This is a genomic window from Streptococcus sanguinis, from assembly GCF_050220005.1.
GTDB classification, from domain to species: Bacteria; Bacillota; Bacilli; order Lactobacillales; family Streptococcaceae; genus Streptococcus; species Streptococcus sanguinis_Z.
In genome coordinates this window covers 115,344-172,073 of sequence record NZ_CP071413.1, presented here as the reverse complement: position 1 = coordinate 172,073, position 56,730 = coordinate 115,344, and the positions used below count along the sequence as shown (strand labels likewise).

Here is a 56,730-nt window from a genome sequence, read left to right as displayed (position 1 = left end):
CTTTTATGATTGGGAATGTTGAAATTCCCAACCGCACAGTTCTGGCGCCTATGGCCGGCGTAACCAACTCTGCTTTCCGAACCATTGCCAAAGAGCTGGGAGCAGGCTTGGTCGTCATGGAAATGGTCTCCGACAAGGGCATCCAGTATAACAACGAAAAAACCCTCCACATGCTTCACATTGATGAGGGAGAAAATCCCGTTTCTATCCAGCTTTTCGGTAGCGACGAGGACAGTTTAGCCCGCGCAGCAGAATTTATCCAAGAAAACACCAAGACGGATATCGTCGATATCAATATGGGCTGCCCGGTCAATAAAATCGTTAAAAACGAAGCTGGAGCTAAATGGCTCAAGGATCCAGAGAAAATCTATAAAATCATCAACAAGGTCCAGTCCGTTCTGGATATTCCTCTGACAGTCAAGATGCGAACTGGCTGGTCTGACAGCTCACTGGCTGTAGAAAATGCTCTGGCAGCTGAAGCTGCTGGAGTCTCAGCCCTAGCTATGCACGGGCGGACCCGTGAGCAAATGTATACTGGTCATGCTGACCTTGAGACCTTGCACGATGTGGCCCAAGCTCTGACAAAGATTCCTTTCATCGCTAACGGTGATATCCGCAGTGTCCAAGATGCTAAACAGCGTATCGAGGAAGTCGGTGCCGATGCCGTCATGGTAGGTCGAGCAGCTATGGGAAATCCTTATCTCTTTAACCAAATCAACCACTACTTTGAAACCGGCGAAGTTCTTCCAGACCTCAACTTTGAGGAAAAGATGAAAATCGCCCACGACCACCTCTCCCGCTTGGTAAATCTCAAAGGAGAATATGTGGCTATCCGCGAATTCCGGGGCCTAGCTCCGCACTATCTGCGCGGTACTGCCGGAGCAGCCAAGCTCCGCGGTGCTATTTCTCAAGCTGAAAGCCTGGCTGAAATCGAAGAACTCTTACAAATTCAAAAATAAAACCAAAAGGAAGCCAATTGGACTTCCTTTTTTGTTCTGTTTAGGGTTGAGTTACCACAACGCTTGTTACTGAACCATCCGCTCCTGTTGTAATCTGCAGATTGGCATTGCCTTGGCCGCTTAATTGAGCATTGTATTTGCCATCATCCAGCGTATAAGAGTAGGAAGCGATGGAATAATTATCTGTTTTTCCATCTGCAGACTGGACTGTGAATTGGCCATTACCCGATACGGTCACAGTATTTCCATTGGCATCTTTCCAAGTACCAACAGCGGCTGAGAAATCCCCATCCACCATAGTCAAAACACCTTTATAGCGAGCATTGCTGGCTGCCTGCTTATTCTGAAGCTGACGATTGCTTTCGGGGGCTTGGGCTGGTTGGGCTGGTTGAGCCGGTTGAGACTGAGTATTTTTTCGACCTGAAGCTTGCTGTGGCTGCGTTTGTTGGGCTTGAGGCGCTTCTACAGTAGACTGTTGCTGACTGGCAGGAGCTTGGGCTTGTCCAGGCTGGCTAACTGCTCCTTCTGAAGAAGCTCTATTGCTGGCCTTAGGAGAAGCGCTGGCCTTGCTGGATGACGCAACTTTTGAGCTAGAAGAAGCTTGAACAGTTTTGCTAGAACTAGCACTTGTTGCACTTTCTTCTTTCTTACCACATGCCCCTAAAAACAGACTAGAAGCCAGAACTGCAGCTGCCATCATTTTTGTATAAGTACGTGTTTTCATCTTTTGTCTCCTTGTAATATTAAGAAATCTTTTTGTAACATTATTGTAACACTGTGATTTTACTATGTCAATCATTTATGCAAAATTCTTAAAAAATTTTTTCCCAAGTAAAGTTCTGTTTCTCAATATGCTTCTTTTGTCATGAGAAACTCGCTCCTACTTATCTATTCGTAATTAAAAACGAAAAAACAGGACAAATTTATCCTGCAAGAGAAATATATGATCAGCTTTCTTTTAATCTGATTTTTCTGCCTTCAACCGATACACTTTTCTCGGCTTCCTCTTTGGCACGCGCTTAACACCAGCCTCCTCTAGGTATTCTCCAAATTTCACTAGAAAATTATTGCTGACAATAGGTCGTCTAGGCGTGATGAGATTGACCAACTCAGTCCCTTCATAGACAGTAAACGGTGATTCCAGCAGATGGAGAAAAGTTGGATTCCAGTCCAGTCGCCCCTGAATCCGCTTGATAGATTCCAGCAGGATTTGGTAGTGGTCAAAGGCAAAATCCTCTGCTGTCAGGAGCCGCTCACCGTCTCTAAAACTCCTTGTCTTAAAGTCTACATCAAGAAAGGTGACTTCCTTGGCATCATCCCCAGCTTGTGCTTGATCTACTGCTATAGCCGGCAGATAGACCAGATGGGCAATGGTGATGACCCATCCGCGTGGATCACGTCCTGGAGTAGAAACCGTCATCAGCTGCTCCACCTTTTCCAGCGGTATCTCCAGCCCTACCTCTTCCTTGACTTCCCGGATGCAGGCTTGATAGGCATCCTCATGCTTGTCCACAAAACCTCCGACTAAGGCATATTTATTTTGATAAGGGTGGGCCTTGCGCTTGATAACCAAGAGTTTTATCTGCCCTTCCACGAAACAGTAGGCTACCATATCTGCTGTTACGCTAGGTGTCTCATACTTAGGTAAATCCTGTGTCTTGTACCATGCCAAAAAGGCGGACTCATCCGCCATGGTTTCATAGTACTCTTTTTCCGACATTCCCGCTGGGATATCCTGTTTGGTCATGAGTTTCTTCCTTTCCTAAGCTATCTTTTTCTATCAAAAATCTCAGGCCTTGGTCTAAGCTTTCTTCACCGCCTTGGTCCACTGATACCATCCAACGATACTATTGAGGGTATAGACCCAGTACATGGCCTGGATATGAAGGTTGCTACCCCACCATAGATAGATACTGAAGAGATTGGTCGCAATCCAGAAGATCCACTGCTCGCGGTAGAGACCAGTCATAAGAAGCTGACCGATACCATTGGTCGCATCTGTCACACTATCACGGAAAGGCCGGTGACTGTGAATACTTTTATAGGCAAAGCCCATACCAATCCAAATCAAGGCCGTCAAGGCCAAATATTTAAGCCAGCCATGCCAGTCTAACTTCTTAGCTTCAAAATGAGAGGGTTCTTCCTTATCTTGCTCATTGACCCGGTTGGACAGCCAAGTATAAAGGCCAATAGGCTGCATGATAAAGAAGTAGACCGTAGTCAGCACTTCTCCATAAAAGCTAGCCTGAAAGGACAATAGGAGGTAAATTGCTGAATTAACCGCTCCAAAGAGGTAATTGCTGGCCCGTCCCTCGGCTACTAGAATAACGCAAACGATGCCTGTCCAAGAAGCAAAGAGTCCCAGCCAGTCATGCTGCTCCTGGCCACTGGTGAACTCCAAAATGAAAGGCAGACTAGACAAAGCAATCAAGTAGAGCCATTGAGTCAAGCTACGCCCGCCAAATAAATCCTGCCAGAGCAATTTCGCGATTCCTTTTATCCCCTGCTTTTTAGCTGCTGCACAGACATTGCGGAAATTCCGAGCAAAGGTTTGAAATTTTTGTTTCAGTCCTGCATAGAGAGGTGCAGGAGAGAGTTTTTGATTTTTTACTACCATTCTATTTTACCACTTTCTTTTTTAATCCGCTTGATAAATCATGTCGATCGCTTCTTTGGCCGCCTGATAATTGTCCAAATAACTGCCAGCCAGATAGACCGTAGGAATATGAGCCAAGCACTGCTCTTTCAGCCTTTTTAGATGGCTTGAAAAATCACTGCGGATAGCCTCGTCTGCCATGCTCATATCGCGAAAGCCATCGTTAACATAGGTGCCGACCGGCTCAGCAAAGAGAATCAAATCCCATTTTTCCTTGGACAAAATGCTGGCAAAGAGATTGTCAAAGGTATCTGTCTCTTCGTCTTGAACCGGACTTTCTTTCAGATAGTAATCATAGTAAGCCTTGGTTACCAGCGAATTTGTATCAGCCACGACCAGACCACGGTTAACGCTGCTATCAATTAATCGGGAAGTCTGAGCATATTGTCCTAAGAGCAGATAATAGTAGTCTTTAGGGGTCAGTTCATCGTCTCGCACGTTATTTTGAATCTGGTATTCTCGAGCATATTCCAGACTAACCGGAGCATCATAAAAGCGAGCCAAATCCTTGGCCAAGGTCGTTTTACCATTGCTGGCGCTACCCATAATCAGCACTTTCTTAGTAAAGTGACGGCGGAAAGGTTGGGCGATATATTTCCAATAACGACTAGGATTTTCCCGAATCATCGTAGCTGAAATCCCAAACTGTCGCTCCTGCAAGGAAGTTTTGAAGTCGCGCTTTTCTAACTCTTCCTGATAGTCAGCCTCACCAACAAAGAAAATCAGTTCCTCCCGTTCTGCATCATAGCCCACCAACTCTAATAGAGCTGACAGCCACTTGTCCCAACCCAGAGGATAGCGTGGAAAGGAAGTTTCATCTAGCTTATAAACCTGTGTTAACTCATCATCTGCGAAAGTCTCCCGCGTATAGCGGAATCGCTTCTGCAGAGACAGCCCCACTTCCTGCCCACGATCTCCCTGATAACCTGAAACCACCACGCGCACCTTGTCGTAAGAACGCTTAGCCTTCTGTATCAAGTCGATATGCCCCTGATGCAAGGGAGCAAATGTTCCAAAGACGATTGCAATTTTTTCTTTCATATATCTAACCTTTTTATTATTTTTTATATTTTATTTTTCTATGATTTTATTATAAACTATATTTTTCTTTTGTCAATAGTTTTTTATAAGTTTTTATAAAAATATTTTTCAGACACTTAAAACTTTATCAAGCGCAAAAAAAGAATCTAATGCCTTAAGCATCAGATTTTTTATAAAAGATTTATTGCTGATAGACTTCTTGGTAGAATTCCAGCTTGTCTCCATCCTTGACAGTGATTTGATTGGCTGCCTTAGGAGCCATTTCTCCGTTGACCTTAAACATCCAGTAGAGGCCCTTTGCTTCATCTTGAGCATGGCCGTCAATAGAAGTGATAAAACCATCTTTTTCTTCGACCTTATAGGCCTTCTTCAAAGCATCCATAGCTGTCTTTCCTTCTGCAACAGCCACCGTTTTCTCGCTCTTCTCCTGACCTTCTGGCGCAATACTGATGCTGATTTTCAGTTCCTTTTTGACAGAAGAATCAGCCGAGCTAGAGCTCTTGTCAGTATTTGTCTGGCTGCTGCCGCAACCAACAAGGAGAAGGGCAAAAGCAAGTGTGAGCAAACTAAAGATTTTTTTCATTATAGAGCCTCCTTAAAATAGGGTACAAGAGTGGGTAAAAAAACAAGGTCGACAGTCCGTGCGCTATATTGAAGGTCAAAGCATTGATAATCGCATAAGACCACCAGTGATAGTTGTAAAGCAAGGCTGTCAGTGTATCAATGGCAATGCCATAGCTAAAGGATAGGAGAGCTGCTGCTATTCCCTGTCCCACTAGATTTAACCGAGGATAGAGCAGCCGCCAAAGGCAAAGAATCAGTCCAAAGGACAGCAACTGAAAGAGGACGATTGGACTCATTCCCAAAAGAAAAGCTGATGTAAACATCGTCACAGCCATCACTAGGAGTGAAGTCGGCAAATCCTCAAAGATAACTATCAGGAAAAAGATAGCTGAGATAGGCTGCACATTGGGCAGAAAGGAAAATGCATAGCGGAAGGCCACACATAGAGCCGATAGGATGGCAATTTTAGCCATTTTGCGAGCAGACAAAGGTACCTCCTTTTCTAATTGAGTGAATCAATAGAAGTTGGACTAGGTATGCAGCTCAACAGCATCCCAGTCCTGGGCCGTATTCAGCCCCAGCAGCCAGTCAAGACCAGACCGCCTCTCCAGAACAACACTTTCATCAAGGCCTGCCGGTGCTGGCTGGTCATGAATCCGAGCATCAACACAGGCCCAATGATAACGATAAATCAAATCATCCTCATCCAGTAACTCTTCTAAGCTGCGCGGTTGGCATTTGCCCAGAAATTCCTGAAAGTCAATCGCACTAGCGACTGCGTCAATAGCAGCATCACAATCACAGATTTTATCTGGAAATGGTAAAGTATCTACTAGACCCAAGTACCAAATCAAGGACCAATAGGCCTCGTATTTCCAAACCATATTGATGATAGCTGCCGGGTCAGCACGATCTTCCAACACCGCCCTTTCTTTGGGCGTCAACTCTTCCCGCACTCCGTATTGTCGCAGTTTATCCTGCAGCCACTGGCGGATCTCCTCATTATAATTATTATTTTCGATATCCAAGGCCGCCTGGATAATCAAGAGGCTGGTAATAGCCCGACGCGCAATTTCTTCTAGCGAGCGCGGCCGCACCTGCTCAGCACTTTCGATGACCGGCAAATGCTCAATGTAAGGAATTCCCTCCTTTTTCAACCGCTGGATACTAGCCGCCTTGCGCTCTTCTGGTGTTTTCACTCTGGCTTTCTTGCCAGCAAACAAATCTTTAAAAAACGACATATCAGCCTCCAATCCTTCAATTTCCCAGTTTCATTGAATGATGAAATAACTGTTGGGTATCTATAGGTATGATTGCTATCAGGAATTAACCGCGAGCACTCAACTTTCCATTGAAAGACTGCGCTTTCTAGGCCACCTCGAACTTGAGTTGGCCAGCTTTGACCCTGACCTTAAGAGTTTGACCCGTCGTCAAATCTCCTGTCAAGAGGAGCTCAGACAGCTTGTCCTCTACCTGGGTCTGCAGAGTTCGGCGCAATGGCCGTGCTCCCATTTCCACATCGTAGCCTTCCTGAGCCAGCAGCTTAAGGGCACTAGCCTGAAACTTCAGCTCAATTCCCTTCCCAGCAAGACTGGCAATGAGCGGTTTGACCATAACCTTGACAACTTCCTGCATATCTTCTGCAGATAGGCTGTGGAAGACTACCTTCTCGTCGATACGGTTGATAAACTCCGGTCTATATGCTTTCTTGAGTTCTTCCAGCATCCGTTTTTCCATATTGGCATGGTCCAAGCGAATATCCCGCGCTCCAAAGCCAACCGTCTTATCATCCCGCAAACTAGTTGCCCCCAGATTGCTGGTCATGATAATAATCGTGTTGGAGAAGTCCACCTTGCGGCCCTTGCTGTCAGTCAACTGACCATCATCCAAGACCTGCAGGAGAACATTGAAAATATCCGGATGCGCCTTTTCCACCTCGTCAAAGAGCAGGACAGAATAAGGTCTGTTGCGCACCTTTTCCGTCAGCTCCCCTCCTTCTTCATAGCCTACATAGCCTGGAGGCGCTCCGTTGAGGCGGCTAGCCGCGAATTTCTCCATGTACTCACTCATATCAAAGCGAATGAGGGCTGACTCGTCATCAAATAGACTTTCGGCCAAAGCCTTGGCTAGCTCTGTCTTCCCGACTCCTGTCGGACCTAGGAACATAAAGGAGCCAATCGGCCGCTTGCTGCTGCGGATACCAGACTGGTTCCGTCGGATAGCTCGGCTGATAGCTGAAATCGCCTCGTCCTGCCCAATCACGCGTTTATGCAGTTCTGTTTCCAAATTGAGGTATTTCTTCGCATCTGTCTGAGTCAGCTTCTGCACAGGAATCCCAGACAAACCACTAAGAGTAGCCAAGACATCGTCTTCTTCCACTTTCAGTTTATAGAGCTTGGGTTGCTGCTCTTGCTCAAGCAGTTGTGAAACCTTTTTAAAATCCGCTGCCATCAAGGCTTGATCCACTGGCGTCAAATCCGACTGCTCGTAATTCTGCGGCCCTCTATTTTGCACTGTCGCACTGGCCTCGTCCAAAAGATCAATGGCAGAGTCCGGCAGGTGCTTGCTAGTCAGATAGCGATGGGCGTATTTCACCGCCGTCTCAATCGCTTGATCACTAATCTGCACCTTGTGATGGTCCTCATAGCTCTTTCTCAAGCCTTGTAAAATAGCAATGCTGTCAGCCACATTAGGCTCTTCTATGCTGACCTTGGCAAAACGCCGAGAAAGAGCCGCATCTTTTTCAATATGTTTCTGGTACTCTTCCTGCGTCGTAGCGCCAACTGTCCGCAGAGTTCCGCGAGCCAGAGCCGGTTTCAGGATATTGGCCGCATCCAAGGTTGAGTCAATACCGCTGCCAGAGCCCATGATGGTATGAAGTTCATCGATGAAAAGAATAACATGACCATCTTCTTCAATGTCATTGATGATGTTGTTCATCCGCTCCTCGAAATCTCCGCGAAAGCGAGTTCCAGCAACTACATTCATCAAGTCCAGTTCCAAAACCCGCATCTTGGCAAGTTCAGCCGGAACCTGACCAGCTGCCACACGCTGGGCCAGACCTAAAGCCAGAGCTGTCTTACCAACCCCAGCATCTCCAACCAGCACTGGATTGTTTTTAGTCTTGCGACTGAGAATCTGAACTATTCGTGAAATTTCTTGATCGCGGCCAATGACGGGCTCCAATCGGCCATCTCTAGCCAGCTCGGTCAGATCACGGGTGTAGTCTTCTAGGCCTCCGCTAGTAGAAGCCGGCATCCCCATCATATTAGCCATGGTCTGCTTGGCAGCCATTACCCCCTTATTCAGACTGCGAATAGCCTTGATATCTTCCTTGCCCCAGCCAGCTCGCTGCTCCAAGACCTTTCGCAAATCACTAATTTTCGGTCCCTGCTCCTTGTCCTCGTAGCTAAAGCCTGTAAATTCCAGAATACGAAAGGCCAAGGTCCCCCGGTCAAATAGCATGGCCAGCAGCACATGCTCAGTACCTACATGCTTAGCCCGAACAGCTTCTGCAATCTGCCCCGCCTCCTCAAACAACTCCTCTAAGCGATAAGAAAAAGGCAGCAGCTCAAAGTGACCGTCTTTCTGATAAGCCTGACCAGTAATCTGAAAAGCCGCTTCTTCAAATCCATCAACTTCCACAGGAAACTCATTGAGGACTGAACCAGCAACGCTGTAGGGATTATTAGCCAGAGCAATCAACAGATGCCATGATTCCAGATAATCTGTCGTAAAATGGCCGGCCAAGAGCTGGGCTGCTTCCAAGCTTTCTATTAAGGCTTTTGAGTATTTCATTTATGATTCCATTCCTTTTCTGTCTAGTTGTTGTAAAATCTTTTTTAATATCCGGGCACGAATCACAGCAGCTCCATCACCCAAAATCGAGTCCGATGCTGTTGACAAGATTAGATTGCCCTCACGTTCAGTCATAATCTTCTCGTCAAAAAGAAGCTGAATAACATCTGTAAAAACCTGCTGGCTGACACGCTCTCCTACACTGTCGTACAGACCGCAAAGCATCTGATGCCGGTCGGAAAATTCAATCTTTCCAATCCGAATATAGCCGCCGCCACCACGCTTACTCTCGACGATATAGCCCCGACTTTCCGTAAAACGAGTCTTAATCACATAGTTAATCTGACTGGGAACCACCTGAAAAACATCAGCCAGTTCACTGCGTTTCAGTTCAACCATCCCAGCCTGAGCCAGAATAGACTTGATATATGCTTCAATACTGTCCGATGTGTTTTTTGCACCCATGACTTCCCTTTCCAGTTGAGAATTTCAGAATAAATTTCTTTTTTTCTTGCTTCTCTAACATTGACTATCTTTGACTAATATTATACCGGAAAAGTCTCTATTTTGAAAGAAAAAGGGATGACTAAAAGGTCTGACAATTCAAACTAGTGAAAAAGCTTTGCTATGCTGGTGTAACCGCTTGCTTTTTGCTTTTAAAGCGTTATAATAAAGGTGGAAATCCAAAAGGAAAAGACAGACAGAAGCTCCTGCCTGCCAACTATCATCTAAACAAGGAGGATAATCCAATGAAAATGGATTGGCTCAACTATTCTCGTCATGTACTCAAATGGCTCTTTGCAGCTCTGAGTATTTTCACCATCTTTTCCGCTGATTACGTTGATATTCCTATCGGAGCTCTCATCGCCTGTCTTTATGCTCCCCTACTCTTCGAACAGGAGCTGGTCAGCAACCGAGTCAAATGGTATAGCTTTCTGATCATGATGGTGGTTACTCTGCCCCTTTTGTTTATTACCAAAGTCTACCAGGTTAGCCTGACTTACCCCCAAACAACTGCACTTCTCTTCATATTGGTTGTTTTGATTTTTACCAATGGCTTGATTGCTCATAAGGAAGAAAGAGAAAAAGCAGCTAAGTGATGCTGCTCACCATTCTAAACTTGATGTTTAAAAACCTATAAAAAGGTCTGAGAAAAAATCTCAGACCTTTTTATCGTTCTATTTCTAAGCTAAAAACGATTAGTTTTGACCAAGAGCAGCAGCCATTGTTGCAGCTACTTCGTTTTCAAAGTCGTTAGCAGCTTTTTCGATACCTTCACCAACTTCAAAGCGAGCGAACTCAACTACTGAAGCATTTACTGATTCAAGGTAAGCTTCAACTGTCTTGCTGTCATCCATGATGTACACTTGTGCAAGAAGTGTGTATGCTTGGTCAACTTTAGTGTTGTCAAGCATGAAGCGGTCCATTTTACCTGGGATGATTTTGTCCCAGATCTTTTCTGGTTTGCCTTCAGCAGCCAACTCAGCCTTGATGTCTTCTTCAGCTTGAGCAACGACTGCATCAGTCAATTGAGCTTTAGAACCGTATTTCAAGTGTGGAAGAGCTGGTTTACCAACCATTGCACGGCTTTCGTTGTCTTGATCGATGACATGGTTCAATTGTGCCAATTCATCTTTGACAAATTGCTCATCCAATTCTTTGTATGAAAGAACAGTTGGTTTCATCGCAGCGATGTGCATAGAGATTTGCTTAGCAAGAGCATCGTCTCCACCGTCAACAACTGAGATAACTCCGATACGGCCACCGTTGTGTTGGTAAGCACCAAAGTGTTGAGCATCTGTCTTTTCAATCAAAGCAAAGCGACGGAAGGAGATTTTTTCTCCGATAGTTGCAGTTGCAGATACGTATGCAGCTTCAAGAGTTTCACCTGAAGGCATTGTCAAAGCAAGAGCTTCTTCGTTGTTAGCCGGCTTGCCTTCAGCGATTACTTTAGCTGTTGCGTTTACCAATTCAACGAATTGAGCATTTTTCGCAACGAAGTCAGTTTCAGCATTCACTTCAACAACAGCGGCAACGTTACCGTTTACGTAAACGCCTGTCAGACCTTCAGCGGCAACTCGGTCAGCTTTCTTAGCTGCTTTTGCCATACCTTTTTCGCGAAGCAATTCAATCGCTTTTTCGATGTCACCATCAGTTTCAACAAGTGCTTTCTTAGCGTCCATGACACCAGCACCAGATTTTTCACGCAATTCTTTGACAAGCTTAGCTGTAATTTCTGCCATTTTTCTTCTCCTATTTTTTAATGTAAATAAAGGAGCTGGGCTGAGCCCCGCCCCTTTAGGTTAGTTTACTGATTATTCGTTTGAACCTTCAACAACTTCAACGATTTCTTCGATAGAATCTGCTTGAGTTTCAGTTGCAGCCAATTCTGCTTCTACTGATTCAACGCTATCTTCACCTTGACGGCCTTCGATAACAGCATCAGCCATTTTCGCAGTGATCAATTTAACCGCACGGATTGCATCGTCGTTCGCTGGGATGATAACATCGATATCATCAGGATCAGTGTTAGTATCAACCATAGCAACCACTGGGATACCTAATTTCTTAGCTTCCTTAACAGCGATTTGCTCTTTATGAGGGTCAACTACGTACATTACATCTGGGATACGAGGCATGTCTTCGATACCGCCCAAGAATTTTTCAAGACGAGCGCGTTGTTTGTTGAGAAGAGCGACTTCTTTCTTAGGAAGAACTTCGAAAGTTCCGTCTTCTTCCATGCGTTTGATTTCTTTCAAACGAGCTACACGTTTTTGGATAGTAGACCAGTTTGTAAGAGTTCCACCCAACCAACGGTGGTTGATGAAGTATTGACCTGAACGTTCTGCTTCTTCTTTGACAGCGTCAGCAGCTTGCTTCTTAGTACCAACGAAGAGGATAACTGCATCGTTAGCAGCAGCATCACGCATAAAGTCGTAAGCTTGGTCAGCATACTTTACAGTTTGTTGCAAGTCGATTACGTGGATACCGTTACGCTCAGTGAAGATGTACTTAGCCATCTTAGGGTTCCAGCGACGAGTTTGGTGACCAAAGTGAACACCAGCCTCAAGAAGTTGTTTCATTGAAATTACTGCCATGAGTAAATTCTCCTTTTTGTTTTTTTCCTCTTTTAGATTTCAGCTCGCAGGACCACCCAAGGGCAACAGTCCCACAATTCATCTAAAATGAGTATTTTGCCATTTACACGGCACCTTTTATTATAACAAAAGCACAGCTCTTTGACAAGGCGTTTGCCAGATTTTCTGCCACTAAGAATGAATTCTACCTCTCATTAGAAAATGTATTTCCCGAAGAGTTCTGAATAGCAGCGTCTAACATTTTCTGCTTTAGCTATGAAAGACTCTTGACGAAAGCAAGTATTTACGATAGAATAATAAGAGTTGTGGCGGTATAGCCAAGTGGTAAGGCACGGCTCTGCAAAAGCTTGATCGTCGGTTCAAATCCGTCTACCGCCTTCAAAAATACATTTCTAGAAGCCCACCAAAGGGCTTTTTTCATTTCATTTCCTATTGTTTCTAGCAAATTTTGCTGATATAATGTAGATTGTAAAATTACCATTCATCATCAGCGAAAGGAAAAAAGATTGATTATGAAAAAAGTTAGCTTCTATGCCCTCAGCCTTCTCTCTCTGCTAGCTCTCTCAGCCTGCATGCCTGCCAAGCAGACGCAGCAAAGAAAAAAGACGCCTAGCTCCCTCAAAGCCTCAAAAAGTTCATCCTCTAAGGAAACATCCAGCAAATCATCTAGCAGTAGCTCTAGCACCTATGAAAGTAGTGATGAGGTATTTCAGAAACGTGCTACCTTTGATCCAGATGATGCTTCTGCACTACAATACATACCAGATGCAGCTTCTATTCCTGAATTAGAGAAAATAAGAAATTTTCATATTTCCACTGGCTTTGTCATTCAGGTAAACGGAGAGGATATCAATGGTGACAAACCTAAAACGTCTTACGATGAGGTAACAGCAGCTCTAGGCCAATCTACATTCAGCACTGATGAGAATGACCCTGGCAACTCTGTCAACATCTGGCACACAGACAACGGAGACATTATGTGCTACTTTACCAATAATGTCCTGACGAATTTGAGTTTTAGTCTAAAAGACGCTCAGCCAGCCAAAAGTAGCTATTCTAGCATCACCACATCCGACACTCCAAAGACAGCTTTCGACAAGCTTGGTCGTCCGGAAATGATTATGCGTTCAGAACGCGAGACAACCTATGTCTATAAGAATTCCAATGACGAACAGTTTAGTTTCTCTACTCAGAACAATCAAATCGTTGGGGTAATGTCTACCTATCAAATGAAACAAACCAAAGACATTATTGACTCCGTCATTAAGGATAAGTAATCTTCTAATCAGTTCCAAAAACATAAAAATCCAAGATCTTTTCAGTCTTGGATTTTATTTTTGACTACGATAACAACTTCGTCGATTAAAGCTCTGCAATTTGGCTAAGATTAACTTCAGCCACGGTGTCATTGCCAAACATGGAAATAATCATCTTGACCTTGTTATTATCAATCTCCGTAATCTTACCTGTATAGTCAGTAAAGGCACCATCTATGATACGAACGGTATCCCCAACCTTGACATCCAAGTCAAATTCCTGCACTGTTTGCCCCATGGAGATGAGAATGTTGCGAATTTCTTCCTCCAAGAGTGGTGTTGGTTTAGAACGGTTTCCATGTGAGCCGACAAATCCTGTTACATTCGGAGTATTCCGCACGACAAACCAAGCTTCGTCTGTCATTACCATTTCTACCAAAACATAACCCGGAAAGCGATTTTCTTCGATTTCCTTGGTCTTGCCATTTTTCTCTACTTGCACGGTCTGAGTAGGGATTTCCACGCGCAAGATATTTTCCAGCATATTATAAGTCTGAGCGCGCTGCAAAAGATTTTCTTTTACCTTGTTTTCATAACCTGAATAGGTCTGCAGTACAAACCAGCCTTTGTCAAAACTGTCCATGAGTTCATCCTTTCCTAAATAAAAAAGCCTGCGGGCTTCTGCTTCTTTCTAGCACTATTATACCATAATTTCCTCAAATGCAAAGGAATTTAGTAACTATTTGCCAGACAAATCAAAGCCTTGTAATCTGATTACATTTTTTGAAAAATAAAAGAACGAGTAACTAGTGATATACGCCAAAATCCCACCTACTCACAATAGGTGGGACCTTGAATGATATACCTGTCGCAGGATTCTTTTCTATTTCCTCTACAGGTATTAAGAGAAAATATTCAGAATCTGGAAAAGACCGCTTGCCACTACTTTGTCAAAGATATAGATGATTACTACAAAGAATGCAGTATATTCCATGACAGAGATAAAATCTGTCCATCTTTCTTTTCGGGTAGGCCAAGTTGTATCTTTCAATAGTTTAAAAACATCTTTAAAGAATTTCACAACAATCTCCTATCTAGTTTCTTTATGCAGCGTGTATTTACTGCAATGCTTACAAAATTTATTAACTTCTAAACGCGTTGGTTTTGGAGTGCTACTGAGCTTAACCGAGTAGTTCCTAGAACCACAGACTGTACACGCTAGACTCGCTTTTTTTAATGCCATAACGCCTCCATCTTCCTTATTATAGCAGGATTCTATGCTTTTGACAAGCCGTTCAGCTCTTTTAAATCCTATTGAAACCAGCTGGTAACAGTATCCCAGAGATTCTTAGCTTTCTCAGGAATACCAGTGTCATCAATGGCTTTCTTGGCTTCATCCACCAGATTTTGAGCTCGGTCCTGAACGTCCTGCAGGAAGTCTTTGTTTTCAGTTGTAGTACCCGTTTCCTCCGTACCATAGGTGTCCACAGGGGCAATACCGTTGGCAGCATAGGCATTCTTCTGCCCTTCAAAGGATGTTCCTTCTGTATATGGCAGGATGCTATTGGCAACATTTCGGAAAACTGCCGAGGCTTCATTCGCGCTGGTTCCAGTCAGATAGTGGGTTTCGTCAGTTTTTGGAAAGCCTAGCCACTGGCTGATAACCACATCCGGTGTATAACCAATCACCCATTGGTCACCAGATAGATCTGGGTTAAAGTCCGTTTCAGTCGTACCGGTCTTACCAGCCATTGTATAACCATACGGAGCCGCATAAATACCTGTACCGTTCGAGAAAGTCCCCAGCATCATGCTGTTCATCTTGTCAGTAGTCGAGCCATTAAGAACCCGAGTCGAGGTTTGGCGATGGGTCTTGACAACCTGACCACTGGCATTTTCAATTTTTGTAATGAGATGGGCATCATTCATCACGCCACCGTTGGCAAAGACTGAATAGGCCTGAGCCATCTGCATTGGATTGGTTGTAACTCCGCTTCCTAGAGCCACGCCCAAGGTCTTATCAACCTTGTCCATATTCAGACCAAACTTTTTCCCGTACTCAAAGGCCTTGTTAATGCCTAACTCATCTACAGTTGAAACAGCTGGAATGTTCAGAGATTCTGCCAAGGCTTGATACATTGGAACTTTAGGGGAGCTTTGGATATTGCCGTAGTTGTTAATGGTATAGTCGCCAAAGGTGGTTCTAGTATTATCCAACTCCTTATCTGTCGGCCAACCAGCAGCTACGGCCGGACTGTAAGCAACCAAGGGCTTGATAGTAGAGCCAGGGCTGCGGGAGGACTGGGTTGCATAGTTAAAGCTTCTGAAAGTCGAGCCTTCTGCACTATTGACTCGGCCAACTAATGCCCGCACACCGCCAGTTTTTGGATCCAAGGCAACACTGCCTGATTCAGCCATAGTGCCATCTTCTGCTACAGGAAAGAGAGAGACATTGCTGTAAATAACCTGCATGCTGGCTTGGTAGTTCTGATCCAATTCAGTATAGATTCGATAGCCATTATTAACAATCTCTTCTTCAGTTAAGCCGTAGTCATTGACAGCTTCATTGATGACCGCATCGAAATAGGATGGATAGCGATAGTCTTCTGACTTACCAGCATAAGCATCAACCAGCTGACCACCGATTCCTACAGCTGCAGCCTGATCGGCCGTCCCCTGATCAATAAAGCCTGCAGCAACCATATTTTGCAGCACCGTATTACGGCGATTGGTCGCATTTTCAACTGAATACAGCGGATTATAAATCTCTGGTCCCTTGAGCATACCAGCCAGAACAGCCGACTGGTCCAAACTAAGCTGACTAGCCGAAACTCCGAAATATTTCTTAGAGGCATCCTCCACACCCCAGACACCATTTCCAAAATAGGAGTTATTGAGGTACATGGTCAGGATTTCCTGCTTGCTGTATTTCTTATTGATTTCCAGAGCCAGGAAAAATTCCTTGGCCTTCCGCTCAATGGTCTGGTCCTGAGACAGATAGGCATTCTTGGCCAGCTGCTGGGTAATGGTAGAACCCCCACCCGAGCGACCGGCTGTCAGGATAGCTAGGATAAAACGACTGTAGTTAATCCCGCCATTCTCATAGAAAGTCCGGTCCTCTGTCGCGATGACAGCATTCTGCAGATCTTGACTAATCTCAGTCAGCTCAACATAGGTTCCTTTCTGACCAGACAGACTTCCTGCTTCATTACCATCCTTGTCAAAGATGAGCGTGGTAGCTTTGAGGGCATTCTGCAAATCCTTGACATTGGTCGTCTTAGCCACATAAAAGAGATAGCCGCCGACCACCAGACCAAAGGTCAAGCCGAGAATCAGGAATATCTTGGTCAGATGAAACCTGCGCCAAAAACGGCGGATAGGGTGCTGAGAGAGAGGTTTCTTCTTGGTCTTGCCCGAACGGCTGAGACCAGACTTAGCCTGCTCTTCTGTCAGCTCTACCTCCTCTGCTGCTTCTTTTTGAGGTTTCTGTATAGTAAAATAATCTACTAACTTTTCAAACAAATCTTTTAAATTCTTCATAAACCTTATTTTATCACCTTATTTAGGTGCAGACAAGAAAGTACCCTATTTCCTGTCTGATTTTTAGTTATTTTTAAGAAAAAGGGTATATTAAATAGCCTTTTAAAGCCCTCTGCAGCAAGTTTTATCCGACACTGCCTATTTCCAAAGTTATGGCTTTCTGCTACAATAAATGTATGAAATTTACACTGACCATCCCAGATGGACTGCCCGCTATGACAGTCAAAGAGCTGCTGGAAGAACAATTTCTCATTCCGCGAAAAATCCGTCATTTTCTGCGGACCAAGAAGCATGTGTCCGTCAACGGTCTAAGTATCAATTGGCAGACTGTAGTCAAACCTGGAGATGATATCCGCCTGATATTTGATGAAGAGGATTATCCTCAAAAGACAATCTTGTTTGGAAATGGCGAACTCGTAGAAGAGCTCTATCAGGACCAGCACCTCATTATCGTCAATAAACCCGAGGGGATGAAAACCCATGCTAATGAACCAACAGAGCTCGCCCTGCTTAATCATGTTTCTGCCTATGTCGGTGAGACCTGCTATGTCGTTCACCGGCTGGATAAGGAAACCAGCGGCGCTGTCCTCTTTGCCAAGAACCCCTTTGTCCTGCCCATCCTCAATCGACTGCTGGAAAAGCGAGAAATCAACCGCGCATATTGGGCTCTGGTTCAAGGCAAGTTCCCAGCTAAAAATCTTATCTATAAAGACAAGATTGGCCGCGACCGCCATGATCGCAGAAAACGGCTGGTTGACCCCCGAAAAGGACTCTATGCAGAGACCCATGTGACTAGGCTCAAGCAACTTGGGCAGGCTGCCTTGGTCAAATGCCAACTCAAGACTGGCCGCACCCATCAGATCCGTGTTCATCTAGCTCACCACGGACACCCACTTATCGGCGACCCCCTTTATCATCCGCAGCCTAAAGGGCGGCTTATGCTCCATGCCCATCGCCTGACCTTCACCCACCCTTTTACGCTAGAAAAAATAACCGTCGAAGCTCGCTCTGACAGTTTTGAAAAAGTATTGAGCAGTCTGAACCCAAGATAGACCAAGAAAAGCAACAGTATTCTCTGTTGCTTTTAGTTCGGAGTCAAAGCGAAGATAAGCTATGACAGCTTACATCACTGAGCCGGAAGTGCACTGATAAGTCTGGGCCTGATGGTTTTCTGAAAAGCTATGCTCAGCAAATAAGACAGTAAGAAAATGATAAAAAAGCCAAAACTATAAATAGTATTCCGAGGCATTATCGACCTGAAAATGAAGATAATAAAAGGATGGATGATATAAATCATGGTGGCGTACTTTTTGGCAATATTATTCAAAATCGGAATATCAATATTGGTCCCGTTTCTGACCGCATAGAGGAAAATTGCACTGGAAGACAAAAGGGTACTAGGATAGAGGTCATACCCCGTACCCATGAAACAATACTCAAGCAGAATCAAGCCTGCTATTCCCAAACCAATCGCCCATTTCCTGACAGACGACAAGTCGTAGGCTAAAATCCGATCCCGATGCTTGGCAAACTGCATCCCTAGAATGAAAAAGGGAAGACCCATAAACAGGAAGTTGCGATAGTAAAATTCGCTATCTGTATTGAACTCGATACAAAAGGCCAGAACCAACAAGAATAAGGACACACCAAAGCTAGTTAAGCGGTGGAAATGCTTATAAAAAATCAGATAAAGCGTGTAGATATAAGAAATCGCCAGCAAATACCAGGTCGGTGTAGCGGCCGAGCCAATCAAGTCTCTGGGACTGTTAAAGAGGAAAAAGTCTGCAAAATCAGACAGGTCTACAGATGCCATCTTTTCTGTTAGCTCTCTGGTCAGCACTAGGTTGACAAAATGCACAATCGTGTAAAATAGGAGACTGGCAGCTGTCAAAAGAAGCATCTGCTTGAGACGATACTTTACCTTATCTTTGGAAATATTAAAGGAAAAATAGCCCGACAGCATCATGAAAAAGGGAACTGCAAAACGAGCCACAATTTGATAAAAAACGCCAAATTGCCCCGGCAGCAGAAAGTGTAAGGAAACAATACTAAAGCAAGCTAGGGCCTTGAAAGCGTGCAAAGTTGTGTTTTCAGTCTTCATGCAGACATTATAGCATGTTTATTATTACAGCTCATCAAGACCAGATTACACGCCCGTTAAAAAACATATCAATTGATGACAGGGGAGTGCATATAAAAAGCCCAGACAGGGCTTAGCGTTTAGATTGTTAAACTATTTATAATTTCTCGAGCATCAACGAGCCCGCAATTGCTGGAGCAGGCCTTTCAAACTTTGGTATTTGTAAATGCTATAGGTCAGATAGACAAAACCGTAGGCTACTGCAGCAAGATAAACTGATAAAAACCAATTCGAAGCAATAAATACAAGTGTCATTAGCAACTCAACCCAGATATCTTTGACGACTTCGATCTGCATCCTCTTGGCTAAGATTAGCTCTGCCAATATACTCCTAGTCGCCAGCAATAGCACGATAGACAGCACTGTAGCATTCAGATTGCGCAGAGAAACTGCAAAAATCAAGGTAGTAGCAAAGCTTAAAAGCATGGCAATAACATTTACTTTAAAAATCTGCCTCTCCATTCGCAAGGCTTTTAAGTAGGTATTGATAAGCAGAGCCATCTTGCCCTCGTAGACAGACATAGGAAAGACCAGAGCCATAAATATCAAGGACTCTCTGTAAGCCGGTAGCCAGCTGTCCAAAGCTATTTTCAGAGGATAATACAGCAAAAGCACTCCAAACATAAGAACCATAAGGACATTCCGCAACTGATTGTAAATCTTAGGCAACTTGCTTTCGTCCGTCCGTTTCAAAATCGGAAAGATGACCAAACCGATAGCGTTGATAAAGGTCATCAGCAGATTGGAAATGCTCAAGGTCAAGGATACTTTCCCAAATGTAGCAATGTTCCATACCTTTTGAATCCCCATTCGAACCGTCCCGATAATGAGCATACTGGCTACATTTGATAGCATCAGATTGATTCCGACAGCAATATTGCAAACCGTTTCCTGTATATCAAGCTTAAATTGATTGAGAGGTCGCAGGGCCATATCTCGGCATAGATACATGGCATAAAAAAGAGAAGCAACTCTACCAATCAAATCTGCATAGACCATAATTTTGAAGTCTCGGAAACCCACGAAAATAAAGACCAGTAAAAGCAGTAAATAGAGGAGGCGGTCTCCACTGACAACATAGGAACTTTCCTTTAGTCGATTAGTCATCTGCAGAATGTACACAAAGAGAAAGCGCAGATTGGTGACCAACATGGTATAAACCAAAAGTATAAAAACAAACCGACTGCTCTCATCTCTAATAAAGGCAGAAGTCCCTAAGAAAAATAAAATTCCAATCCCTGTCAGATAGATCAAAAGCATGAGAAACTGAGAGAAAAACTTTTCTTTATCCAGATCATCATACTCCAAACCACCGTAGCGAAGGTAGATTCCGTCCACCCAGCCCAGATGAACAAAACCGGCATAGGATAAATAGAAAATATAGAGTTGCCAGTAGCCATACTCCTCTACACCCATAATCTTAGGCAAAATCAAGACAACCAGAGAAGAAACTATTACTGTCAGCAAATTGGACAAGACGACATAGGAAAAATTAGCTATTATTTTTTTAAATCCACCAGACAAATTAGCCCTCCTATTTCTTCCTATCTGATGCCATGCTCTCAATCAACCGTAAAAACATGGTTTCTAAATCAGTATGAGCATGCCAGCCCAAACTCTCAAGCTTGTCCGCATTGAGACGAATCTTAACTGTCGGATTATAGCCTAGCTTTTCCACATCCTCTGCCAAATCAAAGACTAACTTTGTTTCATTGCTACCGCTTAGTTCAATAACCATTTTCGCCATCTCACGAATGGAAATAGCCGTCTCTTTATTGGCGACATTATATGCTTGACCTGCTTGGCCTTTCAGCAGAATGTAAAATATGGCTTCAATAGCATCTTTGGTATAGCAGTAGTTACGAACAGTCTCTCCTTTAGTTCGGAGGACAATATCTCTCTTTTCAAGGACAGCACGCGCAAACTGTGCAAAAACTCTGTTGTCTTCATAGCTCACACCTGGGCCAAAAGTTTGTGACAAACGAGCCATTTTCACTGGCACCTGATACTGATGACAATAGCCTACACACAAGGACTCTGCCATGCGCTTGCTTTCCGAATAACTGCTACGAACACTGGTTGGATCCAAATAACCGTAATCTTTCTCGCTAATGCTGGAAGCTTCCGGATTTGTCGTCCCGTAGACTTCCAGAGAAGAGAGATAGACCATACTGCGAACCTGCTTATTTTTAGCCAGCTCCAGCAGTTTTTTCGTTCCATTTATGGCTAGATCAATTGTCTCCACAGGATGCTTAACGAAAAAAGAGGAGTCCGTCGCACTGGCTCCATGGATAATATAATCCAAATCCTCCTCTATCTGCCAATCTGACAGCAAGTCAGCATACACTAGCTGCAGATTCTCACTATGTAAAAAATCTTGAAATAGATCTTCCGCTTTTTTCTGATTTCGCGCCAAGGCCACTACTCTGACATTGGCATCGTACAAATCGTTTAAAGCCATCAAAGCGGAAATGCAGTGTCTCCCTATAAGTCCGGTTGCTCCAGTTACCAAGACTGTAACATTGCTCAGTTCTCTGAGAATAGGACTGACAGCAGCTAGGTCTTCCATATCCTTTTGTAAAATCGTATTATTTCCCATATCAACCAAAAATTTGTGCATTTTCACGCGCTTCGTAAATCGCTCTAAAAATATAAAAATCAGATGGAGTCGTAATTTTAATATTTTCGCTGCCCCCCATAACTGTATGCAGAGGGAGTCCAAAATAACGAGCCAGTGTCGCAGAATCCGTCATATCAAACTGATTCTCTGCCTGAGCTTTTAAATGCAGGGAGTGAATCTTCGAAAGCGCGAAGGTTTGAGGGGCGACAGCTGTCTGACAAGTGGAACGCTCAATAACCTGATTAATAACATCCGCCTCATCGACCTGAATAACCGTTTCGATAACCGGCTTAACCGTAATAGCTGCCCCATACTTTTTGGCCGCCTCAATATTTTTAGAAATGATTCCCCCGTCAATCAAGGGGCGAACACCATCATGAATCAACACATAGTCGTCATCGTTCTTGTACTTTTCCCGTAAGACAGATAGACCATTAAAAATAGACATTTGTCCAGTCTTTCCACCAGGAACCACTTGACTGACTTTTTTAATATTGAATCGAGCTAATAAATCTCTGCAATAATCCAGCCAGCCGTCTACACAGACAACCACAATGTCCGATACTGCCGGATGGTCTTCAAAATGCTCAATCGTATGAATAATAATAGGCTTACCGTGCAACTCTAAAAACTGCTTGGGTAAGGTCTTGGTATTCATGCGGCTGCCTGTGCCGCCTGCGAATATCAGAGCTGATGTCGTCATACCGATACTTTCCTTCCTCTCGTTGTAAATCGTACTCTACTCAGTAAATCAGCTGCCATATAAATCACAAAAGCATAAATAATCCGATTAATATGGGTTGTCAGCAATGACAGCAACGTTTCCTGAAAGAATGAAATGACCAAAGGATACGCAAATAAAGCGAAAACAATAACCTTTAGCGGGGTGAAATAGCGTTTTTTGATAGAATAGTAGAAACTTCCGTAAAAGAAGCCATATAAAAGCTGAAAGATAGGGACTGAGAAATAGCCAAAATCCTTGATAAAGTAGTAATAAATGGTGTAAACATTGGTTTTATCGTCGTTAAAATGAACAACAGGCAAGAAAGGTGTCAGCTCATGGCTAGACAGACCAAGGGATTTCAAAGTTCCATAGATAGCAATAAGAGTATTTTCTCCAAAGACTTGATTATCGCTATAAAGAGTAGGATTTTTCAGATAGTAGTCTAAAGCCTGGATGGGAGAACCCATATATTTAACCAAATTATCCAAAATTCCGAACTCTGCCCGACTATCCACTCGATTGAGAACAAAGGTTCCAACCGCCATAAATAAGACAAGGAATACAAAGCCAATTATCAGCAAAGAGCGAAAAAGCTTCACACCATACCTGCTGTCTTTCCACGAATAATACTTCGAGAAAAACAACATATATACAATAGCATAGCCTGCAACCAAGCCCAGCAACTCCGTACGCCCAGTAGACAAAAGGGAAATACCTAAAGAAATCAGACTAACCAGCAGTAACTTGCCCTTGTAGAAAATGCCATCTTTTCCTGAAAAAAGAGATTCACAGAAAAAGTAGAAGAAAACAATTCCTAAGGAAAAGTTAACTCGCAGCAAATTGAGGCTAAGGCGACTAAGAGAGAAATCATAATTTGTAGTCATATGCCGAGCCAATTCAATGGTTTTAAACAATCCCCCAGGTACCTGCTTGCTCTGCGCCGCCAAGTAAAGCAAATCGGAATAAATAAACCTGACCGCATAAGCCAAAAACAAGAGAACTAAAATAATGAAAAAATTACTCACCTTTATTTGACTAGGTTTGGCGTCCAACTTCCTCTCAGCAAACAAATTCGATGACAAGAGGACTCCCATTAAAAAAATGGCATTCCCAACAAAGATAACAGTGACCGTTATCAGAGAAAGTCCCTCTCCCCATTTGGATGAATAAAATGCAGTAAAAACGCTTGCTATCATCCATATTGCCAGATATATAAAAGCCGGGTTAGCATAGTCTCTCCCTACTGTTTTGATTGTCAAAAACAAGAGGAAAAGGCCACCCAAAATTAGTAAAAAAACCATTATCTTCCTTCTATTAATTCAACCCAATTATCTCTCAGTCTGACATGACGTTCTGTCTGTTCTTTTTTTTCAGGCGGTGTCATGTAATCACCGTAGCGATTGGTCAGATACTTGTCCGCATCATTAGGTCCATCGAACTCATAGCCTTCAAAGGAATACTTCTTAGCTGGATAGAAACTTTCATAGTCGATAGTCTCTCCCAAATAGCCTTTTACACCATAAGCAATTGTTATTTTTGAAGTCTTCTTATTAGACTGGATGAGTTTTTCCATCAACTTATACATATTAGCCGGCCCCATGATAAAAGAAGGGAAGCCTATCAGTCTTCTAATCCAAAGATTTTGTCTAAGTTCTTTAGATTCTTTAGCCATATAGGTCAGATGCGGAGTAAACTTCGTATAGCAGCGTGAGCTATTGTGTGACAAATCCAAGGCTCTGAATAGAAGACCCTTGAGCTTGCGAAGCATGTTATTCTCTGGGACAAAGTCAATTGGCAGCATATCAAGATAAAGATGTTTCTTTTTACTGAAACCTTCTCCTAAAACATCATAGTAGGTCAGTGACTTGCTCTGCAGCTTTAGAACCTTAAAGACACTGTCTGTCGCATCCGCAGGAGAGATTAGCTCGAAGTCCTCGCTGTCCGCAAAGATTTCCTGCAGACGATTGTAGTCCTCTCGGAACATCACCAAGTCGATATCATCGTCCCAAGGGATATAGCCCCCATGTCGCAAAGAACCAATCAAGGTCCCTGCAACCATGTAGGAATGAATATGATGCCGACGACACTCTGCATCAAATTTTTTATACATTTGTAAATAGGCTTTTTGTAAAACCTTTAATTTATCATTCGTAATTTTCTGATACATGGGGCTGAAGCGTTCTCCCAAAGCCAACTCCCATTCAATCTTACTGGTTCCTCTCATTTTTCTTACCTCCCAAACTTTTTCAATAATCTCCTAGCAACTCCATTCAGTGAATAGGTGTATACCAAATCACTGATGAAATCTTTTATTGTTCGATACTCCCTTATTTGAAACATCAGGCTCAAAGCCCAAAATGGATTTCTAGACTGTAATAATTTCAGTCTAAGATTGGTCAAGGCCAAAGCCCTAGCAAGCTGGCGATGATCCGCCTCAGAAATCTGGCGCTCTTCTGCGATTTTTTGCACGGACTCATAGCGACTGATGACCTTCTGTAAATAGTTAATCCTAGATAACCTTGTTTTATTAAAACTGAGCGACGACGCAGACTGGGTTACATTCGCCTGATGAATGCGATGCTGATCTAGAAGATTGTCCAAGCAAACAACTTTTCCATACAATGGAGCCAGCATACCAAATAAAACATCATGATAGTCAAATCCAGGATAATCCGTATACTGTTGCTCTAAAATATCAGTCAGTACCGACTTTCTAAAAGCTGTCTGATAACCTGACGGCCAATTTTTCAGAAGCCAAGCTAGATTTCTTTCTCGACATTCTCCTGAAACCTTAGGTTCCTTGATGACCTGACCTTTTTGATCAATCAAGTAAGACTGGCCATACACCATAGCAGCGTCTGTTTCTAACAGTACTTTCTGCAAGGCAGCTGTTTTATCAGGCAGCCATTTATCATCCTGATCAGCGAAAAAAACAATATCATGCTCAGCCAAACTCGCTAATTTTATAAAAGTTCGATAATGACCCAAATTTTCCTGATTTTCAATCAGCTGCCAATCCGTCAGTTGATGCTTGGTGATGTAATCCCTGATTAACACCACTGTCTGATCTGTCGAACAGTCATCACAGATAATGACCTGATCAGGCTTCAGCTTTTGAGTGCGGATAGAGTCTAGTTGCTCCAAAATAAAATCCGCCCCATTATAGGTCGCCATCACGACAGAAATCATTTCTCCCTCCTTCCTAAACTTTTCATCCCATATCCCCCTAACTTCTAGCTTTCTCCCTGTCTAAGCTAGACTGCTCTGTCTGTAAAGTCATTACTTTCTTCTAAGCAGATACTTATAAATGAACGCTTTTATCCAAATAGGTGTTCCCACAAAAGCACGAATCATCACCATATTTTGATAATATTGCCCTCGGTTCAACATATCATGTGACAGCAAAAAATTATTGACTACTTTCCAGCTGGCAATCTGCTCTGTCTGGCTTCTTCTTGTATGCATGCCGTTTCCGACACGAGCATAAACCAAGACCTGATTAAGATTGGCGAAACGACATCCCTGAGCAGCCATTCTCGCCCAAAGATAATAGTCTTCCACTAAAGGCAAGGGCTTGTAATTGCCTGCTTTTAAAACAGATGATTTCTTGAAAAATACCGTCATGTGACAGAAAGGATTTCTCCGCTGCAACCTTTTGATAATCTCTTCATGAGAAAGCGGCATTTGTTTCTCTGCCACTATTTGATCTGGTTCCGTGTCAAATTCTATAATATTTCCACCCAGAACATCTAACTGCGGATGCTGCTCAATATAGTCAACTTGTTGTTGAAAACGATCCGGTGTCGCAATGTCATCTGTATCCATTCTAGCAATCCAGTCATAAGAACAAGCCTCAACTCCCTGATGCAAAGCTTCTCCCAATCCGACATTTTCCTTTAAGGGTAGAACTTTCATCTCTGGAAATGTTTCCTTGAAATCTTGAATCGTCTGATACAGCTCTTCTGTCAGCGGTCCATCCTCTACAAGGACAAGCTCATCTGGCTTGCGGCTCTGCTCTATAAGAACGCTATCTAGACTCTTTCTTAAGAAATCCGGATTCTCCTTCTGATAGACAGACATCAATACCGAAAACTTCACTTACAATCCCCCCAATCATCCTAAACTAGTTTCCCTTCTCCGTCTTCTCAATAGACCTCCTAAAATTTGCTACCTGATAAGACTGAGGATAGCTAGACATCTCTTTTTCATAAGTTAAATCTGAAAACAGCTTATTCAGAGTCGAAACATAGCGGGACAGTCCTTTTAAAATCCAGTTAAATGCAGGCAGCAAGGCTACTCTCTGGCCATGAGTCCTTTTTATTTCTTTGACTAGCTGAGAGGTATTGACATAGTCCTGATTTTGAGGATAGAAGACACCACTGTCTTGATTCTGAACAATCAGTCTGATAAACTCACAAAGATTGTCGATATAAATCATACTACGTTCGTTCTGGACCAAAGGGAAGACTGGTAGCTTCTGAGCCAACTTTGACAGTCGCTTATAATTTCCCTTAGCTTGATAACCATAAACCATGGGCGGCCGTAAAACTGCCAATTTGAAATCTTCGCTCTCCAATTCCGCCAGAAGTTGCTCAGCAGCTAGTTTGCTTTTGCCATAAAAAGAATCAGGACGCTCTTGTGTGTCTTTTGTGATAACCCGGTCTCCCAAAACTTCGCCATAGACACTCATACTGCTCATAAAGATAAACTGTTTGACACCTTCGCCTTTAGCCTTTTGAGCTAATTCATAAGGTAGCTGAGTATTGACTTGCTTATATACCGACTCCATCTCTTTTGATGGGTTGGAGATATGGACAATCGCCGCCAAATGCAAAATTACATCAAAAGACGAAAAATCTTTCTCCTTCCAAGTTTCTCCGCGGACGTCCAGCTCATCAACCTGAACTTCCTCCCGTGAAGAAACATACCTCTTAAAGCTCCGGCCGATATAGCTACCCTCTCCCGTAATTAATATTCTTTTCATCAGCCCTTAATCTTTCTTTTCCATATTTCCCGTGCCACCTTCAACAACACCTTCACTCTTAGCAACACTCTTAATGGTGCCAAAGAAACAGCGGACATCTAATCCAAAAGACAAATGCTGGACGTAGTAGCCGTCCAACTCAGCTTTCTTGGCAATCGGCAACTCATCTCGCCCGTGAATCTGAGCCCATCCTGTCAGACCTGGCAAAACATCATTTGCTCCATAGCGGTCTCGCTCTTCAATCAAATCATACTGATTCCAAAGAGCCGGTCTTGGACCTATGATACTCATGTCACCGACAAAAATATTCCAAATCTGAGGCAACTCATCCAGAGACGTCTTCCTAAGAAACTTCCCAACCTTTGTAATCCATTGCTCAGGATTTTCCAGCAAATGCGTTGGGGTATCCTTAGGTGTATCAATTCGCATCGTTCTGAATTTCAAAATATAGAAGTGTTTCTTATGCAGACCGACCCGCTTCTGTTTGAACAAAACTGGTCCTTTTGAATCCAATTTAATAGCGAGTACTAGAAGCAGAAAAAACGGTGATAAGACAATCATTCCTAAGAATGACAAGACTATATCTAATGTTCGTTTAAAAAATTTATACATGATTATCCTAAAAACTTATTGCTGTGCAAACTTTACCAAGCTGTCCTTAAGGTCATTTGCACCAAGAGACAGAAGAGAGTCCACATAGGAATCCACCTCTATCTTGGGTAACGACTGAACATTCCCTACAAAAATCTTTTCATAGACTTGATCATTGACCTTTTCCTTGGCGGACAAGAGCTCTTCATATAGCTTTTCGCCCGGTCGAATGCCTGCTTCCTGAATCTGAATCTCCTCTTCAGTATGGCCGCTGAGTGTGATCATCTTTTTAGCCAAGTCCAAAATTTTCACAGGCTCGCCCATATCCAAGACAAAAACCTCTCCCCCTTGCATCAAGGCTCCAGCCTGAATCACCAAGCGGCTGGCTTCTGGTATCGTCATGAAATAGCGTGTCATTCGAAAGTCCGTCACGGTGATAGGACCTCCCTTGGCAATCTGCTCCTTGAACAAAGGAACAACACTACCTCGACTGCCCAAAACATTCCCAAAGCGGACAGCTGAGAAAAGAGTCTTTCCTTCTTCATTTAAACTGGTTACGACCATTTCTGCTACACGCTTAGTTGCCCCCATAACATTAGGCGGGTTGACCGCCTTATCTGTAGAAATCATGACAAATTTCGCGACACCAGCTGCCTTTGCTGCTTCTGCTACATTTCGTGTGCCGTAGATATTGTTTTTGACCGCTTCTGTCGGATTGTACTCCATCAAAGGAACATGCTTATGAGCTGCTGCATGATACACTCGATCAGGGCGATAGGTTTCCATAATATGGAAAATCCTCTCTCTATCTTGAATATCTGCAATGATTGGAATCAGCTCAATATCATCTTTATAACGGCTTGACAGCTCCTTGTGAATCAAATAAATTGAATTTTCTCCATGACCTAGAAGCAGAAGCCTAGCTGGGCAGAATTGAGCAATCTGACGACAAAGTTCCGAGCCGATAGAGCCACCGGCCCCTGTAACAAGCACTGTCTTGCATTTAATATTGGACTTCAAACTTTGCTGATCCAGCTTAACTTCTTTACGCCCTAACAGATCTGCAATATCAATTTCCTGAAGTTTGCTGACAGATAGTTTCCCCGTAATCACCTGTTCATACTTAGGCATGGCATTGACCTTGACCTCCGTCTGTTGGCAGTACTCTACGATTCGTTCGTAGTCATCCGGAGCCAACGAAGGAATGGCAATGACAATTTGTTCGACTTCATAATTCCCTACAATTTCAGGTATCTGCTCAGTTGTTCCTACAACTTTTACTCCATGAAGATAGGTATTTTGCTTATTCTTATCGTCATCTACAATCGCGACTATCTTCAAATCTTTTGATTTTTGCTGGGCTGTCTTGATAAAAAGACTAGCACCATCCCCTGAACCAACAACAAGGGTCTTCGTCCCATCTACTTTCTTACCCAGTAAGGCTGAAGGGTGCTGCACGAATTCATGAATCTCCCGCCAAGTCAGCCTTGAAGCAATAACCAACAAAAATGATAGCAGCATAGAAAGGACAATATATCTACTGTTTGTGGATTTGTAAAAAATTTTCTCTGCAATGTATACAATTGAGTAAGCTCCCAAAATTGAGCCCCCCACTCGAAACATTGTTTTGTAATCTGTATACCTTGTAATGGTAGAAAAGACATTCGACAGTGTTGCAAATGTCAAATACAATACAATAATCCCCATTAAAATAGAGACAAAAGATAAATCCGTTATCCCGACATATTTTGCTAAGAAGAATTTTGAAATCCCCTGACTTATACTGAGCAAAATAATATCAACAATAATTAAGATGACTCTTTTTCTCGCTCTTGTCATGTTCCTAATCTCCCAATTATCCTAAAACTCTTTAATCCCTATTTCCCATAATTGCCATAGCTGCCGTATCCCCCATAAGTTCCGTAGGCGCCATAGCGTTCCAAATCAATGTTATATTTATTGAGGACAACACCCAAAAAAGGAGTTCCCGTTTGTTCCAGCTGCTCTTTAGCTTTCATCACTGCTTTTCGTTTGATATGACCTGCTTGTGTCACCAAGAAGCTTGCATCGCATTTCTGAGCGATGATAGCCGCATCAATGACCAGACCAATCGGTGAAGTATCCACAATGATATAGTCATAACGGACACGTAAGTCAGTCAAAAGCGCATCAAACTGCTTGCTTTGCAAAAGCCCCGTCGGATTAGGTGATACTGGACCAGATAAGATCACATCTAGGTTGTCCAGATCTGTATCGTTGATAACTTCATGCAGGGCAGCCTGTCCTGACAGATAGTCCGTCAGTCCTGATACTTTTCTCTGACTGCTAAACACACCGGACATGACTGAGTTACGGATATCCGCATCGATCATCAAGGTCTTGTGACCAGCTCTGGCAAAGGCGGCTGCGAGGTTCACTGAGGTTGTAGACTTTCCTTCATTTGCCGTCACCGAGCTTATTTCGACCATTTTGATATTGGCGCCACTCAGCTGTACATTAGTACTTAGAGCATTGTAGTATTCCTCGGTTAGTTTGACAAGGTTCCTTTTTTTCCTAACTAATTCTAAGGTTGCCATTTTCTCTCCCTTACATTCTGTTCATATCTGGGATAACGCCCAACAGCGTCAAGCCCATGACTTCTTCAATGTCCTCTGGCTTCTTCACCCGATCATCCAGGATTTCGACAGCGATGATAAAGATTGACATCAGGACGCTGCCCCCTAAAAATCCTAAGATAACATTACGCCGAATATTTGGTGAAGAAGGCTCTGCTGGGACTGTTGCTTCTTCCAAAGTTGTCACATCAGAAACTTTTGTCACCTCGATGATTTTCTCAGCGGCGATATTACGAAAGGCATTGGCAATGCGAGCCGCTTCCTCTGGATTGTCATCCTTAACTGTAATCGAAACGATACGAGTATCCGCCGGAACGGAAACGGTGATGTGACGCGTCAGCTCTCTTGGCGACGTTTGCAGTTTCAGCTCACTAATTGCCTGTGATAGAACCGCCTGTGACAGAATGATTTCCTTAAAGTCTTTAACGAGGTATGAACCCGCCTGCAGGTCCTGATTAGTCAAAGCTGCCTGCGTTTCGTTCTGACGGCTAACCACATAGATGCGTGTGGTGCTCTGATACATTTTCTTAGCAATAAAGACGCTATAGCCAAAAGCCAGCAAAGAAAAGAGCACAGCTCCCAATACGATGGTGAACTTTTTCAGCCATAAGGCTCTCAGCAAGGACAGAATATCGATTTCTACGATTTGCTTTTCTTGTTTTTCCATTTTTCCCCTAAATCAATTCATTTTTCAATAATAATGCTTGGTTACCGCCAAAGAGGGCCTCTGCCCGGCGGGAACCGTATTTCTTAGCGACGATGTCAAAGGCCTCCTTCATAAAGGGCGGTCTCTGGCTTAGATTGTGCATGTCGCTGGCAACAAAGTGGACCAAGTCCTTCTCCAAAAAGAACTGAGTCCGTTTTTTCATAAATTTATGCGAGTCTCCAAGCAGCTTGGGCTTCAGAACACTGGAGCTGTTAATCTGAGTATAGCAGCCCATATTAATGAGTTCCTGCACCTTCTTTTCATCATTTTCCAGGCAGTGATAGCGCTCAATATGAGCAAGGACCGGTGTTAGACCTAAGCGCAGAATCTGAGCCAAACCTTTATGGATGTCTTTATAAGGCGTTGCCATGCTAAACTCAATCAGCACATAGCGTGTGCCAGCTAGACTGGGGAAAATCCCTTTTTCCAACTTATCCGCCACATCGCTGGTGTAGTAAATCTCTGCCCCATAGAGAACCGTCAAGTCAGGCGCTACAAGCTCTGCTAGTTCTTTTACCATTTTAAAGTTAGAGCTAATGGTATGTTCAGGCGTTTCAAACATGCCCTTTCTGCGATGAGAAGTAGAGATGATGGTCCGAACTCCCTGTCGATAGCTTTCTTCCAGCAATTTTTTGGAATCCTCAAAATTCTTAGGGCCATCGTCCACATCAAAGATAATATGAGAATGGATATCAATCATGGTGTTGTTCCTTCTATTACCTGCTGAATCGCTGCCTTAGCATTGTCAAGGCTTTCTGGCTGGATTTCCATCATGTAGAGATTGGAATCTGGCATAGCATAGGATGGTAGATCCATGCGGCCATTTCCGCTGATAGCTTGTGACTGAACTTGATAGCTTCCACCTGACTCCAGCTGGGTATTGACCAGATTCATAAGAATAGGCAGCTCCATATTGGTCTGGATAGAATCTTGCAAGCCGGAAATAATCTCATTGTAGTTCTTCAAAGCACTGGTTGAAGTCAGCTTTTTAATGACTGCTTCGATAACCTTTTCTTGATTTTTTCCGCGGTCATTGTCGCCCCCCTGAAGAGAATAACGCTCGCGAACAAAGCCTAGTGCCTGATCTGAGTTCATATGGACTTTCCCTACTGGGAAATGATGATTGCCGTGTCGGCTGGTAAATTCTTGGTCATTTTCAACATCAATCCCACCCAGCAGGTCAACCAGCTTGAGGAAGGAAGTGAAGTTCAGACGAACATAGTAGTCAATGCGAATACCGTAAAGATTTTCCAGCGTATGGACAGAAGCATCTACTCCGTAAATCCCTGCATGGGTCAGCTTGTCCATCTGTCCGCCTCCTCCATCTGCAATCGCCACATAAGAATCACGAGGAGTTGTCGTCAAGAGAACTTTCTTGGTCTTGCGATTGACCGTCATGATGATATTGACATCTGAGCGAGAGACAGATGAAATCGAGCCATAAGTGTCAATACCGCTGACATAGATATTGAAGACATCCGCATTGGCAGCATCCCTGCGCTTGCCTGTCTCTACTTGACGGGTGATTTTATAAGTATAGATTTTCTTTATCTTTGAAGCATAGTCAGCATCATGAGAAGCCAGCATGTCTCCAAACGAGCTATTGAGGGCAATGGCCTCAGTCTCTTGATTGATGAGGGCCTTGTAGGCTGCGATATAAGACGAGCTGTTTTCCACTGTGAGTTCTGTCTTTTTAGTCTTCTTGATGTGGTCCAGAAGAGCTGTCACATTGTCCTTATCCCCATTTTCAGTCGGAGCTGTCAGCTTCTTCAGCTGAGTTACATCTGATTTATCGCTGTCTATCCGGACATAAACGGCCATTTCAATTTCAGAGTAATTTGAGGTGGAGTTCACACCTCTAGATAAGTCCATCAGCTCCTTGACCCCGTACATGGCTCCTGAGGATACCAGCAAGGTCACAAGCAAAAGTAAGGTTGTCAGAACTTTGAACTTATTTTTCCATACAAAGAAGGCTGCCAGTAAAATAACAGCCGCCAAAAGAGCAGACAAAATAAGGTTCAGGTGATGAAACGCCAGAACATTATTTTTAAATATAGAAAAAACAAGCAAACCTGAAACCAAGCTTACCAATGACAGTAAAGCTGCATTAAAGAGCCTAAGCTTCTTCCCCTTTTTAGAAGCAGGCACATTTCTCCTATGTTGATTCATAATTCTCCCTTTTTCTCCCCTGAGATATAAATACATTTTATTATATCATAAATGCATTATGATACACTAAAATATTTAAAAATATTTTAGTTTTTTCCAAAATTTGTTGACAAAAAAGGACAGTCTGTATTAATTTTCGGTAAATTCTTTCTTTCTTCTCGAAAAACCAATATTTTATGCCGTTTTTGACAATAGAAAAAAGAGGCAAAACCTCTTTTATATCAGTATTTTACTTAGTTTTTAAAGCATCTTATCCCTGTCAACTTGCTCATAGGCTTGGAGGCCATCATTCAGCTTGTCCCAGATGACTACCTGGCCTGACTGAAGGGACTTCTGCACATCAATGATGCGCTGATTAGAAGAACCACGGAACTGCAGCATGAGATTCTTCTTGGTAAGGTCAAAACGGCCGTCCACTAGAATGTCAATCAAACTCAGCAGCTCCAGCTTATCCTCCGTTTCCAGCATCATCTCCTCCCAGGTGTAGCCCGTCCAGGACCAGATATCCTTGTCTGGAAGCTCTCTCCGAATCCGCTTGACCAAGGGCAGGAGAATGCCTGTATTGAGAAAAGGCTCGCCGCCTAGGAGGGTCAGCCCCTGCACATAGGGTTCCGCCAAGTCTTTCATAATCTGCTCCTCCAACTCTTGGGTATAAGGAATGCCAGCGTTGAAAGACCAGGTTGCTGCATTATAGCAGCCCTCACAGTGAAACATACAGCCACTGACATAGAGGGAGTTGCGGACACCTTCGCCATCTACAAAGTTAAAGGCCTTATAGTCAATGATTCGCCCCTTGCTCAGCTCCTCACTTTTCCATTCTTGAGGTTTGGGATTGTTCATCTTCATCCTCCAAATTAATCCAGTAGCGCTGACTTCTGTCTATTGTATTTTCGTAAACACCGCCAGCAGAGAGAATCGTGCGGCGGCTGGCTTCGTTGTCTTCATCGCAGGTAATCAGCACTCGTTCTAGTCCTTGCTTTCTAGCCTCTGCCAGCCCTAACTCTAGCTGCAACTTAGCCAATCCCTTCCTGCGTTGACTGGGCCGAATAGAATAGCCAATATGCCCACCCTCTACAAATAATTTGTCATTCAAGGACAGGCGCAGGGCTAAAAATCCCAAAGGAAAGCCAGTCTCATCAAAGGACAAAAATTGGATGGCAGGAACCCAACCTGCTGGCAAGTTTTCCACATCTTCCTTCTGTTCTATAATTTTCAACCAATCCTCATAATCCTTTGCTCGCTTCCAAGTGGAGCCCATGCCACCGTGCATATAGGATTTTGCAGCATTGAACTCCGCAATCATCTCTAAAATTGCATCTTTATCTTCCAAAGTTGGTCGTCGTAATTCCATAAACTCTCCTCAATCTATATCAATCCAGTAACGCTCCTTGCCAGCTCGAATATCCTCTAAAACTCCGCCATTAGCCAGAATCACTGCTCGGCTGGCAGCATTGTCACTATCGCAAGTCACTAGGACTCGTTTTATATTTTTACTTTTGGCTACTTGCAAGCCTTGTCGCAACTGCTCTTTGGCCAATCCTTTCCCACGCGCAGAAGGACGGATACTATAGCCGATATGCCCGCCTTCTTGGAGCAAATAGTCATTGAGCCGCAAGCGCAGATTAAGAAAGCCTACAGCCTGACCATCCGCAGCAAAAGAGATTAGTTGGATGTAGGGCACAAACCCTTGCGGCAAGCCTAGACCTGCCTCAGCTAGCTGAATCGTCTCCAGCCAGTCCTCATAGACAAAATCCGCTCCGCCAAAGAAGCCATCCTGTCGGCTGCCAGCTGCTTCAAAGTCAGCCAGCATCTCTAAAATCTTTTCCTTGTCTTCTAGCTTCGGTCGTCTCAGTTCCATACTTCCTCCTGATACGAAGAGAGTGAGACCGCCTTGCGCCCCACTCTGACTTCTATTGTTTTGTGTTCTTTTCTAAAAATTGCTGACGCAGTTTGGCTAATCGCTCTTTCTTACCGTTGCCGCCCTGCGAATGTTTTTCATGGAAACGCTGCACCTGAGCCTTTCCTTTGTCGTCCAATTGATACTTTCCCATCTTAATTTCCTTCGTACTTAATAGTCGAGCCATTCATGTGCTTGACCCGAGCTGATATTTCCTTGTGACGGCCATTGACCATTGGACGTGCTTGCGGATTTCCTAAGTAACCGCAGGTCCGCTTAACCACATCGACCGTTTTGGGATCGCTGTTGCCACAGTTTGGACAGGTGAAGCCCCGCTCGGTCGGCGTGAAGTCTCCCTCAAAGTTACACTTGTAACAACGGTCAATCGGTGTATTGGTTCCCAGGTAGCCGACTCGGTCATAGGCATAGTCCCAGACAGCTTCCAGTGCCTTGGGATTTTGCTGCAGCACAGGATATTCACAGTAATGGATAAAGCCGCCTGAGGCTCCTACTTCAGGATAAATCTTCTCAAAGTCCAGTTTCTCAAAAGGCGTTGGATTCTTGCGCACATCGTAGTGGAAAGAGTTAGTATAGTATTCCTTGTCAGTAATATCTGGAACGACCCCAAACTTCTCTGTATCCAAGCGACAGAAACGGTCGGTCAGACTTTCAGATGGCGTCGAGTAAACAGAGAAATGATAGTCATACTGCTCGGACCACTCTTCCACCCGGCGCTTCATATCTTTGACAATGGCAACTGTAAAGCCCTTGGCTTCTGGATTGGTCTCCCAATTACCACCGTAAAAGACTGCTGCCACTTCATACAAACCGATATAGCCTAGGGAAACCGTTGCACGACGGTGAGTAAAGAGCTGGTCTACCTGATCATACTTGCCCAAGCGTTGGCCAAAAGCCCCATACTGATAAAGAATCGGTGCATTGGCTGGACTGGCTTCCTTGGTCCGCTCCACTCGGTAGACCAAAGCATCTTCAGCGATATTCATCCGCTCGTTAAAGAGTTCCCAGAATTTATCCAAATCCCCCTCGGATTCAAGCGCAATCCGTGGCAGATTGACAGTAACAACTCCTAGATTCATACGGCCGGAGTTGACTTCCTGACCATTTTCATCCTTCCAGCCCTGCAGGAAAGAACGGCAACCCATCGGCACCTTGAAAGATCCAGTTAAGTCGATAATCTTGTCATAGGAAAGGACATCTGGATACATTCGCTTGGTGGCACACTCCAGAGCCAGTTCTTTGATGTCATAGTTAGGCGTTCCTGGCTCAAGATTAAGCCCGCGCTTAAGGGTGAAAATCAGCTTAGGGAAAATCGCTGTGCGGTGCTCGCTTCCCAGTCCCTTGATACGGATATTGAGAATGGCTTTCTGAATTTCCCGCTCAAAACGATTGGTTCCCAGACCAAATCCCAGCGAAGTAAAAGGAGTCTGACCATTAGAGGTAAAGAGGGTATTGATCTCATACTCTAGCGACTGCATGGCATCGTAGATGTCCTTCTTGGTCTTTGCCCAGGCGTATTCTTCCTGCTTATCCGGCAAAACCCATTGCTCCGCATCCTTGAGGTGCTTTTGATAATTAAGCTCAGCATAAGGCGCCAAGACTTCATCAATCCGATCGGCTGAGCAGCCACCGTACTGGCTGGAAGCTACATTGGCAATGATTTGCGAGATTTGCGCTGTCGCAGTCTGAATAGACTTGGGACTTTCTACTTCTGCATTCCCAATCTTGAAGCCATTTTTCAGCATGCCGTCAAAGTCAATCAGACAGCAGTTCGTCATCGGCGTATAAGGGCTGTAGTCCAAGTCATGGTAGTGGATGTCCCCCTTCTGGTGGGCATTGGCCACATGAGGCGGCAGCATCTTAAGACCGATGGATTTGCCGACAATCCCAGCCGTCAAATCCCGTTGGGTATTGAAGACATCGCTGTCCTTATTGGCATTCTCGTTGACCACCGTACGATCTTTGTTGAGAAGCTTGTCAATGGTAAAGTTGATATCAGTCGCTTTTGAGCGCTCAAAATCCCTTTGGGTGCGGTAAGTGATGTAGTTCTCTGCAATGGCATATTCCTTGGCATTCAAAAGCTCATGCTCAACGATGTTCTGAATCTCATAGATTTTGACATACTTAGCGAAGCGACTGCTGATTTCTGCCACAATACGGTCTGTGATAGCTTCCAGCTTGGCTTCCAGCATTGGATTCAGCGGACCGACTTCCTGAGCTGCCCGCACCATAGCCTTATAGATCTTTGACACATCAAAAGCCACTCTGCGGCCGTCCCGCTTCTCCACATAAATCGCTGGAGCAGTTTCAAACTTCTCTTCCCTTAAAATCATCATGAACACTTCCTTTTCTCTGCCCTTAGGACAAATCAAGTCTCTTTAAACCTATCGCTTGCGAAGAAATTTCCAAGAAATCTCCGACAGCAGTTCATCCAAAGAACAGTATTTTATCAATAAGTCGATACAAGACTCATTATAGCACGTTAAAATTAAAAATCAATATGTTGTGGCAAAAAAGTCATTTTTTCTTTTTATACACAACATATTGATTTTACTACTTAAGTTGATAAAGCTTGAAATGGTCGAGTTTGAGGTCAGCTTCCTTGTAATTTTGGGAAATTAGCTGCTTCACATCTGACAGCAGTTTGACATCATTGTTGACCAAAATATACTTGGGCTGGCTGTTTTCCAGTCCATTCTGAAGACCCAAACGATTTTCAGCTGTTTCCACATACAAAGTTGGAGACAAGAGAGAAACAGCTGATAGGCGTCCGCTCTTTTGATACAGACTAGCCGAGGTATCCCAAGCATAGATAGTGTCCCCGTCCTTGGTCTTTTCCTTAATATACTGAGCCGCCTCACTTCTTTCAGCAGAGACACCGCTGGAAAGGATATACTCATTCACCAAAGGATAACCAATCAGATAAAAAATGGCTAAGAGTGGCAGAAAGAACTGGCCTGAGAGATAAGAAGTCCACATCGTAGGGCGACGACGATTCCGACGATGACGCCCTGATTCCTGCTGCTTGCCTTTATTGAACCACAAAGCAAAAAGAATCATGGCAAAAGGCAGAGCAGGAAGCAGTTGATAGCTGCCCTGATCTGGCAGGATAAAAGCCGCAAAGACAGTAATGAAGAGCCCTAGCAAGCCGATAAAGCGCAAGACGCGCAGGCTGGTTGCCTGCCCCTTTTCTCTTGAAAAGAGATTGGCACCCAAAGCAGAAATGAAACCTAGACCGACCGTCAGCAAGCCATAATAAATCAAATTAGAAAGACTATGACTGCCAATTAAGCTGATGGAATCCCAAGCATAGGTCACCTGACTGATAGCCTGGCCAAAGGTTTGATTGGCAACAGTAAAGTAGCCGATAGGATAAAAAATCACTGAGAAGCCAAAGAGACCAGCTAAAAGCTGATAGAAGCCTCGAGCCACACGCTTAGCTACGATATTGTAGACCAAAAGCACCAGACCAGTCAAAGAATAGAAGACTAGGCTGGAAACCGGATCAATCATAAAAGCAAGAGCTCCGAAAGCCCCATAAAGAATGAACTTTTCATCCTTGATCGAATCCTGCAGATAGCGCACCAAGAAAGAAAGATTCCAAAAAATAAAGGGCAGAACAAAAATACTAGAGTAAAGGCCACCAAATCCAAGGGCAAAGACTAGCAGGTAAAAGAGCAGCAGGAGGCTGCGCGATAAATCCTGTTTAGGCTGTAAGAGCACCAAGGTCTTGTGCAGGAAAAGTCCAGCCAGCCACAGAGCCAGCGTCTGAAAGACCATCCACAAAAGCTGCCCAAAAGCTAGACTGCTGGTCCAAGCCATCAGATAGTAAAGCAGGCCACTAGTCCCATATATTTGCGAATAAGGCACCTGCCCCTGAGTCATGGCCCAGCCGGCATAGAGGTTCTGGCTTTGTAAATTCGTTGCTAGATTGGTCAAAAAAGGATTAACCACACTCAGCAGGCTGATAGCCAAACTGCACAAGAGCGTCAAAAAATAGGGCGTCGGCTCTGGCTTGGTAATTTTTTGCTCAGACCTTTCAGCCCTAGTCAGCTGCTCCTCTGAAACCTCTAAAACTTTTTCTTCCGTTGTATCATGCATATAAAATATTCTCCTTGATATCAGTCCCATCTAGTATATCAAATTCCTGTCCTCCTGTCAGCTTTCTCTTGACTCTTCTTCTGAGCATTATAGCTTCTAGCCAGCTCCTCCAATTCCCGAAAACAGCGGTATTCTCTCGTTTCATAAGCAAGCGGCTGGTTAGAAATTTTCTCCATCATCTTAAAAAATTCCTTTATTTTTTACATTCGTAAAAACAAAGCAAAAATCCGTACCTACATAAAAGCAAAAATGACAAGAACACATCTCAACACGATTAGAAAAAGCACAAGCAAAAAATCTGAGACAGAGCTCTGCCTCAGATCTTCTTTTTATTTAACTGCATAACTTGCTCAACTCTGCCATCATAGCATCGGAGCAAAGAGCTGCATGATTTCTTTGATAAAGCGACGATACCAGCTGCTATCGAGATTTTCAGGAAGAATTTCCTCAGAAGCCTCAAAAATTGCTTCAAAATCTACCTTGATAGCTGGGATACTCTCCGTATGGTACATCAGGACTGCATTTTCATAATGGTGCACCAGACTGCGGTAGTCAAAGTTAATCGTCCCTACCACAGCAAATTCATCATCGGCCACCACATTCTTGCTGTGGATAAACCCTGGCGTGTACTCAAAAATCTTAACCCCTGCTTCCATCAGATCCGGATAGGCTCCGCGGGTAACAATCTGAATCAGCTTCTTGTCCGGAATGAAAGGAGTCACGATGCGGACATCCACTCCCCGCATAGCAGCATTCTTAATATCCTCCGTCAGGTCATAGTCAATAATCAGATAAGGCGTGGTAATGTAGACATAGTCCGTAGCCTGACTGATGATATTTTGATAGACCGTTTTGCCAACCTGACCCTTATAAATAGGCTTAGGCCCGCTGCCGTAGGGAATGTAAAGCCCTTTGCCTTCAACAGCTTTATTTTCCAGATGGTACTTGTCAAAGTCTGTGATTTCCCCGCGGTTGATGTACCAGTTCATGAGAAAGAGCCGCGTCAGAGCCTTGACTGCCCGACCTTCCAAGCGTACACCGCCATCTTTCCAGTGTCCAAAACGAACAATATGATTGATATACTCGTCAGCCAGATTGATACCGCCAGTATAGCCAACCTGACCATCAATCACCAAAATCTTACGGTGGTCACGGTTATTATAGGATACCGTCATCCGCGGAATCACCTTGTTAAACTTATAAGCCTCGATGCCCATCTTGCGCAGCTTACGGGTATAATCGCCCGGCAAAGTAGCCATGCAGCCAATATCATCATAGAGCAGCTTGACTTCAACGCCCTGCGAGGCTTTTTCGACCAAGATATCCAGAACACTGTTCCACATCAGTCCTTCATCGATGATATAAAACTCCAGAAAAATGAATTTCTCAGCAGCCCGCAGATCAGCCAGCATGGCCTCAAACATCGCCTCACCGATGGGAAAATAGCGAGAAGCTGTACCGTCATAGACATCTGCATTATTGTCCATACTCAGCAGTGATTTGATAATACCGTAGGCTGACTTGTTTTTCTTTTTCAGCTGGACACGAAGATCGTAGCTGTTGTCCTCACGAAATTTCATGGAGTCCATATTTTCCAGCTGGATCATTTCTTTTTTAGACAGCCGTCGCTCGCCAAACATCAGATAGAGCAGGAAGCCAAAGATTGGCACCACCGCAATCAGGAGCCAGGTCACCTTGCTCTCCGGCGGCATATTGCGGTTGACAATGGCTAAAATGGTCCCAATATACAGGAAAACAATCATGACCACTGACAGCCAGTTGGGTGCAATCTCATTAAAATAGAAGAACGCAACAAAGACAAAGACCAGCTCCAGCAGCATAATAATAATGCTGAAACCGTATTTTGACATTAATAAGCGGAATTTCCTGAAAGTCATACACTCTCCTATCTCATTGCATATATTCTAGTATATCAGTAAAACTGCCTTAAAACAACGTTTATATCAATGCAAATCGTATTTCTGGCTGATGAAAAACCAAGAACAGTATTTGAAGACCGCTATCCTCAAAATTTCACTACAAGATTACAACTGATAAAAGGAAAAGCCCTATTCAAGACAGGGCTCTTTCATCATTGTTTCGTAAAGACCAGTGTGTCATCATCATAAGGCTCTTGGGAAAGATCCTCAATTGTCAGCTGATTGCCCTCAATGCGATAGCGCTTGACATCATCTCCAATGACCATAGTCTGGTTGGTAGCATCAATCTGAACCTGTTCAATTTCCTGATCACCATCCGCTTCGACCTTGGTTAGCTGGCCAGTAGTGCCCGAAATCTGCAAGGTCAGCTGATCGCCTTCATGACTTGTCTGGTAGCTGCCATCCAGCTCACCATTGGCTGCTTGCTCGGAAGAAGACGCTGAAGCAGATGAGCTGTTATTGGCCGCACTTGACGTGCTAGCTACCGACGAAGACTCTGCTGTCTTGCTGGAAGCGACTGACTGAGACTGAGAGGAAGGTGCCGTCTGGTTCTGATTAGAGCCGCAAGCTGCCAAGGCCAAAACAGCCGCAGCAGTTAGACCTAAAAATATTAACTTTTTAGAAATTGCCATAGTATTCTCCTTTTTCTTCTGTCTTTATTGTACCAAAGCAGGACTCTGGCGGTCAATTTATAAACTTGTCAAATAAGCTCTGACTTCCGCAATAAAATAGAGAGAGCCCGTAATGAAAAGCAGCTGATTAGTGTTTTTTCTCTCCTGAAAGTTCTGAATAAGCTGCCTATAATCCTCTATGTATAAGAAGCCTTCCGCTTCTGCTTGACCAAGGGAATCTCCATCAGAAAAGGAAGTAACCGTCAACTGAACATTTGGCAGAGCCTCTCGCAGATAAGACAGCATAGCGCTATAGTCCTTACGCTTGAGAGCACCGAAAAGAAGCAGGCACTCTTTGTCATTCTGGCTCTGGATGAACTCCACTAACCTTTCCAGTGCAGGCAGATTATGGGCCCCATCAAGATAAATACCTGGACTGACTTCTTCCAAACGCCCTGCCCATCGAGTCTCCTGCAAGGCCGTCCGAATCTTAGCAGAATCTATTTCCCAGTCTTGCTGCTGCATGAAGAGTAGGAAAGCCTGCAGAGCCAGCGCTGCATTTTCCTCCTGATAGGCTCCCTTGAGTCCCAGTTCAAGATTGGATAGGGCCATAGTAGAATTAGAAAAAGTCTGATTCGTCAGAGAAAAATCGCGACCATGCTGATAGAGTTCTATTCCTAGCTCCTGAGCTCGCTGCTCACAAACCAATCGTGCCTCTTCTGGCAGCGGCCCGATGACCGCTGGCCGCCCCGGCTTGAAAATCCCTGCCTTTTGATCTGCTATCGCCGTCAAGCTCCTTCCCAGAGTCTCCTGATGGTCCAAGCCCACAGAACTGATGACCGCAATATCTCCCGTAATGACATTAGTCGTGTCTAAGAGTCCGCCGATTCCCACCTCAATCAGGGCTATGTCCACTTCCTGCTCCTTGAAATAGAGAAAGGCAATCAAGGTCAGAATTTCAAAATAGGACAGCTGGTCATGACTTTTGAGCAGTTCTTGCTCCATCTTTTGCACCGCTTGACCCAGACGGATAAAATCAGCTGGAGCAATCGGTTGACCGTTAATACAAATCCGATCGTGAATACTAATCATATGAGGCGAGGTAAAACTCCCTGTCTTGCGACCATGCCCCGCAAACAGCTGACGCATGAAAGCAATAGTAGAGCCTTTGCCATTTGTACCAGTTACATGAATCGTTGGAAAGCTCCGCTCAGGATTCCCCAAAAGAGTCACTGCCTGCTGCATCCGCCCTAGACCCGAACGAAAGTTTAGACCAATTCGGCTATTCAGCCATTCTTCAATTTCATTCATTTTTTTACCTAAAAAAGAGCAGCGAAGCAGAACTCAAATCTGAATTGCAACTCGCTCCTCTTTCTAATGTTTATGATACGAGATAGAAAATAGCCAATTCTTAGCTACTTCCTTCATCTGTCAATTTTAGCTAGCTTTTCGCCCACACTTGTCCATTTCTGGAAACGAGGCTAGATCAGTCTTACTCCTCCATAAAACTGTTGAAGACTTCTTCAATCATATCCCATTCAGCATCTGAGTCTTCTGGGATTGGCTGCAGGTCACCTTCTGTGCCATCTTCATTTTCAGTAAAGGAATAAGCTTGAATCTCTACCTCACCGTTCTCATCTTCTTCCGCATTAGCCGGAATCAAAAGAACATAATTCTTGCCAAACTCTTCCTTACCATCAATGGTCAAAAGAATTTCAAATAAAGTTTCGTTCCCCTGCTCGTCAACCAAGGTGATTAATTCACGCTCTTCATGCTCGTGGTCATGGTTATGATCATGTGTCATACTAGTGTCTCCTTCATTTCTTTTCTAAAAATTTCGATCCAGATAATTCTGCAAAATCAGCTGTGCGGCTAGCTTATCAATAACTTTCTTGCGCTTGCTGCGGCTAATATCCGCCTGCTCAACCAGCATGCGCTCGGCAGCCACCGTCGTCAGGCGCTCATCCTGATAGTCAACCGGCAGACCAAACAGCTCAGCAATCCGCTGACCATAAGCCTGACTGGCCTCCACTCGAGGCCCGCTGGTATTGTTCATATTCTTAGGCAGGCCAATGACAAACTTATCAACCTTATACTCTTTAACCAGCTCGCCCAAGCGCTCTAGGCCGAATTCGCCCTTATCTTCATGAATCGGAATAATCTCCAGTCCTTGAGCCGTAAAACCAAGAGGATCACTAATGGCAACCCCAACCGTTTTTGAGCCCACATCTAATCCCATAATTCTCATTAGAGATCGACGCCTTGTCCTTTCAAATAATAACGAACCAACTCCTCAACAATCTCATCGCGCTCATATTTGCGGATTTGATTGCGGGCGTTGTTATAGCGAGGTACGTACGCAGGATCACCACTGAGTACGTATCCCACGATTTGATTGATTGGATTGTATCCTTTTTCATTGAGCGACTTGTAGACATCGGTCAAAGTCTCGCTAATTTCCTTTTTATTTGAATCATCGAGATTAAAACGTACTGTTTCATCTGTAAATCCCACAATTACACCCTCTTTCTTTAGAATATCCCTATTATAGCATAATTATAGGCTTTTCACAAATTTAATTCACCCGAATTCTCCTAATTTTTCAATAAGCTTTAGCTAATATTTATCCGAAGTCTGGCTCTGAAATCCAGCAAAAATCCAGCTCTCTTCAGAGAACTGGATGGAAACTTCCTAATTTGAAGACGACACTTCTACACCGTCGCTTCCCTTAAACTTGTTAAGCAATTCTTCCGGACTCAGGGTCTCGATTTGCTCAAATAGCTGCGCGTAGTTTGGAAGCTTTTTGGCGGCTTTGTAGTCTAGATTCTCAGGATCGATAGTCATCTCCAGAGAAATCTCTTCCGCTGTCATATCTGTTTTCAAGTCAAGGCCGGTGATATTCACCGCCTCTTTCAGACCCAGTGCTTCCTCGATCAAAGACAGCATTTCTTTCTTCACAGTGGAAACATCCTGCTTTGACAGAGCTTCCTTGATGTTGTCAGGAATAGCCTTGCTGACATGCAGGATAACCTTATCATACTTCTGTCCGCTGTAGCTGACTGTTAAGATTCTGGTTTCTTTTCCATGTTCTAATTGCTTCTCAGTTTTATAGGACTTAGTGACAATATCTCCTTTTCCAGCTCCTCCCTGTGAGGATGAACTGTTATTTGACTGCTGACTGCAGGCTGTTAAGATTGCCAAAGCTGCCAGCAAAAAGACAATTAATTTTCTCATGTCTTATCTCCTTCAATATTGAACTGATTTTATCATATCATTATAAAAATGGCGCTGTCAAACTGATTGTCACTCTGTCATTAAAATGTAATAAAAAAGAGCAGCTTATTTCTGCTCTTCTGCTCCATTCATCAGGAGATTGTTGATGTATTCTTCTGGCGTCAGCTTAATCATTTCTTTGAACTTGAGATTTTGAAAATAAGGCATAGCCGCTGCTTTTTCGATATCCAAACTCTCAAAGTCATAGGTAGAAGTCATTTTCAGCTCGTTCTCATTCAAAATTGTCACTGAGCCGCTAAAACCTTGAAGTCCACGAGCCTGCACATAGTCTGCATCCTGCTCCAGTGACTCATTGAGCGACTTCTGCGCTTCCTCCAGCCCCATCTGCTTGATGGCTTCTTTCATCTCATCATCAGTCGCAGTCAGCCTTTCAATAACCAAGCGTTTAAAATGCTCTCCCTGATAAGTTACTGTCTGACTCTGCTGGTTTCCTCGTTCATCCTTTGGAAAAACAAGTGTCCGAGTAATCACTTCCTGCTGCTTGGCATTATCAATGATAGGCAGATTATTGCTGATTTCTTTCTTGTCAGCCGCATTCGAATTCGTCTCTGTTTTTTTATGTCCACAGCCTGCTAACAGTGCCACACTCAATCCCAGTCCTACTAAAATTTTCTTCATCTTCCATCCTCCTCAGAGATATTGTATCACAGTTCTGCTCCTTGTCAATCCATCCAGTCGGCAAAGACTGCTGTCAACCCGTACAAAAAGAAGAGCCGAGATTCTCTTCCCGACTCTTTCAGTTATTTTCAAAGATTAGAGGCTCTATAATTTCTGTAGTGGGTAAAACCGCTGTAGGAATGATGGAGTCTCTTTTGTTGTAGAAAAAAAGTCCCATAAGACTTATAATGAAAAGCGACCAAACCATCATTAGAAAGACTCTTATGGAACAGTTCAATTTTATCACAAACTTACTGGGAATAAAAGACCAGAACATTACTATTTTGGATGTTCTAGATGCTGGAACTCATAAAGAAATTATCTCTAAGCTAGATTATCCTGCTCCTAAATGCACTCACTGTCAAGGACAAATGGCTAAATATGACTTCCAGAAAGAATCCAAAATTCCATATCTAGAGTGTGCAGGATATAAAATCCTGATTCGATTAAAGAAACGCCGTTTCCGATGTAAAGTCTGTAGGAAAGTAGCTGTCGCAAAGACTTCCTTAGTCAAGAAGAATCACCAAATCGCAACCATCGTCAAGCAGAAAATCGCTCAAAAACTAATCGAGAAAGTCCCTATGACAGCTATCGCTGAAAGCCTAGCTATCTCCACTTCCACCGTCATTCGTAAATTGAAAGAATTCAAGTTCAACGTGAACCTCAACTACCTTCCAGAATACATGAGCTGGGATGAATACAGCTTCAAGAAAGGAAAGATGAGCTTCATTGCACAGGATTTTGATTCAAGAAAGATTGTAGCTATCTTATATGGGCGGACACAAGGGGCTATTCGCAATCATTTCCTTCGTTATTCTAGACAGGTGAGAAGCCTAGTAAAAGTCATTACCATGGACATGTTTAGTCCCTACTACGATATTGCCAGAAAACTATTCCCAAACGCTAAAATCGTGCTGGATCGCTTTCACATTGTGCAACATCTCAGCCGTGCTATGAGTCGTGTTCGTGTTCAAATCATGAATCAATTTGATCGAAAATCGCACGAATATAAGGCACTGAAACGCTACTGGAAACTGCTCCAACAAGATAGCCGGAAAATCTGCCATAAACGATTTTATCGTCCAACTTTTCGTATGCATTTGACCAATAAAGAGATTCTGGAAAAGCTTCTCTCTTACTCTCAAGAACTCAGAGAACACTATGAACTCTACCAACTCTTACTTTTTCAGTTTCAAGAGAAACAAGCTGAACATTTCTTTGGACTCATTGAAGAAACCATTTCTTGTATAAATCCTATCTTTCTAACTGTTTTTAAGACCTTTTTGAAAGATAAGGACAAGATCCTGAATGCACTGGAATTACCCTACTCAAACGCAAAACTAGAAGCTACTAACAACCTCATCAAAGTAATCAAGCGCAACGCTTTTGGCTTTCGGAACTTTGACAACTTTAAAACTAGAATCCTCATCGCTTTGAATATCAAAAAGGAGAGGACTGATTTAGTCCTCTCCAGGATATGACTTTTTAGCAACCCACTACAGTTGACAAAGAGCCAGATTAGAGAGCTGCCCGCAGACGAGCTTCTGCATTTTCAACATTGCGAACAGAACGTGGCAGAAAAGCACGGATATCATCTTCTTTGTAACCAACTTGGAGACGTTTATCATCCACTAAGATAGGACTTTTCAAAATACGCGGGGTCTCCATGATGATGTCAAGAACTTCGTTGACACTCAATTCTTCAATGTCAACACCCAAACCCTTAGCATAGCGGTTTTTTGATGAAACAATGCTCGCGATACCATTTTCTGTTTTGGTTAAAATATCCAGAAGTTCCTCTTTGGTGATGCCTTCTTTGCCTAAATTCTGTTCTTTATAAGTTAATTGATGAGCGTTTAGCCAGGTTTTTGCTTTTTTACAACTAGTACAACTTGAGACAGTATAGATTGTGATCATGTAAGTACTCCTTTCGCTACACGATACTAATATCGTAGTCTATTATATCACAAAAACCATCGGTCTTGCGACCTATTTTGCAAAATTACTCTTCAATTTCGATGGCATCTTCCAAATCAAGAGTCACTTCTTCCATCGTTTCCACAGGACTGTCAGCCTTGTTGCCAACTGTTTCTTCCAGCTCGTCTCCATCAATCAAACCATAGCGTACACGAACCTGACGGTCAATTTCGTCAAAGACTTCTGGATGATCAGCCAAGTACTTCTTAGCATTTTCAGAACCTTGACCGATTTTTTCATCATTGTAGGAGTACCAAGCACCAGCTTTTTTGATGATATCCAAATCAGTCGCAATCTTAATCAGCTCACCTGTCTTAGAAATACCTTCTCCGTACATGATTTCCACGAAAGCTTCTTTGAATGGCGGAGCTACCTTATTTTTAACGACCTTGATCTTGGTTTCTTTACCAACATTGGTATCCTTCTCATCACCAGTACCTTTGATTTGAGTATTACCGCGAACATCCAGACGGACAGAAGCATAGAACTTCAGTGCACGGCCACCTGGTGTTGTTTCAGGATTACCAAACATAACGCCAACTTTTTCACGCAGCTGGTTAATGAAAATCGCAATCGTCTTCGTTTTGTTGATAGAAGCAGACAGTTTACGCATGGCCTGGCTCATCATCCGAGCCTGCAAACCAACGTGACTGTCACCGATATCGCCATCGATTTCCGCACGTGGTACCAGAGCTGCAACTGAGTCCACAACCACCAAATCCACCGCACCTGAGTCAATCAGCTTACCGGCAATTTCCAGCCCCTGTTCTCCAGAATCAGGTTGAGACAGCAGCAACTCATCAATATTGACACCCAGAGCAGCTGCGTAGGACGGATCCAAAGCATGCTCAGCATCGATAAAGGCTGCGATACCACCTTCTTTTTGCGCTTGAGCAACTGCGTGAAGAGCAACGGTTGTCTTACCAGAAGACTCTGGACCATAGATTTCAATAATCCGTCCCTTAGGATAACCCCCAGCGCCAAGGGCAATATCCAAGGCCAAAGAGCCAGAACTCATAACTTGAACCTTTTGCTCTGCCCGCTCGCCCAGACGCATAATGGCTCCCTTACCAAAATCCTTTTCAATGTTTTTAAGAGCATTATCCAAGGCTTTTTGGCGCTCATCGCCGAATTTCTTTGAGATTTCGTCTAATTTTTTTTGTTTCTTTGCCATTTATTTCTCCTGTTTTTTCTAAAATGTCTTTTGGCCATCTTCGTCATTATACCAAAAATCAGCTATTTAATAAAGTTTTTCGTACTAGGTTGAAGGCGTGCAGAACAGCAATTTTCCGCACATCACGCCGACTTCGTCCAGCAATATTGACCTTAATAGTTTCCGTTCCAGCAGCACTAGCTAAGCCGATAAAAACAGTCCCTGCTGGATGGTCTTCCAGTGAATCTGGGCCAGCCACACCTGTCAGACTGACAGCCAAGTCGCTTTCGGTTAGCTTTCTAGCCTGCTCTGCCATTTTCCCAGCCGTAAAAGCTGAAACAACTCCATGCTTCTCCAAGTCTCCCAGTGGAATATCCAGCATCCGGCTCTTTTCCTCCATGCTGTAGGTGACAAAGCCACCTGAAAAAATGGAAGAGGCTCCAGCAAAATCTGCCAAGGTCGCCTGAAAGAGGCCAGCTGTCAGACTCTCTGCTGCCGAAATCGTCTTTCCTTGACTCTTGAGCAAATCAAAAGCCACCTGTGCCAAGGAATTGTCATCCCCATAACCATAGAAAATCTCTGACAGTGATTGCCCCTCAAAAGTCTTATGGGACAAAATTTCCTTTTCCACAGCCTCAAACTTGGTGTCGGCTTCTGCCTGACTCAGAGCCTTGGTAGACAGTCGTAGGGTAACTTCTCCTGTCTTTGCATAAGGAGCAATGGTGGGGTCACTCTGCTGCTCAATCATCTCTGACAAAATAGTCACTAGCTGACTCTCGCCGATACCAAAGAAACGCAACACCCGTGAATACAATTTCTGGCCTGTGGATAAGAGGGGAACCAGCTCGTTATTGACCATGGGTTTGAGCTCACTAGGCGGGCCAGGCAGGACTACATAGGTCACTCCGTCTGCTTCTAACAAGCCTCCAACTGCTAAACCAGTCGCATTTGGTAACGGAGTCGAGCCTTCAACCAGCTGGGCCTGACGCTCATTATTGGGCGTTCGAGCATAATCTGGTCGACTAGCAAAAAAGCGATCCAGCTTTTCCACAGCCTGTGAGTCAAAATTGAGCTCACGCCCTAAGAACTTAGCCAAGGTCTGCTTGGTCAAATCATCCTCTGTTGGACCCAAGCCTCCTGTCAGGATAATCAGATTACTGCGCCTTTGGGCAATTTCCAAAACAGAGAGGAGACGATTTTCATTGTCCCCTACTGCTGTCTGAAAATAGACATCAATCCCCAGACTCGCAAGTTTTTCAGATAAAAATTGGGCATTGGTATTGACAATCTGACCCGTCAGAATCTCAGTGCCCACAGCAATAATTTCTGCTTTCATAGAACCTCCTACCTTACTATTCGGAATTGGCTTTATTTTATCACAAAAAATCTTAAAAAAGTTGATTTTCATTTCAGGAAATAAAAAGAGCTGTCAAGTTCCTTGACAAACTTGTCAATATGCTGTGGAAAACTTTTAAAAAGGATTGGTGTTATGCAGAATAACTAGATTGTTAGGGAAATGCTATTGGCAAATGGTTTCATTATTTTTATAATAAAGATGAAAAAAGAAAATCATCTAAATAATTTTATTTGAAGAAAGGAGATCATCATGAAAATTTCACAAGTTCTCAAAGATATTCGTCAACAAAATCAACTCACTCAGGAGGCTTTGGCGGAAAGACTCAAGGTTTCCCGCTCTGCTATTGCCCGTTGGGAAAGCGAAAAAGGTATCCCTGATATTGGAAATCTCATCGCTATCAGTCGGGAGTTCGATATCAGTCTGGACACAATCATCAAGGAGGATGAGCGCTTGGAGAAAAAGGTCATAGAAGACAGTAAAGCTAAGAAATGGCATTATCTAGTCATTCTCTACCTTTTTTCCATCTTGGTTTATATTGGTGTCTTTGCTTACTTGCACCATATCTTTATGGCTGGCTTCCTCATCTCTACTCTCTTCATGCTCTTTTACGAGCTGCGCATCTTTATCAAGGAAAAGATTTGGAGGCAGAAGGATAACTAAACGAAATTCCTTGGATGTTAGAAAACCAAGGAATTTTTTCTATGAAACAAGGAATATAGTCGCACTATTATGAAAGAGAACAGACAAGCAAAGAAAAAGAGGAAAGTAAAACTGCAGCTACCTTTGACAAATGAGCTGAATCAAGATTAGATTTTGTATTTCAAAAATTTATTGGAACTTTTGTCTTTATGCGTTTGTCGTGTCATCATAAATTATTTTTTAAACGCTTCGTATAGTTTTTTATAGAACTCTTTCTTTTCTTTTTTTTGATTATTAAACTCTTTTTTGCCGTAATCAAAATTCGCTACTGAAAATCCCTTGCCATCATCAGAAAAAGTGAAGAATTCTATCCCAATCAATTTATTATTTTTAGCATCTACTACAGTAGTTCCTAAATTATTGTTAAATTGTTTAACTTCTTCTTCACTAACCCCAAACCCCATAGCAGTGCCATCTGCAATAATATTTGAAAACACTTCTTCTGAAGATGCTACTTCTTTGACAGATATTAGATAGACAGCATCTTCTGTTTCTACTTGCCTTACCTTATCCCATCTTTCGGTATCATTCGAAGAGATTGTATAGACTGTTAAATCCACCGAAGGTTTATTGGGATTTTCTTTTTTAATCACTTGTTTGCCAATTAAGACGATTGCGAGTACTCCAATGACTAGTAGCAAACTAATATAAATTTTCTTTTTCATGCCTGACTTCCTATATCTTTTATGTCAACGATAACATCAACTTTACTATATACAGCTGGATCATGTGTTGCTATAATAACATAATTATTCTTGGCTGCTTCACTCAATAATAAGTTGATGATTTCATTCCCAATCTCACTATCCAAGGCTCCTGTAGGTTCATCCGCTAAAATAATTTTACGCGGTTTCATTAACATTCTTGCAATAGCTACACGCTGAGCCTGTCCCCCAGACAATTCATATATTTTATGTTTTAAATAGTCCGTAGAAAGGCCTACTTTTTCAAGTATCTCAGATATAATCTTTTTGTCTTTATTGAGGAGTTTTAAATTATCATATACTGTTTTGTTTTCTATCAAAGAATAATTTTGGAATACATACCCAATAGTATTTTTAAAATAGGTTCTTTCTTTGGTTTTCCAAATATCCTGTTTATCAACTAACACTTTTCCACTGTCAATTTTTTCTAGCCTTCCTATAATGTTTAGCAAGGTACTTTTACCTGAACCCGAACCGCCAATCAAGGCGTAGCTTTTCCCAGCTTCAAAGGTTAAATTTAAATCTGTAAATATTTCTTTTGAGCCATATTTTTTTGTAACATTCACAATTTCAATTGTCATTAGTCATCCCCTTTTAGAATTTGAGTGTATCTATCAGATAATTTTCTGAAACTTATTATCATTGACATCATTAAAACCGTTAAAGAAGCAAGACCAATATACAATAACTCTATTTGTCCAGTCATGATAAATGTCAATAAGATAACCATTATAATCGTTATCATAAAATATTTTAGACTTGAAATGGCTATACCTGTTTTCGATAGGCCTAAAATGATTTTTTTGACATAGTCATTCTGTTTTAAGGCAACAAACATTTGAGCATATTGATAAATGAGTAGAAATACAATTCCACAAATAATTATTTGCAGTATTTTTGAAAGGAGAATTTGGTGCTCTAAAGATTGAATATTAAGTTTCACAGTTTGGTAAACCTCGACTGGATTGATTGAAAAATTCAAACTAGCACTCAAATCGTTGATGTCCTTAATTGCTTCTGGACTAAAAAGTGAGTTATATATGATATTGCTTGCCAAAATAAAATCGTTAGTTTCTACCATTTTATCAGTATCTAATACAACCACTATATTACTCTTACTATTTGTCACACTTTCCAAAGGTAGATTATCTTTATTTTCAGGGACACTACTGCCATTTTCATTGAAATAGAAAAATTCTTGCCCATCAGGAATGACTTGCACCGTAAGATCATCTTTTGTATAGTTTGTACCAGTAAATTGTTCTGCTACAACCGTATTCTCGATTGATGCCTTATTCTCTTTAAATTTATTAGGAATATAGATGGTTGCTATTTTATTATCTAAAATACGATAGTTTGTTCCATTAACTTTATTTTGTACCTTAGCACCTGTTTGATTGATATAAACCAGCTCTTTATTAACCTCTGGATTCGTTATCCCATCACTTTTTAATTGCTTAGAAAAATCTTCTGTAACATGAGAAGTTTTCATAAAATCTGGAACATAGGCTGAAGATGATTTGATATATATAAAATCCAGTTTTTTTAAGGCTTTAGCAATCTCTATATACTTAGCTCCTGAGTCATTTGCTTCTTCTCCATTAGTAACAGATTCATTTTCAATACCCAAAAACTCTAGTCTTTTCCAATCTTTTACTGCACTCCATGGTTCTAAATGCTTTATCTGTATATTTATCTTTGATTGACTAGCCTTTGTTTCCCGTAAAAAGACTCCTGAAACAACTATTATGCTAGAAATAACCGCAAGCCATACGATAAAAATGAGGCTGTTTTTGGCCTTATTTTTTATAATTTCAATAGGCTTTTCAACCTGAATCGTCAGCCAAAATAAAACAAAGGTGATGAGATCAATGATTTGAAAAATTATAAAATTGGTTAGAAGTAAAGAGAAGAATAACTTGGAACTATAGGTGAAGAGACCACTCCCCAGAAAAGAGCCATAGAAAACCATCAATAAAGCAACTAAAATCAGCTCAAAAGTAACAGAAATTAAATAATCCTTTTTTAGGTTATACACAGGCAATCCTAAAGAACGTCTTATCATCCCTTCTTTAATCTTTCTCGCTCTAACAACAAATAAAACAACTAATAAGGTTAAGTAAATTGAAATCATTAACAAAAATCTTAAAGAGCCAGTAAATTGTATCATTCCTCCCATATACCAAGGGTAAGCCATATATACTACTTGCAGACCTGTAGACGTAAGTTTTTTTAAACCATTTGAATCTATTTCCCCTAGAGTATAGTACATCCCTGTTATCGGTATAGACTTTAATTGTTCATGGCTGGCATCATCAAGATTTATATAAGTCAACTGCCCTGAATTCTGAACCACCGGCTTGTATATTTTAACTTTTTTTTCTTCTGATAGGCCACTAATCATTTGATACACTTCTTCATTAGAAAGATTGCTTTTCCCTTGAATGGAGAAGGCACCATCAATTGGTAAAGGTATTGGTTTTTGAGTATCACTAATACTAACCAGACCAATGGCAGCAATTAAGCAAAAAAAGAGTCCTATAACACCTAATTTTAATTTCATAAGCTCCTACCTATATTATAAAAGACCCTATAATATTATTGGGTCTTCCAACTTTCATAAACTATTGTTAAAATTTAAAGTAGTTCCAATGTGCATTTAATCGAACATCATTCCAACTTTTTGTTGAACTTGACATTGCCCATCCATATTTTTGAGAATCAGATGACTTAACAGTTCCCCAAAGATTAGTTATCGAAGATTTTGAACCAATATTATTCGGAGATTTAACATAGTAATTAGAATAACCATAGTTATCATTCACACCATAATTCCATTCATCAATAATCGGATATGGGGCTGGATATGCTACTTCTGCACTAACGATACTAGTCATAGTAGTTAGCCCAAAACCTAAAGAAACTGTAGCTAATAAAGCTAATGTTTTATTTTTAATTCTTATTTTCATAACTACACTCCTATATTGAATATTTTATAGTTTTTAGAGAATATTTTACCTTTCCAATTTATAGCTTAGCTAGTCACAATCAACGACCCCTTGGTCTCACCTCCTTTAATTTTATAGATTCTAATTTTTAAATATATATATATTTAATCTTTGCCTACTTTTTTGAATTATTTAGTCCATTGGACTCGCCCCTTTCCTATTCTATTCACTTTACCCCCATGGCCACCACCATGGAGATACACCTGTAGTAACTATTGACGTTACCGCCAGTAAAATTAAATTGTACACAATTTTTTTCACATTGCCCTCCCTTTTATTTCATGATATACTATTTTAAAATATTTTTTCAAAATGTAGCTTTTAGTAACATTTTAAAAAGGAGTTCTTATGCGCTGGGATTATGGAAAAATCTATAAAGAAATTAGAAAATCAAAAGGGTTGACTCAAGAAGAAATTTGTGGAGATTTTTTAGCTCGCTCAACTTTGGCACGAATTGAAAGCGGGCAAGTCGTGCCAAAGTTCGATACCATGATTTTTTTACTTCGCCAGATAGATATGACACTAGAAGAATTTAAATACATTTGTGATTATTATCAACCTAGTCAACGGCAGAAAATTTTAAATTCTCTGTATAACCAAGGTGAGTCTATTGTAGGGACAAAAGGTTTGTTACAACTAAAGAGAGAATGCGAGGCATATCTATATAAACATTCCGATATTCCGATTAAACATGCTTTAGATATCATCAATATTACTATTCATCTGAGACAAAATGGAATTTCTGAGACAAAAGAAATTAATGCTACTACCAATAAAATTTGGGCGTATTTAGAAAAACAGGACACTTGGTATGAAAGTGACTTTCGACTGCTTTCTACCATCCTTTATTTCTTCCCTTTAGAAAATATCAAACAATTTACCCAAAAGATTTTAAATAGCATAAAAAAATACCAATCATTTCGCTATGGGAATAATCTACAAATCGGACTCTTAGTCAACCTTTCTACCATCTATCTTTATAATGGATTAAAGAGAGAATGCGCTGAAATTACTACGTACATTTACGATTTGTCAAAAAAAGAAAAACGTTATGATTCCCTCGGGCTTTCACAGATTCGACTTGGAATTTGCAAAAATGATAACGAATTAATAAAAAAAGGGATTGCTCTACTACAACTTGCCGATGAAAAAGAGCTAGTAAAATCTCTAAAAGAAGAAATTGAAAAATACCGTTGAGAATCTTTCTCAAACGGTATTTTTACGTGGATTAAAATCACAATCATTTTCATGATCGTTGATAAGGCCAGCTGCTTCTAGGAATGAATAGACACAAACGGGACCGACAAATTTGAAGCCTTGCTTTTTCAGCGCCTTGGACATAGTTTCTGACAGCTCTGTCTTAGTAGGTGCTTCCTTGTAGTTCGTAATTTGATTGTCAATCGTTTTGAAATCTACAAAGGACCAGACAAAGTCATTAAAAGAGCCAAACTGCTTTTGAACAGCCAAAAAAGCTTGGGCATTAGCCCTAGTTGCATAAATCTTCATCTTGTTACGGATGATGTCGGGATTATCCAACAAACCATCCAGATCTGCATCTGTCATCTGAGCAATTTTCTGGGCATCATAGAAATGAAAAGCTTCCCGAAAAGCCTGACGTTTATTCAGAATGGTCTCCCAAGAAAGTCCAGCCTGATAGGTCTCCATGCAGAGCAATTCAAATAATTTCTGATTATCATGGAGGGGTTTGCCCCACTCCTCATCATGATAGGCTACATACAAGGAGTTGTTCATTTTTACCCAGCCGCATCGTTTGGTCATAACTTTCTCCTATTTCACCAACATCTTAAGGGCTGACTTGATATAGTTTTCTGCTGTATCCGTCGTTCCTTCAA

Annotated in this window: 61 protein-coding genes and 1 tRNA gene (2 of these 62 running past the window's edge); 8 read left to right on the top strand and 54 right to left on the bottom strand. The window is 42.6% G+C overall.

What is annotated here, in order from left to right:
- On the top strand, positions 1-959 hold the 3' portion of the coding sequence (gene dusB, locus J1C86_RS00940) for a tRNA dihydrouridine synthase DusB (RefSeq protein ID WP_185755761.1). The gene continues 19 nt to the left of window position 1, outside the view; only the last 959 of its 978 coding nucleotides appear in the window; its start codon lies off the left edge, out of view; it ends in the stop codon at positions 957-959.
- A gap of 40 nt (positions 960-999) precedes the next feature.
- Here dusB and J1C86_RS00935 read toward each other — a convergent pair whose 3' ends face one another.
- The 9 genes from J1C86_RS00935 to J1C86_RS00895 all read right to left on the bottom strand — a co-directional run bounded on the left by J1C86_RS00935 (position 1,000) and on the right by J1C86_RS00895 (position 9,483).
- Positions 1,000-1,758 carry a DUF6287 domain-containing protein gene (locus tag J1C86_RS00935; RefSeq protein ID WP_125406546.1) on the bottom strand — a complete coding sequence of 253 codons (759 nt, stop codon included), beginning with the start codon at positions 1,756-1,758 and terminating at the stop codon, positions 1,000-1,002.
- Between the two features lie 159 nt (positions 1,759-1,917).
- Positions 1,918-2,706, bottom strand: coding sequence for an NUDIX domain-containing protein (locus J1C86_RS00930; protein WP_002902088.1), 789 nt, complete (start codon positions 2,704-2,706; stop codon positions 1,918-1,920).
- Positions 2,707-2,760: 54 nt separating this feature from the next.
- Positions 2,761-3,576, bottom strand: coding sequence for a nicotinamide riboside transporter PnuC (gene pnuC, locus J1C86_RS00925; RefSeq protein ID WP_125406544.1), 816 nt, complete (start codon positions 3,574-3,576; stop codon positions 2,761-2,763).
- A 21-nt stretch (positions 3,577-3,597) separates the two neighbouring features.
- A complete protein-coding gene (locus tag J1C86_RS00920; RefSeq protein ID WP_125406541.1) occupies positions 3,598-4,656 on the bottom strand; it encodes an AAA family ATPase in 1,059 nt (352 codons plus the stop codon).
- A gap of 181 nt (positions 4,657-4,837) precedes the next feature.
- Positions 4,838-5,239, bottom strand: a complete 402-nt coding sequence (locus tag J1C86_RS00915; RefSeq protein ID WP_002905510.1) for a DUF4430 domain-containing protein — start codon at positions 5,237-5,239, stop codon at positions 4,838-4,840.
- Positions 5,223-5,708: an ECF transporter S component gene (locus tag J1C86_RS00910; RefSeq protein ID WP_185755760.1), complete on the bottom strand. Its 486-nt coding sequence runs from the start codon at positions 5,706-5,708 to the stop codon at positions 5,223-5,225. The genes J1C86_RS00915 and J1C86_RS00910 overlap by 17 nt, the downstream gene beginning before the upstream one ends.
- A gap of 42 nt (positions 5,709-5,750) precedes the next feature.
- Positions 5,751-6,461 carry a DUF4272 domain-containing protein gene (locus tag J1C86_RS00905; RefSeq protein ID WP_125409061.1) on the bottom strand — a complete coding sequence of 237 codons (711 nt, stop codon included), beginning with the start codon at positions 6,459-6,461 and terminating at the stop codon, positions 5,751-5,753.
- A gap of 127 nt (positions 6,462-6,588) precedes the next feature.
- On the bottom strand, positions 6,589-9,018 hold the full coding sequence (locus tag J1C86_RS00900) for an ATP-dependent Clp protease ATP-binding subunit (RefSeq protein WP_125409059.1): 2,430 nt from the start codon (positions 9,016-9,018) through the stop codon (positions 6,589-6,591).
- Positions 9,019-9,483: a CtsR family transcriptional regulator gene (locus J1C86_RS00895; protein WP_002899234.1), complete on the bottom strand. Its 465-nt coding sequence runs from the start codon at positions 9,481-9,483 to the stop codon at positions 9,019-9,021.
- 146 nt (positions 9,484-9,629) lie between these two features.
- Here J1C86_RS00895 and J1C86_RS00890 point away from each other — a divergent pair, with 146 nt between their 5' ends.
- On the top strand, positions 9,630-10,118 hold the full coding sequence (locus tag J1C86_RS00890; protein ID WP_185757509.1) for a hypothetical protein: 489 nt from the start codon (positions 9,630-9,632) through the stop codon (positions 10,116-10,118).
- A 99-nt stretch (positions 10,119-10,217) separates the two neighbouring features.
- Here J1C86_RS00890 and tsf read toward each other — a convergent pair whose 3' ends face one another.
- Both tsf and rpsB read right to left on the bottom strand, forming a co-directional pair.
- Positions 10,218-11,261, bottom strand: a complete 1,044-nt coding sequence (gene tsf / locus J1C86_RS00885) for a translation elongation factor Ts (RefSeq protein WP_125409057.1) — start codon at positions 11,259-11,261, stop codon at positions 10,218-10,220.
- 72 nt (positions 11,262-11,333) lie between these two features.
- On the bottom strand, positions 11,334-12,116 hold the full coding sequence (gene rpsB / locus J1C86_RS00880) for a 30S ribosomal protein S2 (RefSeq protein WP_002894015.1): 783 nt from the start codon (positions 12,114-12,116) through the stop codon (positions 11,334-11,336).
- 307 nt (positions 12,117-12,423) lie between these two features.
- Here rpsB and J1C86_RS00875 point away from each other — a divergent pair.
- Both J1C86_RS00875 and J1C86_RS00870 read left to right on the top strand, forming a co-directional pair.
- Positions 12,424-12,494: transfer RNA gene (locus J1C86_RS00875), tRNA-Cys, on the top strand.
- A gap of 134 nt (positions 12,495-12,628) precedes the next feature.
- The gene (locus tag J1C86_RS00870; RefSeq protein ID WP_125409055.1) at positions 12,629-13,393 is read left to right on the top strand and encodes a hypothetical protein; all 765 of its coding nucleotides are present in this window, start codon (positions 12,629-12,631) and stop codon (positions 13,391-13,393) included.
- Between the two features lie 85 nt (positions 13,394-13,478).
- Here J1C86_RS00870 and nusG read toward each other — a convergent pair whose 3' ends face one another.
- From nusG to pbp2a, 4 genes are all read right to left on the bottom strand, one after another.
- Positions 13,479-14,015 carry a transcription termination/antitermination protein NusG gene (gene nusG, locus J1C86_RS00865; protein ID WP_002894018.1) on the bottom strand — a complete coding sequence of 179 codons (537 nt, stop codon included), beginning with the start codon at positions 14,013-14,015 and terminating at the stop codon, positions 13,479-13,481.
- A 258-nt stretch (positions 14,016-14,273) separates the two neighbouring features.
- A complete protein-coding gene (gene secE / locus J1C86_RS00860; protein ID WP_002894022.1) occupies positions 14,274-14,453 on the bottom strand; it encodes a preprotein translocase subunit SecE in 180 nt (59 codons plus the stop codon).
- Between the two features lie 9 nt (positions 14,454-14,462).
- On the bottom strand, positions 14,463-14,615 hold the full coding sequence (gene rpmG, locus J1C86_RS00855; RefSeq protein WP_002894024.1) for a 50S ribosomal protein L33: 153 nt from the start codon (positions 14,613-14,615) through the stop codon (positions 14,463-14,465).
- Positions 14,616-14,683: 68 nt separating this feature from the next.
- Positions 14,684-16,912, bottom strand: a complete 2,229-nt coding sequence (gene pbp2a, locus J1C86_RS00850) for a penicillin-binding protein PBP2A (RefSeq protein ID WP_002926340.1) — start codon at positions 16,910-16,912, stop codon at positions 14,684-14,686.
- Between the two features lie 176 nt (positions 16,913-17,088).
- Between pbp2a and J1C86_RS00845 the strand changes: the two genes are divergently transcribed.
- The gene (locus J1C86_RS00845) at positions 17,089-17,964 is read left to right on the top strand and encodes an RluA family pseudouridine synthase (protein WP_185757508.1); all 876 of its coding nucleotides are present in this window, start codon (positions 17,089-17,091) and stop codon (positions 17,962-17,964) included.
- A gap of 74 nt (positions 17,965-18,038) precedes the next feature.
- Here J1C86_RS00845 and J1C86_RS00840 read toward each other — a convergent pair whose 3' ends face one another.
- From J1C86_RS00840 to J1C86_RS00695, 30 genes are all read right to left on the bottom strand, one after another.
- Positions 18,039-19,013: an acyltransferase family protein gene (locus tag J1C86_RS00840; RefSeq protein ID WP_125409051.1), complete on the bottom strand. Its 975-nt coding sequence runs from the start codon at positions 19,011-19,013 to the stop codon at positions 18,039-18,041.
- A gap of 153 nt (positions 19,014-19,166) precedes the next feature.
- Complete coding sequence (locus J1C86_RS00835) at positions 19,167-20,576, bottom strand: lipopolysaccharide biosynthesis protein (RefSeq protein ID WP_125409049.1); 1,410 nt, start codon at positions 20,574-20,576, stop codon at positions 19,167-19,169.
- A gap of 10 nt (positions 20,577-20,586) precedes the next feature.
- Positions 20,587-21,672 (bottom strand): NAD-dependent epimerase/dehydratase family protein, encoded by a 1,086-nt coding sequence (locus tag J1C86_RS00830; protein ID WP_185757507.1) that lies wholly within the window; start codon positions 21,670-21,672, stop codon positions 20,587-20,589.
- Positions 21,653-22,375, bottom strand: coding sequence for a 2-C-methyl-D-erythritol 4-phosphate cytidylyltransferase (gene ispD, locus J1C86_RS00825; protein WP_002899243.1), 723 nt, complete (start codon positions 22,373-22,375; stop codon positions 21,653-21,655). The genes J1C86_RS00830 and ispD overlap by 20 nt, the downstream gene beginning before the upstream one ends.
- On the bottom strand, positions 22,372-23,697 hold the full coding sequence (locus J1C86_RS00820; RefSeq protein ID WP_125401751.1) for an O-antigen polymerase: 1,326 nt from the start codon (positions 23,695-23,697) through the stop codon (positions 22,372-22,374). The genes ispD and J1C86_RS00820 overlap by 4 nt, the downstream gene beginning before the upstream one ends.
- Positions 23,697-24,620, bottom strand: coding sequence for a LicD family protein (locus tag J1C86_RS00815; protein WP_125347092.1), 924 nt, complete (start codon positions 24,618-24,620; stop codon positions 23,697-23,699). The genes J1C86_RS00820 and J1C86_RS00815 overlap by 1 nt, the downstream gene beginning before the upstream one ends.
- Positions 24,621-24,625: 5 nt before the next feature.
- Complete coding sequence (locus J1C86_RS00810) at positions 24,626-25,585, bottom strand: glycosyltransferase family 2 protein (RefSeq protein ID WP_125347093.1); 960 nt, start codon at positions 25,583-25,585, stop codon at positions 24,626-24,628.
- Positions 25,586-25,675: 90 nt separating this feature from the next.
- On the bottom strand, positions 25,676-26,476 hold the full coding sequence (locus J1C86_RS00805) for a glycosyltransferase (RefSeq protein ID WP_185755764.1): 801 nt from the start codon (positions 26,474-26,476) through the stop codon (positions 25,676-25,678).
- Positions 26,477-26,519: 43 nt separating this feature from the next.
- Complete coding sequence (locus J1C86_RS00800; RefSeq protein WP_125406517.1) at positions 26,520-27,380, bottom strand: NAD-dependent epimerase/dehydratase family protein; 861 nt, start codon at positions 27,378-27,380, stop codon at positions 26,520-26,522.
- Positions 27,381-27,386: 6 nt separating this feature from the next.
- Positions 27,387-27,992, bottom strand: coding sequence for a sugar transferase (locus J1C86_RS00795; RefSeq protein WP_002908523.1), 606 nt, complete (start codon positions 27,990-27,992; stop codon positions 27,387-27,389).
- Between the two features lie 15 nt (positions 27,993-28,007).
- Complete coding sequence (locus J1C86_RS00790) at positions 28,008-29,810, bottom strand: polysaccharide biosynthesis protein (RefSeq protein ID WP_125409047.1); 1,803 nt, start codon at positions 29,808-29,810, stop codon at positions 28,008-28,010.
- Between the two features lie 38 nt (positions 29,811-29,848).
- Positions 29,849-30,547, bottom strand: a complete 699-nt coding sequence (locus J1C86_RS00785; RefSeq protein ID WP_002911466.1) for a polysaccharide biosynthesis tyrosine autokinase — start codon at positions 30,545-30,547, stop codon at positions 29,849-29,851.
- A gap of 10 nt (positions 30,548-30,557) precedes the next feature.
- Entirely contained in the window at positions 30,558-31,253 is a 696-nt protein-coding gene (locus J1C86_RS00780; RefSeq protein WP_002894051.1) for a Wzz/FepE/Etk N-terminal domain-containing protein, read from the bottom strand.
- A 7-nt stretch (positions 31,254-31,260) separates the two neighbouring features.
- Positions 31,261-31,992, bottom strand: coding sequence for a capsular polysaccharide biosynthesis protein Cps4B (gene cps4B / locus J1C86_RS00775; protein ID WP_002916691.1), 732 nt, complete (start codon positions 31,990-31,992; stop codon positions 31,261-31,263).
- Positions 31,989-33,497, bottom strand: a complete 1,509-nt coding sequence (locus J1C86_RS00770; protein ID WP_125409045.1) for an LCP family protein — start codon at positions 33,495-33,497, stop codon at positions 31,989-31,991. The genes cps4B and J1C86_RS00770 overlap by 4 nt, the downstream gene beginning before the upstream one ends.
- Positions 33,498-33,701: 204 nt before the next feature.
- A complete protein-coding gene (gene nrdG, locus J1C86_RS00765; protein WP_002899261.1) occupies positions 33,702-34,301 on the bottom strand; it encodes an anaerobic ribonucleoside-triphosphate reductase activating protein in 600 nt (199 codons plus the stop codon).
- Complete coding sequence (locus J1C86_RS00760) at positions 34,267-34,812, bottom strand: GNAT family N-acetyltransferase (protein ID WP_125406504.1); 546 nt, start codon at positions 34,810-34,812, stop codon at positions 34,267-34,269. Before J1C86_RS00760 ends, nrdG begins: the two co-directional genes overlap by 35 nt.
- Positions 34,813-34,821: 9 nt before the next feature.
- On the bottom strand, positions 34,822-35,319 hold the full coding sequence (locus tag J1C86_RS00755; protein ID WP_002902052.1) for a GNAT family N-acetyltransferase: 498 nt from the start codon (positions 35,317-35,319) through the stop codon (positions 34,822-34,824).
- Between the two features lie 52 nt (positions 35,320-35,371).
- Entirely contained in the window at positions 35,372-35,512 is a 141-nt protein-coding gene (locus tag J1C86_RS00750; protein WP_185755758.1) for a hypothetical protein, read from the bottom strand.
- Between the two features lies 1 nt (position 35,513).
- Positions 35,514-37,709: an anaerobic ribonucleoside-triphosphate reductase gene (gene nrdD / locus J1C86_RS00745; protein ID WP_125409576.1), complete on the bottom strand. Its 2,196-nt coding sequence runs from the start codon at positions 37,707-37,709 to the stop codon at positions 35,514-35,516.
- Positions 37,710-37,929: 220 nt separating this feature from the next.
- The gene (locus J1C86_RS00740) at positions 37,930-39,477 is read right to left on the bottom strand and encodes a heme transporter CcmD (protein ID WP_125409564.1); all 1,548 of its coding nucleotides are present in this window, start codon (positions 39,475-39,477) and stop codon (positions 37,930-37,932) included.
- Positions 39,478-39,515: 38 nt separating this feature from the next.
- Positions 39,516-39,656: a hypothetical protein gene (locus tag J1C86_RS00735; protein WP_111675163.1), complete on the bottom strand. Its 141-nt coding sequence runs from the start codon at positions 39,654-39,656 to the stop codon at positions 39,516-39,518.
- Between the two features lie 183 nt (positions 39,657-39,839).
- On the bottom strand, positions 39,840-41,375 hold the full coding sequence (cls, locus tag J1C86_RS00730) for a cardiolipin synthase (RefSeq protein WP_111675162.1): 1,536 nt from the start codon (positions 41,373-41,375) through the stop codon (positions 39,840-39,842).
- Between the two features lie 194 nt (positions 41,376-41,569).
- On the bottom strand, positions 41,570-42,049 hold the full coding sequence (locus J1C86_RS00725) for an SP_0198 family lipoprotein (protein ID WP_111675161.1): 480 nt from the start codon (positions 42,047-42,049) through the stop codon (positions 41,570-41,572).
- Positions 42,050-42,106: 57 nt separating this feature from the next.
- A complete protein-coding gene (locus J1C86_RS00720; RefSeq protein ID WP_125409566.1) occupies positions 42,107-43,339 on the bottom strand; it encodes a bifunctional folylpolyglutamate synthase/dihydrofolate synthase in 1,233 nt (410 codons plus the stop codon).
- A gap of 181 nt (positions 43,340-43,520) precedes the next feature.
- The gene (locus J1C86_RS00715) at positions 43,521-43,832 is read right to left on the bottom strand and encodes a DUF1292 domain-containing protein (RefSeq protein ID WP_002894073.1); all 312 of its coding nucleotides are present in this window, start codon (positions 43,830-43,832) and stop codon (positions 43,521-43,523) included.
- 24 nt (positions 43,833-43,856) lie between these two features.
- Positions 43,857-44,276 (bottom strand): Holliday junction resolvase RuvX, encoded by a 420-nt coding sequence (gene ruvX / locus J1C86_RS00710; protein ID WP_002899275.1) that lies wholly within the window; start codon positions 44,274-44,276, stop codon positions 43,857-43,859.
- Positions 44,276-44,542, bottom strand: a complete 267-nt coding sequence (locus tag J1C86_RS00705; protein WP_002894075.1) for an IreB family regulatory phosphoprotein — start codon at positions 44,540-44,542, stop codon at positions 44,276-44,278. Before J1C86_RS00705 ends, ruvX begins: the two co-directional genes overlap by 1 nt.
- A gap of 177 nt (positions 44,543-44,719) precedes the next feature.
- Positions 44,720-45,262 (bottom strand): hypothetical protein, encoded by a 543-nt coding sequence (locus J1C86_RS00700; RefSeq protein ID WP_111675159.1) that lies wholly within the window; start codon positions 45,260-45,262, stop codon positions 44,720-44,722.
- 105 nt (positions 45,263-45,367) lie between these two features.
- Positions 45,368-45,940 carry an SP0191 family lipoprotein gene (locus J1C86_RS00695; protein ID WP_009660169.1) on the bottom strand — a complete coding sequence of 191 codons (573 nt, stop codon included), beginning with the start codon at positions 45,938-45,940 and terminating at the stop codon, positions 45,368-45,370.
- A 263-nt stretch (positions 45,941-46,203) separates the two neighbouring features.
- On the opposite strand from J1C86_RS00695, the gene J1C86_RS00690 reads away from it, so the two are divergent.
- Positions 46,204-47,460 (top strand): ISL3 family transposase, encoded by a 1,257-nt coding sequence (locus J1C86_RS00690; protein ID WP_125409568.1) that lies wholly within the window; start codon positions 46,204-46,206, stop codon positions 47,458-47,460.
- A gap of 37 nt (positions 47,461-47,497) precedes the next feature.
- Here the strand turns inward: J1C86_RS00690 and spx are convergent, their stop codons facing one another.
- From spx to J1C86_RS00675, 3 genes are all read right to left on the bottom strand, one after another.
- Positions 47,498-47,896, bottom strand: a complete 399-nt coding sequence (spx, locus tag J1C86_RS00685; RefSeq protein ID WP_002894078.1) for a transcriptional regulator Spx — start codon at positions 47,894-47,896, stop codon at positions 47,498-47,500.
- An 85-nt stretch (positions 47,897-47,981) separates the two neighbouring features.
- Positions 47,982-49,130, bottom strand: coding sequence for a recombinase RecA (gene recA, locus J1C86_RS00680; protein ID WP_049552832.1), 1,149 nt, complete (start codon positions 49,128-49,130; stop codon positions 47,982-47,984).
- 58 nt (positions 49,131-49,188) lie between these two features.
- Positions 49,189-50,445 carry a competence/damage-inducible protein A gene (locus J1C86_RS00675; protein WP_185757533.1) on the bottom strand — a complete coding sequence of 419 codons (1,257 nt, stop codon included), beginning with the start codon at positions 50,443-50,445 and terminating at the stop codon, positions 49,189-49,191.
- Positions 50,446-50,715: 270 nt separating this feature from the next.
- On the opposite strand from J1C86_RS00675, the gene J1C86_RS00670 reads away from it, so the two are divergent.
- Positions 50,716-51,126 (top strand): helix-turn-helix domain-containing protein, encoded by a 411-nt coding sequence (locus tag J1C86_RS00670; RefSeq protein WP_125409572.1) that lies wholly within the window; start codon positions 50,716-50,718, stop codon positions 51,124-51,126.
- A gap of 212 nt (positions 51,127-51,338) precedes the next feature.
- Here the strand turns inward: J1C86_RS00670 and J1C86_RS00665 are convergent, their stop codons facing one another.
- The 4 genes from J1C86_RS00665 to J1C86_RS00650 form a co-directional block, all read right to left on the bottom strand.
- Positions 51,339-51,830: a hypothetical protein gene (locus J1C86_RS00665; protein ID WP_002922685.1), complete on the bottom strand. Its 492-nt coding sequence runs from the start codon at positions 51,828-51,830 to the stop codon at positions 51,339-51,341.
- Entirely contained in the window at positions 51,827-52,450 is a 624-nt protein-coding gene (locus tag J1C86_RS00660) for an ATP-binding cassette domain-containing protein (protein WP_002922687.1), read from the bottom strand. Before J1C86_RS00660 ends, J1C86_RS00665 begins: the two co-directional genes overlap by 4 nt.
- A complete protein-coding gene (locus J1C86_RS00655) occupies positions 52,450-54,432 on the bottom strand; it encodes a hypothetical protein (protein WP_061602988.1) in 1,983 nt (660 codons plus the stop codon). Before J1C86_RS00655 ends, J1C86_RS00660 begins: the two co-directional genes overlap by 1 nt.
- 67 nt (positions 54,433-54,499) lie before the next feature.
- Complete coding sequence (locus J1C86_RS00650) at positions 54,500-54,838, bottom strand: hypothetical protein (RefSeq protein WP_002894090.1); 339 nt, start codon at positions 54,836-54,838, stop codon at positions 54,500-54,502.
- A gap of 387 nt (positions 54,839-55,225) precedes the next feature.
- On the opposite strand from J1C86_RS00650, the gene J1C86_RS00645 reads away from it, so the two are divergent.
- Entirely contained in the window at positions 55,226-56,074 is an 849-nt protein-coding gene (locus J1C86_RS00645; protein ID WP_061602989.1) for a helix-turn-helix domain-containing protein, read from the top strand.
- Positions 56,075-56,083: 9 nt separating this feature from the next.
- Here the strand turns inward: J1C86_RS00645 and J1C86_RS00640 are convergent, their stop codons facing one another.
- Both J1C86_RS00640 and ruvA read right to left on the bottom strand, forming a co-directional pair.
- Positions 56,084-56,656, bottom strand: a complete 573-nt coding sequence (locus tag J1C86_RS00640; protein ID WP_061602990.1) for a DNA-3-methyladenine glycosylase I — start codon at positions 56,654-56,656, stop codon at positions 56,084-56,086.
- A 9-nt stretch (positions 56,657-56,665) separates the two neighbouring features.
- Positions 56,666-56,730 carry the final stretch of a Holliday junction branch migration protein RuvA gene (gene ruvA / locus J1C86_RS00635; RefSeq protein ID WP_125409067.1) on the bottom strand. Its footprint extends 526 nt past the window's final position, so 65 of the gene's 591 nt are visible here — the last part of the coding sequence; its start codon lies off the right edge, out of view; its stop codon occupies positions 56,666-56,668.

Coding starts and splice junctions, on each gene's coding strand:
- J1C86_RS00935 (WP_125406546.1), bottom strand. CDS start 1,758: ATGATTGACATAGTAAAATCACAGTGTTACAATAATGTTACAAAAAGA.
- J1C86_RS00930 (WP_002902088.1), bottom strand. CDS start 2,706: ATGACCAAACAGGATATCCCAGCGGGAATGTCGGAAAAAGAGTACTAT.
- pnuC (WP_125406544.1), bottom strand. CDS start 3,576: ATGGTAGTAAAAAATCAAAAACTCTCTCCTGCACCTCTCTATGCAGGA.
- J1C86_RS00920 (WP_125406541.1), bottom strand. CDS start 4,656: ATGAAAGAAAAAATTGCAATCGTCTTTGGAACATTTGCTCCCTTGCAT.
- J1C86_RS00915 (WP_002905510.1), bottom strand. CDS start 5,239: ATGAAAAAAATCTTTAGTTTGCTCACACTTGCTTTTGCCCTTCTCCTT.
- J1C86_RS00905 (WP_125409061.1), bottom strand. CDS start 6,461: ATGTCGTTTTTTAAAGATTTGTTTGCTGGCAAGAAAGCCAGAGTGAAA.
- J1C86_RS00900 (WP_125409059.1), bottom strand. CDS start 9,018: ATGAAATACTCAAAAGCCTTAATAGAAAGCTTGGAAGCAGCCCAGCTC.
- J1C86_RS00895 (WP_002899234.1), bottom strand. CDS start 9,483: ATGGGTGCAAAAAACACATCGGACAGTATTGAAGCATATATCAAGTCT.
- tsf (WP_125409057.1), bottom strand. CDS start 11,261: ATGGCAGAAATTACAGCTAAGCTTGTCAAAGAATTGCGTGAAAAATCT.
- rpsB (WP_002894015.1), bottom strand. CDS start 12,116: ATGGCAGTAATTTCAATGAAACAACTTCTTGAGGCTGGTGTTCACTTT.
- J1C86_RS00870 (WP_125409055.1), top strand. CDS start 12,629: ATGAAAAAAGTTAGCTTCTATGCCCTCAGCCTTCTCTCTCTGCTAGCT.
- nusG (WP_002894018.1), bottom strand. CDS start 14,015: ATGGACAGTTTTGACAAAGGCTGGTTTGTACTGCAGACCTATTCAGGT.
- rpmG (WP_002894024.1), bottom strand. CDS start 14,615: ATGGCATTAAAAAAAGCGAGTCTAGCGTGTACAGTCTGTGGTTCTAGG.
- pbp2a (WP_002926340.1), bottom strand. CDS start 16,912: ATGAAGAATTTAAAAGATTTGTTTGAAAAGTTAGTAGATTATTTTACT.
- J1C86_RS00845 (WP_185757508.1), top strand. CDS start 17,089: ATGAAATTTACACTGACCATCCCAGATGGACTGCCCGCTATGACAGTC.
- J1C86_RS00840 (WP_125409051.1), bottom strand. CDS start 19,013: ATGAAGACTGAAAACACAACTTTGCACGCTTTCAAGGCCCTAGCTTGC.
- J1C86_RS00830 (WP_185757507.1), bottom strand. CDS start 21,672: ATGCACAAATTTTTGGTTGATATGGGAAATAATACGATTTTACAAAAG.
- ispD (WP_002899243.1), bottom strand. CDS start 22,375: ATGACGACATCAGCTCTGATATTCGCAGGCGGCACAGGCAGCCGCATG.
- J1C86_RS00820 (WP_125401751.1), bottom strand. CDS start 23,697: ATGGTTTTTTTACTAATTTTGGGTGGCCTTTTCCTCTTGTTTTTGACA.
- J1C86_RS00815 (WP_125347092.1), bottom strand. CDS start 24,620: ATGAGAGGAACCAGTAAGATTGAATGGGAGTTGGCTTTGGGAGAACGC.
- J1C86_RS00810 (WP_125347093.1), bottom strand. CDS start 25,585: ATGATTTCTGTCGTGATGGCGACCTATAATGGGGCGGATTTTATTTTG.
- J1C86_RS00805 (WP_185755764.1), bottom strand. CDS start 26,476: ATGTCTGTCTATCAGAAGGAGAATCCGGATTTCTTAAGAAAGAGTCTA.
- J1C86_RS00800 (WP_125406517.1), bottom strand. CDS start 27,380: ATGAAAAGAATATTAATTACGGGAGAGGGTAGCTATATCGGCCGGAGC.
- J1C86_RS00795 (WP_002908523.1), bottom strand. CDS start 27,992: ATGTATAAATTTTTTAAACGAACATTAGATATAGTCTTGTCATTCTTA.
- J1C86_RS00790 (WP_125409047.1), bottom strand. CDS start 29,810: ATGACAAGAGCGAGAAAAAGAGTCATCTTAATTATTGTTGATATTATT.
- J1C86_RS00785 (WP_002911466.1), bottom strand. CDS start 30,547: ATGGCAACCTTAGAATTAGTTAGGAAAAAAAGGAACCTTGTCAAACTA.
- J1C86_RS00780 (WP_002894051.1), bottom strand. CDS start 31,253: ATGGAAAAACAAGAAAAGCAAATCGTAGAAATCGATATTCTGTCCTTG.
- cps4B (WP_002916691.1), bottom strand. CDS start 31,992: ATGATTGATATCCATTCTCATATTATCTTTGATGTGGACGATGGCCCT.
- J1C86_RS00770 (WP_125409045.1), bottom strand. CDS start 33,497: ATGTATTTATATCTCAGGGGAGAAAAAGGGAGAATTATGAATCAACAT.
- nrdG (WP_002899261.1), bottom strand. CDS start 34,301: ATGAACAATCCCAAACCTCAAGAATGGAAAAGTGAGGAGCTGAGCAAG.
- J1C86_RS00760 (WP_125406504.1), bottom strand. CDS start 34,812: ATGGAATTACGACGACCAACTTTGGAAGATAAAGATGCAATTTTAGAG.
- J1C86_RS00755 (WP_002902052.1), bottom strand. CDS start 35,319: ATGGAACTGAGACGACCGAAGCTAGAAGACAAGGAAAAGATTTTAGAG.
- J1C86_RS00750 (WP_185755758.1), bottom strand. CDS start 35,512: ATGGGAAAGTATCAATTGGACGACAAAGGAAAGGCTCAGGTGCAGCGT.
- nrdD (WP_125409576.1), bottom strand. CDS start 37,709: ATGATTTTAAGGGAAGAGAAGTTTGAAACTGCTCCAGCGATTTATGTG.
- J1C86_RS00740 (WP_125409564.1), bottom strand. CDS start 39,477: ATGCATGATACAACGGAAGAAAAAGTTTTAGAGGTTTCAGAGGAGCAG.
- J1C86_RS00735 (WP_111675163.1), bottom strand. CDS start 39,656: ATGATGGAGAAAATTTCTAACCAGCCGCTTGCTTATGAAACGAGAGAA.
- cls (WP_111675162.1), bottom strand. CDS start 41,375: ATGACTTTCAGGAAATTCCGCTTATTAATGTCAAAATACGGTTTCAGC.
- J1C86_RS00725 (WP_111675161.1), bottom strand. CDS start 42,049: ATGGCAATTTCTAAAAAGTTAATATTTTTAGGTCTAACTGCTGCGGCT.
- J1C86_RS00720 (WP_125409566.1), bottom strand. CDS start 43,339: ATGAATGAAATTGAAGAATGGCTGAATAGCCGAATTGGTCTAAACTTT.
- J1C86_RS00715 (WP_002894073.1), bottom strand. CDS start 43,832: ATGACACATGATCATAACCATGACCACGAGCATGAAGAGCGTGAATTA.
- ruvX (WP_002899275.1), bottom strand. CDS start 44,276: ATGAGAATTATGGGATTAGATGTGGGCTCAAAAACGGTTGGGGTTGCC.
- J1C86_RS00700 (WP_111675159.1), bottom strand. CDS start 45,262: ATGAGAAAATTAATTGTCTTTTTGCTGGCAGCTTTGGCAATCTTAACA.
- J1C86_RS00695 (WP_009660169.1), bottom strand. CDS start 45,940: ATGAAGAAAATTTTAGTAGGACTGGGATTGAGTGTGGCACTGTTAGCA.
- J1C86_RS00690 (WP_125409568.1), top strand. CDS start 46,204: ATGGAACAGTTCAATTTTATCACAAACTTACTGGGAATAAAAGACCAG.
- spx (WP_002894078.1), bottom strand. CDS start 47,896: ATGATCACAATCTATACTGTCTCAAGTTGTACTAGTTGTAAAAAAGCA.
- recA (WP_049552832.1), bottom strand. CDS start 49,130: ATGGCAAAGAAACAAAAAAAATTAGACGAAATCTCAAAGAAATTCGGC.
- J1C86_RS00675 (WP_185757533.1), bottom strand. CDS start 50,445: ATGAAAGCAGAAATTATTGCTGTGGGCACTGAGATTCTGACGGGTCAG.
- J1C86_RS00670 (WP_125409572.1), top strand. CDS start 50,716: ATGAAAATTTCACAAGTTCTCAAAGATATTCGTCAACAAAATCAACTC.
- J1C86_RS00665 (WP_002922685.1), bottom strand. CDS start 51,830: ATGAAAAAGAAAATTTATATTAGTTTGCTACTAGTCATTGGAGTACTC.
- J1C86_RS00660 (WP_002922687.1), bottom strand. CDS start 52,450: ATGACAATTGAAATTGTGAATGTTACAAAAAAATATGGCTCAAAAGAA.
- J1C86_RS00655 (WP_061602988.1), bottom strand. CDS start 54,432: ATGAAATTAAAATTAGGTGTTATAGGACTCTTTTTTTGCTTAATTGCT.
- J1C86_RS00650 (WP_002894090.1), bottom strand. CDS start 54,838: ATGAAAATAAGAATTAAAAATAAAACATTAGCTTTATTAGCTACAGTT.
- J1C86_RS00645 (WP_061602989.1), top strand. CDS start 55,226: ATGCGCTGGGATTATGGAAAAATCTATAAAGAAATTAGAAAATCAAAA.
- J1C86_RS00640 (WP_061602990.1), bottom strand. CDS start 56,656: ATGACCAAACGATGCGGCTGGGTAAAAATGAACAACTCCTTGTATGTA.